Origin of the sequence: Carboxylicivirga sp. M1479 (genome assembly GCF_007097485.1) — a bacterium.
Lineage (GTDB): Bacteria > Bacteroidota > Bacteroidia > Bacteroidales > Marinilabiliaceae > Carboxylicivirga.
This window is the reverse complement of sequence record NZ_VKDE01000009.1, coordinates 1-57,671: the sequence shown is the minus strand read 5'-3', so window position 1 is coordinate 57,671 and position 57,671 is coordinate 1. Positions and strand designations below refer to the sequence as shown.

Annotated in this window: 42 protein-coding genes and 1 tRNA gene (1 of these 43 running past the window's edge); 17 read left to right on the top strand and 26 right to left on the bottom strand. The window is 37.3% G+C overall.

The window, feature by feature from the left end; translation table 11 throughout:
- The 7 genes from FNN09_RS07450 to FNN09_RS07420 all read right to left on the bottom strand — a co-directional run.
- A protein-coding gene (locus FNN09_RS07450) for a beta-N-acetylhexosaminidase (RefSeq protein ID WP_143301038.1) crosses the window boundary here: on the bottom strand, positions 1-331 show its 5' portion. 1,262 nt of this gene lie to the left of the window's left edge; only the first 331 of its 1,593 coding nucleotides appear in the window; its start codon is at positions 329-331; the stop codon falls past the left edge of the window.
- A 43-nt stretch (positions 332-374) separates the two neighbouring features.
- Positions 375-2,699 (bottom strand): beta-galactosidase, encoded by a 2,325-nt coding sequence (locus FNN09_RS07445; RefSeq protein WP_143301036.1) that lies wholly within the window; start codon positions 2,697-2,699, stop codon positions 375-377.
- Between the two features lie 47 nt (positions 2,700-2,746).
- Entirely contained in the window at positions 2,747-4,645 is a 1,899-nt protein-coding gene (locus tag FNN09_RS07440) for a right-handed parallel beta-helix repeat-containing protein (RefSeq protein WP_143301033.1), read from the bottom strand.
- A 51-nt stretch (positions 4,646-4,696) separates the two neighbouring features.
- Complete coding sequence (locus FNN09_RS07435) at positions 4,697-6,529, bottom strand: RagB/SusD family nutrient uptake outer membrane protein (RefSeq protein WP_143301030.1); 1,833 nt, start codon at positions 6,527-6,529, stop codon at positions 4,697-4,699.
- Between the two features lie 27 nt (positions 6,530-6,556).
- Positions 6,557-9,988, bottom strand: a complete 3,432-nt coding sequence (locus FNN09_RS07430; protein WP_143301027.1) for a TonB-dependent receptor — start codon at positions 9,986-9,988, stop codon at positions 6,557-6,559.
- A 95-nt stretch (positions 9,989-10,083) separates the two neighbouring features.
- The gene (locus FNN09_RS07425) at positions 10,084-11,118 is read right to left on the bottom strand and encodes a FecR family protein (RefSeq protein WP_143301024.1); all 1,035 of its coding nucleotides are present in this window, start codon (positions 11,116-11,118) and stop codon (positions 10,084-10,086) included.
- A 77-nt stretch (positions 11,119-11,195) separates the two neighbouring features.
- On the bottom strand, positions 11,196-11,780 hold the full coding sequence (locus tag FNN09_RS07420) for an RNA polymerase sigma factor (protein WP_185968921.1): 585 nt from the start codon (positions 11,778-11,780) through the stop codon (positions 11,196-11,198).
- Positions 11,781-12,114: 334 nt separating this feature from the next.
- On the opposite strand from FNN09_RS07420, the gene FNN09_RS07415 reads away from it, so the two are divergent.
- Entirely contained in the window at positions 12,115-12,516 is a 402-nt protein-coding gene (locus tag FNN09_RS07415; protein ID WP_143301020.1) for a hypothetical protein, read from the top strand.
- A gap of 107 nt (positions 12,517-12,623) precedes the next feature.
- Here the strand turns inward: FNN09_RS07415 and larC are convergent, their stop codons facing one another.
- Together larC and FNN09_RS07405 are read right to left on the bottom strand one after the other, a co-directional pair.
- Entirely contained in the window at positions 12,624-13,409 is a 786-nt protein-coding gene (larC, locus tag FNN09_RS07410; protein WP_143301018.1) for a nickel insertion protein, read from the bottom strand.
- Between the two features lie 49 nt (positions 13,410-13,458).
- Positions 13,459-14,139 carry a DUF2461 domain-containing protein gene (locus FNN09_RS07405; protein ID WP_143301016.1) on the bottom strand — a complete coding sequence of 227 codons (681 nt, stop codon included), beginning with the start codon at positions 14,137-14,139 and terminating at the stop codon, positions 13,459-13,461.
- A 212-nt stretch (positions 14,140-14,351) separates the two neighbouring features.
- Between FNN09_RS07405 and FNN09_RS07400 the strand changes: the two genes are divergently transcribed.
- Entirely contained in the window at positions 14,352-15,062 is a 711-nt protein-coding gene (locus FNN09_RS07400) for a 2-C-methyl-D-erythritol 4-phosphate cytidylyltransferase (protein WP_143301015.1), read from the top strand.
- A gap of 91 nt (positions 15,063-15,153) precedes the next feature.
- Here FNN09_RS07400 and atpG read toward each other — a convergent pair whose 3' ends face one another.
- From atpG to FNN09_RS07360, 8 genes are all read right to left on the bottom strand, one after another.
- Positions 15,154-16,038: an ATP synthase F1 subunit gamma gene (gene atpG, locus FNN09_RS07395; protein ID WP_143301013.1), complete on the bottom strand. Its 885-nt coding sequence runs from the start codon at positions 16,036-16,038 to the stop codon at positions 15,154-15,156.
- A 5-nt stretch (positions 16,039-16,043) separates the two neighbouring features.
- A complete protein-coding gene (gene atpA, locus FNN09_RS07390) occupies positions 16,044-17,627 on the bottom strand; it encodes a F0F1 ATP synthase subunit alpha (protein WP_143301011.1) in 1,584 nt (527 codons plus the stop codon).
- A 21-nt stretch (positions 17,628-17,648) separates the two neighbouring features.
- A complete protein-coding gene (gene atpH / locus FNN09_RS07385; RefSeq protein ID WP_143301009.1) occupies positions 17,649-18,185 on the bottom strand; it encodes an ATP synthase F1 subunit delta in 537 nt (178 codons plus the stop codon).
- A gap of 52 nt (positions 18,186-18,237) precedes the next feature.
- On the bottom strand, positions 18,238-18,732 hold the full coding sequence (gene atpF, locus FNN09_RS07380) for a F0F1 ATP synthase subunit B (RefSeq protein ID WP_143301007.1): 495 nt from the start codon (positions 18,730-18,732) through the stop codon (positions 18,238-18,240).
- A 12-nt stretch (positions 18,733-18,744) separates the two neighbouring features.
- Positions 18,745-18,954 carry an ATP synthase F0 subunit C gene (gene atpE, locus FNN09_RS07375; RefSeq protein ID WP_143301005.1) on the bottom strand — a complete coding sequence of 70 codons (210 nt, stop codon included), beginning with the start codon at positions 18,952-18,954 and terminating at the stop codon, positions 18,745-18,747.
- Between the two features lie 26 nt (positions 18,955-18,980).
- A complete protein-coding gene (gene atpB / locus FNN09_RS07370; RefSeq protein ID WP_143301003.1) occupies positions 18,981-20,057 on the bottom strand; it encodes a F0F1 ATP synthase subunit A in 1,077 nt (358 codons plus the stop codon).
- Between the two features lie 402 nt (positions 20,058-20,459).
- The gene (locus FNN09_RS07365) at positions 20,460-20,843 is read right to left on the bottom strand and encodes a polymer-forming cytoskeletal protein (protein ID WP_143301001.1); all 384 of its coding nucleotides are present in this window, start codon (positions 20,841-20,843) and stop codon (positions 20,460-20,462) included.
- A 149-nt stretch (positions 20,844-20,992) separates the two neighbouring features.
- Positions 20,993-22,672 carry an adenylate/guanylate cyclase domain-containing protein gene (locus FNN09_RS07360; RefSeq protein ID WP_255434066.1) on the bottom strand — a complete coding sequence of 560 codons (1,680 nt, stop codon included), beginning with the start codon at positions 22,670-22,672 and terminating at the stop codon, positions 20,993-20,995.
- Between the two features lie 223 nt (positions 22,673-22,895).
- On the opposite strand from FNN09_RS07360, the gene FNN09_RS07355 reads away from it, so the two are divergent.
- From FNN09_RS07355 to FNN09_RS07300, 12 genes are all read left to right on the top strand, one after another.
- Entirely contained in the window at positions 22,896-23,729 is an 834-nt protein-coding gene (locus FNN09_RS07355) for a universal stress protein (protein WP_143300999.1), read from the top strand.
- A gap of 147 nt (positions 23,730-23,876) precedes the next feature.
- Positions 23,877-24,458: a non-canonical purine NTP diphosphatase gene (locus FNN09_RS07350; RefSeq protein ID WP_143300998.1), complete on the top strand. Its 582-nt coding sequence runs from the start codon at positions 23,877-23,879 to the stop codon at positions 24,456-24,458.
- On the top strand, positions 24,451-26,805 hold the full coding sequence (locus FNN09_RS07345) for a two-component regulator propeller domain-containing protein (protein ID WP_143300996.1): 2,355 nt from the start codon (positions 24,451-24,453) through the stop codon (positions 26,803-26,805). Before FNN09_RS07350 ends, FNN09_RS07345 begins: the two co-directional genes overlap by 8 nt.
- Positions 26,806-26,972: 167 nt before the next feature.
- Positions 26,973-28,496, top strand: a complete 1,524-nt coding sequence (locus FNN09_RS07340; RefSeq protein ID WP_143300994.1) for a phosphoethanolamine transferase — start codon at positions 26,973-26,975, stop codon at positions 28,494-28,496.
- Between the two features lie 193 nt (positions 28,497-28,689).
- On the top strand, positions 28,690-31,431 hold the full coding sequence (locus FNN09_RS07335) for a DUF3352 domain-containing protein (RefSeq protein WP_143300992.1): 2,742 nt from the start codon (positions 28,690-28,692) through the stop codon (positions 31,429-31,431).
- Positions 31,432-31,452: 21 nt separating this feature from the next.
- Positions 31,453-32,433 carry a Gfo/Idh/MocA family protein gene (locus tag FNN09_RS07330; RefSeq protein WP_143300990.1) on the top strand — a complete coding sequence of 327 codons (981 nt, stop codon included), beginning with the start codon at positions 31,453-31,455 and terminating at the stop codon, positions 32,431-32,433.
- A 75-nt stretch (positions 32,434-32,508) separates the two neighbouring features.
- A complete protein-coding gene (locus FNN09_RS07325) occupies positions 32,509-33,066 on the top strand; it encodes a GNAT family N-acetyltransferase (protein ID WP_143300988.1) in 558 nt (185 codons plus the stop codon).
- Between the two features lie 331 nt (positions 33,067-33,397).
- Positions 33,398-33,967 (top strand): SiaB family protein kinase, encoded by a 570-nt coding sequence (locus FNN09_RS07320; RefSeq protein ID WP_143300986.1) that lies wholly within the window; start codon positions 33,398-33,400, stop codon positions 33,965-33,967.
- 12 nt (positions 33,968-33,979) lie between these two features.
- Positions 33,980-34,360 carry a DUF1987 domain-containing protein gene (locus tag FNN09_RS07315; RefSeq protein WP_143300984.1) on the top strand — a complete coding sequence of 127 codons (381 nt, stop codon included), beginning with the start codon at positions 33,980-33,982 and terminating at the stop codon, positions 34,358-34,360.
- A gap of 28 nt (positions 34,361-34,388) precedes the next feature.
- Positions 34,389-37,439, top strand: a complete 3,051-nt coding sequence (locus FNN09_RS07310; RefSeq protein WP_255434065.1) for an ATP-binding cassette domain-containing protein — start codon at positions 34,389-34,391, stop codon at positions 37,437-37,439.
- A gap of 56 nt (positions 37,440-37,495) precedes the next feature.
- The gene (locus FNN09_RS07305) at positions 37,496-38,404 is read left to right on the top strand and encodes a hypothetical protein (protein ID WP_143300982.1); all 909 of its coding nucleotides are present in this window, start codon (positions 37,496-37,498) and stop codon (positions 38,402-38,404) included.
- Positions 38,405-38,470: 66 nt separating this feature from the next.
- Positions 38,471-38,908 (top strand): hypothetical protein, encoded by a 438-nt coding sequence (locus tag FNN09_RS07300; protein ID WP_143300980.1) that lies wholly within the window; start codon positions 38,471-38,473, stop codon positions 38,906-38,908.
- Positions 38,909-39,341: 433 nt separating this feature from the next.
- On the opposite strand, the gene FNN09_RS07295 is transcribed toward FNN09_RS07300, so the two are convergent.
- From FNN09_RS07295 to FNN09_RS07285, 3 genes are all read right to left on the bottom strand, one after another.
- On the bottom strand, positions 39,342-41,612 hold the full coding sequence (locus tag FNN09_RS07295; protein ID WP_143300979.1) for a sodium-translocating pyrophosphatase: 2,271 nt from the start codon (positions 41,610-41,612) through the stop codon (positions 39,342-39,344).
- 271 nt (positions 41,613-41,883) lie between these two features.
- Complete coding sequence (locus FNN09_RS07290; protein WP_143300977.1) at positions 41,884-44,910, bottom strand: basic secretory protein-like protein; 3,027 nt, start codon at positions 44,908-44,910, stop codon at positions 41,884-41,886.
- 98 nt (positions 44,911-45,008) lie between these two features.
- A complete protein-coding gene (locus FNN09_RS07285; RefSeq protein ID WP_143300976.1) occupies positions 45,009-45,296 on the bottom strand; it encodes a hypothetical protein in 288 nt (95 codons plus the stop codon).
- A 175-nt stretch (positions 45,297-45,471) separates the two neighbouring features.
- Between FNN09_RS07285 and FNN09_RS07280 the strand changes: the two genes are divergently transcribed.
- Positions 45,472-45,545, top strand: a tRNA-Ile gene (locus FNN09_RS07280).
- Positions 45,546-45,794: 249 nt separating this feature from the next.
- Positions 45,795-46,412 carry an energy transducer TonB gene (locus FNN09_RS21460; RefSeq protein ID WP_143300974.1) on the top strand — a complete coding sequence of 206 codons (618 nt, stop codon included), beginning with the start codon at positions 45,795-45,797 and terminating at the stop codon, positions 46,410-46,412.
- A 108-nt stretch (positions 46,413-46,520) separates the two neighbouring features.
- Here the strand turns inward: FNN09_RS21460 and FNN09_RS07270 are convergent, their stop codons facing one another.
- The 6 genes from FNN09_RS07270 to FNN09_RS07245 form a co-directional block, all read right to left on the bottom strand.
- Positions 46,521-46,934 carry a TerB family tellurite resistance protein gene (locus FNN09_RS07270; RefSeq protein WP_143300972.1) on the bottom strand — a complete coding sequence of 138 codons (414 nt, stop codon included), beginning with the start codon at positions 46,932-46,934 and terminating at the stop codon, positions 46,521-46,523.
- A gap of 18 nt (positions 46,935-46,952) precedes the next feature.
- The gene (locus tag FNN09_RS07265; protein ID WP_143300970.1) at positions 46,953-51,851 is read right to left on the bottom strand and encodes a DNA repair ATPase; all 4,899 of its coding nucleotides are present in this window, start codon (positions 51,849-51,851) and stop codon (positions 46,953-46,955) included.
- 125 nt (positions 51,852-51,976) lie between these two features.
- A complete protein-coding gene (locus FNN09_RS07260; RefSeq protein WP_143300968.1) occupies positions 51,977-54,118 on the bottom strand; it encodes a flotillin family protein in 2,142 nt (713 codons plus the stop codon).
- Between the two features lie 5 nt (positions 54,119-54,123).
- Positions 54,124-54,810, bottom strand: a complete 687-nt coding sequence (locus tag FNN09_RS07255) for an OB-fold-containig protein (RefSeq protein ID WP_143300966.1) — start codon at positions 54,808-54,810, stop codon at positions 54,124-54,126.
- A gap of 107 nt (positions 54,811-54,917) precedes the next feature.
- Positions 54,918-55,631, bottom strand: coding sequence for a PspA/IM30 family protein (locus FNN09_RS07250; RefSeq protein WP_143300964.1), 714 nt, complete (start codon positions 55,629-55,631; stop codon positions 54,918-54,920).
- 4 nt (positions 55,632-55,635) lie between these two features.
- On the bottom strand, positions 55,636-56,034 hold the full coding sequence (locus tag FNN09_RS07245; RefSeq protein WP_143301139.1) for a molecular chaperone Tir: 399 nt from the start codon (positions 56,032-56,034) through the stop codon (positions 55,636-55,638).
- 196 nt (positions 56,035-56,230) lie between these two features.
- Between FNN09_RS07245 and FNN09_RS07240 the strand changes: the two genes are divergently transcribed.
- Positions 56,231-56,962 (top strand): helix-turn-helix transcriptional regulator, encoded by a 732-nt coding sequence (locus FNN09_RS07240; protein WP_143300962.1) that lies wholly within the window; start codon positions 56,231-56,233, stop codon positions 56,960-56,962.
- The last annotated feature ends 709 nt before the right edge of the window (positions 56,963-57,671 follow it).

The window sequence follows — 57,671 nt, the reverse complement described above, 5'->3', positions numbered from 1 at the left end:
AGCCAACTATTTTCACACCATCCTTAGTTGTTTCCAACACATAGCCTTCACCGCCTAAAGTCTTTTGTACCGCTTCATCGATCTGAAGCATAATGCCCTTATTGCCTCTTGAATGAGTACTTAAGCTCTTTTTAAAATATGGTTCAAGTAGCGACTGCAAGTAACGTGCATTATCTTCATTCGCTTTATTACTTACAATGTGCGTTTGTGCGGTCAAACGATAATTTCCTTGCCCTATTTCAATGTTTAATGGTTGTGGGATAATTGACACTTGAGCTTGAATAGATGTGACTAGCGCAAAGAATACGGTAATAATAATTGTAGATTTCATAAACATGGGTTTTAATATTAAAGAGGTCTTCAAGAGTTGTTTCTTAATCATTAAACAAAAAGAACTGAGGGCGGGCATACACTTTAAAATCTTTTACCACACCAGCCTGTGTAATATTTCGATGCCTTAACCTTAAGCCAGTGGCATTGGTAATCTCTCCCAAATCAATAATAATTGTGTGCGGATGTTGCTCCCCTTTTTGGTGCCATTTAGAGTGCCAATAGCTACCCAAATCACCATCAATCAAATAATCGGCAAAGCCTTCGTTCGCCATTTCCTCTTCACTACTGGCGTATACAACCTTCCAGGTATCTTTGGTTATAGGTTTACCGTTTTCATCCAATACCTCCAGCTCACTCAGGCAACTAAAATCATCATCAAAAGACGATAATGTTTGTAAGGCCAAATGGCGCAGTGTAATCGCATTCTCGAAACTGAAACTTTGCCAGCCCGCTTGCTTTAGCATTTCAGACTTAAGCACAACATCGCCATCATCAAGCTGAGGTTTCTTATTATTGTTTCGTTTAGGTCTTTCTTGGGCATTTTTATCCTTACCCAATTGATCAAGTATTGGCTGCTTTAGACCACCTAATTTTCGTGCTCCAGTATCTTCAAGTGTGAAAATCAATAACTCATTATTACCCTCTTTTAACCATGGAGCAGGCACATAAAGAGTTTGCTGCGGCCCTATGTTCCAAAATTTACCCAAAGAACGACCGTTGATCCAAACAGCTCCTTTACCAAAATCACTCAAGTCGAGAAAGGTATCCCCCAAACTTTTCAAATTAAAGTTGGCTTTATGAAAGGCCGGCTGCCCTTTTATGTTTTTTGCTGAATAAGCATATTGCCCAACAGGTGCTTTGTACAAGGGTAATGGCGTGTTGGTCCAGTTTAAAATCTCCTCGCCATTAATACTTACTTTCTCTGTAATGCCTTTGCGATTATTTAATATATCAGAGCCATAGTTAACACGTCCAACATTTTCGACGATGATCTCTAATTTGGCTGGCACCTGCTTCACATCAATTTCAATACTACTTTGTCGATGGCGACGGTCTAAACTGCCAATTTGCTTTCCATTAAGCATGATAACAGCATAGTCGCGCACATCCTTAATAGTCAACTGCCCCTTAACTGCCTTTGTAAGTTCGGTTTCGTAATGGATATAGCCAAAATCCTGGTTCACATCCTCCATAGAAAGTGGATGAACAGATTTTTTACGGCTATTAAAGGCTTCTGCTAAAGCTGCACTTTCATTAAGTTTTATTTCCGGTATTTCTATAATTGGGTTTTCAGCAGGTACATCAGGCAATGCTTCGCCTTTATGTAGATGTTTTTGCAAAACCTCTCGGAATGCATAATATTTCGGATAGGCATTTCCATGCTCACCCAATGGGGCATCGTAGTCATAGCTAGTTGGCTGCGGTGCATAACCATAAGCTGTATTCGCTCCATTGGTATAATCAAAATTGGTACCTCCATGAAACATATAGATACTAACTGACACACCATTCTTAATCATCCACTCCAACTGTTTGGTTGGTTTCTTATAATCGCGATACGAATGCTTTGTTCCCCACACATCGAACCAGGCAGGGTAAAACTCAGCCACAAAATAGGGCCCTCCAGGCGAAAAGCGATCGACTGATTTAAAAATATCCTCACCCACAGCTCCATTAACCGTTGCCAGAGCCCCATCGACGTATCCGGCTTGCATCTGTCCAGCACCATCGCAGGTCATCAGTGGCACATTAAAACCAGCATCAATAATCATATCGCGCAGTTTACCCAGGTATACCTTATCATCATCGTATGAACCATACTCATTCTCCACCTGAACCATTAGAATAGGGCCACCATTCTCTACAGTTAAGTGAGCTAGCTCCTTACCCAAACGCGCTATGTATCGCTCGCAGGCTACCAGAAATTTCTCATCGTTACTGCGATATACCATGCCCTCTTCTTTCAGTAACCACGATGGGTAACCTCCAAAATCCCATTCGGCACACACATAAGGTCCAGGACGCAAAATCACGTACAAGCCCTCTTCTTGTGCCATGGTAATAAATTTGGCCAAGTCGGCCTGACCGTCAAAATCAAACACGCCAGGTTGACGCTCGTGGTAATTCCAAAACACATAGGCCGACATGGTGTTTAATCCCATGGCCTTGGCACGTTGCAAACGATCGCGCCAATATTCATGCGGGATACGTGGGTAATGCATCTCGCCGCAAACCAGTTGGATGGGTTCTTCGTTCAGATAGAATTGCCCCTTTTTAATTTCGAAATGCTCTGCCGTTTTAGTATGGCACGATGCTAAGTTCATAAGCAATGAACAAAGCAGTAAAAGCTGTAGTATTGATTTCATAGATGTTTTAATATGCAATTGTCGAGTAGATTAGTCTAAAACTTATATTATTCAGCTCCGTTGCTAATTGTCAATTCGCCATTGTTTAACTTCAACTCATCTTCTGACATTCTTTGGAGTAAAATATTCTTACCTAGCACATTGTCACCAATGATGTTTCCACTGATCTCAACATTCTGACATGCATCAATTAAAAAACTATGCTTTTGAAAGTGCCATGGTTCATAATCGTAACTACGCGTTATGGTATTGTTTTTAAAGCTTAATCCATCGACCGACAGGGCATACAGAATTGGGTAATCTGCTGGGTTAAACGTATTATTTTCTATTCGAATATTTTTATGAAATGGGCGTTTTGAATCAGGCTCCGGTATCTCAGGAAAAATACTAATTATAGCATTACAAAATTGATAATACGAAGAGTTGCAGGACCATCTGAATTCATTGTTTCGAATGGTAACATCGGTAACAGCACCACTCTCGTACCAATAGTTAGCATCGCCAGCAATAAGAATGGCCGAACCGCTGGTTTCAAACACATTGTTCTCAATCAAAACTTTACCAGGGGTAGAAATGAGGTAGCCACGGGCACGACAGCTTCCCACAAAACAATTGGTAATGGTAGCATTGGGAGTCCAGCTTAAGTTTTCGATGGAATAACTGGCATTTAAATCCTTTGGAACAGCCTGTTCAAATTCTATTACCAAACTATCTTTATTTAAATAATCAATTTTAGATACTACTCCTTTAGCAATGGTACTCATTGATTTTTTATCTAGAAAACCCACGGTATCACCTGCCTCTGCCCATTGTAATCCACAACTCATGCTATGGGCAAACTGACACTTTACGGTTTTATTATTCAACTTCTCTAATACGGGTATACAGGTTCCATGTATATTTATTGGGTCATCCATTAGACCTTGCGCATCGCAATCATCAATAATAATATCGCCTTTGCAACCCATAAAATGCAATCCATCATCGTGACCAGCTAAAAAGCGGTTTTTACTTTTGTTAGGGATCATGTTTACGTTTCTCATCTCAATATTTTCGCAGTATTGCGAAAGAATACCTAAGCCCGAAGTATGGTAAACATTTATGTTCTCCAGGTGTATGTTTTTGCTATGAAAAAGAAACATGCCAGCATGATCGCGCGTACTGTGGCGCAATATTAAATAGTTACCAACCCCAGGTGTTTTTGTAAAGTCACCCTCCATTAAAAGCAGGCCCTCATCTGTAAGTGAATAGTTAACATTGTCTAAATCGCCATTGACACAACCATGGCCACCTGTGTGTGCTGGTATAATATGCTCGGTATTGTATTCAATTAACCACGAGCCTCCAGATAATCTCCAATCTTCTTCCCAATCTTCACCCTTAAATGTTACGCTTTTGCTATTTACAGAATATGGAAACTGGCTTTCATCAATCTTCAATAAGATGTGCTTCGCATCAGCCTCAACAACTTTCGCCTCTGCTGTTAAAGGGATATCCCAATCGATATTGACATTTTTGATGGTAATATTTTCGCTATTATCCAATGTGAATGGTTGAATATGCCCGTGGTAAATAAAATCAGACCCTTGTGCATCGATGGTAATGTTCTTCTTTTTATCCAGTAGAATGGCTAATCTTTTGGGGTTAACATCATAGGTATTGGTTTCGTAGTAAGGCCTTAAGTAATTGCTATCAGGATAAAAATCATATCTCCCTTTGGGAAAAACTATTTCAACAGCCTCATCACCCAAGCTTTCAATTAGCTTATTAATGTCGGATGTAATGCATTGTTTGGTATTGGCTTCAATTCCGTAATCCTGAACATTAATTGTTTTAATTTGATTGGGATGTGTACAGGAGGTAAAAGTAAATACCGTAGATAGGAAAAATAGTGTTGCTATTGTTGTGAGGATGTATATTTGGGAAGTCAATATTCTATTTTTCATAACATTAAGATTGGGTGAAAAAAAATGCCCCGAAGGGCATTTTTATACTATTTAGTTATAGCCTGTGTTCTGATCTAAAAGTGGATTTTTATCCCTTGAGTTTGTAGGTATTGGCATTAATAATAGGCGAGGATCCCACACCTTTAATGCACTTGGGTTACCTTGTGGATCGTACGACTGCCCTTGCATTACTACACTTGCAGCTTGTTGTCCTTTATATCCACCATTACGGGCATCGTCTTCGTACAAGCGAATATCGAAATAACGGTTACCCTCACCAGCCAATTCAATTCTACGCTCTTTACGAATAAATTCTAAGGCCTGGTCTTTACCTAAACCAGTTGGTACGTCTGGCATACCGCAACGTTGTCTCAACTTGTTTAGTTCCGTTACTACCGTTCCATCGTATCCATCGGTTTGTGTGTGTGCTTCGGCATAAATCAATAACATCTCTGCCAAACGGATCACATGAAAATCGGCTCCACTTAGGTGATATGAATCGCCCCAAACAGACACTAAATCATCACCACCACTCATTTTACGCCATACAAAACCTGTTTGTCCATAGTTGTTAATGTTGTAATTATACTCCTGGTAGTTTCCATCGAAATAGGTGTTTACCGATGCAAATGGAAATACAATAGATGCATACAAGCGACTATCGCGGTTCAGGAACTCGGCTAAATATGGACGCGATGCCAGTTCATTGGCAATTGTTTCAACAGCCTCGCTAAATGATAAATTATCGTTTGGATCAGATGGGTCAGCCCCTTCCTGAATAGTTGATACTTCATCTCTTAAGCTATTGTAATTTGTTGCACGGGTATCTTTATCTGGTACAGTTGCCTCTGTTTGACCATCGGCATACCAATAATCATCCACTAAATCCTGTAAGGGTGCAATCGTTGCCCATGCCTGTTTCTCCGAAAGGTTAGGAGATAAGAAAGCTGTAATTCGGTTGAAATCACCATGATCCTCGGTTGCCAAATACTCCTTAGAAATGATGGCTTCTGAGTTATAATCTGTATTCCAAATATCTCTATAATTAAAGATACCATTGATAAAAGCATCTTCATCAAGTCCTAATGCATCAAAATCAACCAAAGTTCTGAAATAATCAGCATCTTTTTGTTCTGTTGCCGATAACTCATTTGTATAATGAAGCGAATAACCACCTTCATCAATCACATAACGGGCAGCATCAGCAGCTTCTTGATAGTTACCAAAATAATACGAAGCACGTGCTTTAAGTGCATAAGCCATCGCTTTATTAAACTTACCCTGATCATTTGATTTAGGTAAGATAAGAGCTGCTGCCTCCAATTCTTCCAAAATCCATGCACGAACTTCACTGGCAGGGTCGCGTGGTAAACCATCTGGGTATTCAGCTTCAATATCAGTAACAATAGCTACATCGCCGTAGTACAATGTCAACTCCATGTACAACCAGGCTCTTAACATACGTGCTTCAGCCTCTAGCTTCTTAGCCATGTCTTCATCAATTTCGAAATCGGCCAATTTAGCGATTAACATATTACATGTACGGATAGAGGCAAAGGAATTACCCTTATCGCCATAATGGTTCCAATCACCATAACCAAAGTTCTCAGAACCTGATACTGCATTGGTTTGTACTAAGGCACCGTTACTATCCCACCAGTTACGTGAGTAACCATTATCAGCATATCCCTCTTGGTATACTAAATCACTTCCAGGTATCTCAGCATAAATCGCATTACGCAATTCCTCTGCTTTTGAAGCGTTAATTTTTGATGGATCCAAGGCATCGTTTGGTGCTTTTTCCAAGAAATCATCGGAACAAGCCATAAGTGCCACCAATGGCAATAGCCATACTAGCTTATGTATATATGAATTTATTTTCATTGCTTTTCTGATTTAATAACTTAATGATTAAAATGTAACTGAAACACCGCCTGTATAGGTCTTCATATTTAACTGAGCACCACGACCTGAAGAACGTTCAGGATCAAAATCCTCCATGCGCTTATCACCGCGTATTGTAAACATGTTATCGCCCGATACAAAGAATCTAACTTTCTCAAGACCGATAGATTTTACAACATGTGTTGGCAAAGTATAGCCAAAAGTGATGTTCTTGATTCTGAAATAATCGGCGTTGAACAACCAGTACGATGATTGGATAGAGTTATACTGATACCTCAAATCATTTTCTTTGAACAACTTAGGATAACGTGCACCCTGATTTTCAGGTGTCCAGTTATCTAATTGCCATTCGCGTGGTACCGAACTGTTAAAGAATGCTTGTGATGCTTCGTTATCCATGTATACCTTAACACCCGAAATACCTTGTCCCATAGCCGACAAAGAAAATCCTTTATATTCTAGGTTAAGGTTGATACCATAGGTTAAATCAGGCACATCGCTACCAACAATCGTACGGTCATCGCCAGTTATTTCGCCATCACCATCCTGATCAACTAGTTTAACCATACCTGCTTCAATGTCGTAACCACCAAATTCAACAACATCACCATTGGCAATATCCTCAGTAGAATATAATCCATCGGCTTCGTACATGTAGAAGCTTCCGATTGGTTGCCCTACCTGGTTAATCCAATAGCCGCTTGGTGGCAACTTATCAATGCCGTCGCCTAAACTTGTAATTTCATTACTTATATAAGCCATGTTAAAGCCTACATTATAAGAGAAGTCACCAAAGCTTTGCTGATGCGTTAAAGCCAATTCAATACCGCTGTTATTAACTTTTCCTACATTCTTATATGGTAGGTTAGAAATACCTGTTTCAGGGAGTATATCGGTTTGCTCAACCAAAATATCGTCAGTAATACGAGCATAATAATCCAAGGTAATGCCAAATAAACCTTTCATCACCGACATGTCTATACCAACATCAGTCGTGGTTGTTTTTTCCCAAGTTAATGTTGGGTTGGAAATGCGTCCTTCAACCAAAATAGGCAATACAGAACCGCCATTGTAAACTGTACCGGCACCACTAAAGGTATCGTAAGTATCATATAAACCTACGTTGCGAATGTTACCATTTTTACCCCATGAAGCTCTTAGTTTTAAATTATCAAGCCATGATAGGTTACTCATAAACTCTTCTTCACTTAAACGCCATCCGGCTGATACCGATGGGAAATAGCCCCATTTACCAACATTCGCAAAACGCGACGAAGCATCTGCTCTGAAGTTAGCTTCAAACAAGTAGCGTCCGTTATAATCATAAGTAGCACGACCAAAGTAAGACAGGCTGGTTTCTTCTAAAAATAAGTTTTTTGGGGGATCGTCATCTGCCCCTGTAATTAATTGATTATCCGGATCAGTTGAGCCACCACCTGGGGCATTCATATCATTACTTGGAAACATTTTACGACCAACATCTAAATCCTTTTGATGCCACGAGTCGGCATGCATACCTGCCATAATACCCAAACTATGCACCGAATTAAATACTTTATCATAGTTAATCCATCCATCGTAAACCAATTTTTCACTATACTCCCAATAGTTTTTCATTTCGTTCACATCGGAGTCGGTTCCAGGTATTATACCTCCGTTAGGATTCAAATAACTAGATACGCCTTCCATTGTGTTTTGGAATGAAAATGAGCGATAATCGTAAAAATTATAAGCTAGCTGATTAGTGAATTTAAAGCCCTCGAAAGGTGTAATAATCGCATTAATATTCCCTAAAAAATGTTTGGTATCGGAGCTATTTCTTCCTCGCTCCATCAAACGACGTAAAGGGTTATAATTGATCTCTTCAGCAGTAGCCTGGCGAAAATCTCTGATTGATCCCCAACTACCGTCGGTGTGACGAGCTACGTGTGTTGGCGGTTGTCTTAAAAATTCTGTAAGAGAAGAGCCACCCAAAGTATTATCGTACTTTTTATAGATGAAGTTAACATTGGTTGAAACTGTTAACCAATCTTTTAGATCTGCAGTTGTTTTACTTAAGAAGTTATAACGATCGGTTCCCTGACCAGGTGTTAAGGTTTCATCACGCTGATAACCAAGGCCAAAAATATATTGTACTTTTTCAGAACCTCCGGAAAGATTTAAACTATGCTTTGTAAACATTGCAGATGGTTCTAACACTAAATCAAACCAATTTGAATTAGGATACAAGTCTGGATCTGAACCATCTTTATACTTTTGAACATCCGCTAAGCTATAACGTAGGTTCGCTTCATCAATTCCGCTATTTAGTTCCGATGTACGATACATCTCTGCATACTGATAAGAATCGAGAACCTCTGGCAGATACGTTGCTTTTTGAGCACCATATGAACCGTTATAAGTCACATTTAAGGCAGAGCTACTTCCTTGTTTAGTAGTAACCAAAACAACACCATAAGCTGCCTTTGCTCCATAAATAGAAGCCGATGCAGCATCCTTTAAGAAAGATATATTCTCAACAATGGTTGGGTCCAGGTTATTAAAGAAGTCACTGCTTACCTCAATACCATCAACAATGTAAAGCGGACTTGAAGCACCAGCAAATGTTCCACGGCCACGAATGCTAATTGAAGTACCACCCGGGCGATCGATAATTGTTACACCAGGAACAGTTCCTTGTAAGGACTTTAATATATTATCTGTTGGGCGGTTTTCCAGTGCTTCTCCATCTATAGTAGCGACGGCGCCTGTTAAATTAACTTTTTTCTTAGTGCCATAACCAACTACCACTACCTCATCAAGGTCAGTAAATTCCTCAACTAAGGTTATATTAATGCTACTTCGGCTTGATACATTCACATCCTGCTCTTCAAAACCAATAAATGAGAATGATAAAATAGCATCGGCAGAACTCACTTCAATGCTGTAATTACCATCAATACCTGTAATAACACCATTGGTAGGATTTGTTTTTTCAAACACATTAACGCCTGGTAAGGGCTCTCCCTTAACATCATTAACAATACCACTAACAGTTATGCCTTGTTGCATTTTATTTGTGACAGAAGTCTTGGCTGAACGGGTTAATATCACCTGGTTATCAATAATTCGATAAACCACATCACTATTGCCAAACACTTCTTCAAGTACAGTAACAAGGTTTTCATCTTGCACATCAACACTCACAGTTTTTTCAACATCGATACTTTGTGGACTAAAGAAAAACTTGTAGTCTGATTGCTTTTCAATTTCAGAAATGACCTCAATCAGTCGGGCCTTTTTTAACTTCAAATTCACCTGCTTCTCTTGCGAAAGAGTCGTAGCAGAATAAGCCTGAATGAATGTTACGAGTAATAAGACGACTATTGCTTTCATAATACGCAATTCTCTCTTTAGGGTATAGTTATCCCATACCCATGGTTTTTGTTTTTTTTTCATAAATTTGTAATGTTAGTAGAGTTCTAAAAATTAAGACTTTGAACGCTCTGCAATATTTACAGGATGGTGTTCCAGCACTATCCTGTTTTTGATTATTAATTAACTTTTCTTATCACCACCTTTCTCTTTGTAAAAGTTCCATCCTTTAACACAATTGGTTTCTCAATGGAGTATGTAATTGGCAGTATTAATTTTGCATACTCAAGCACTTCATCTATTTGTTCATTTTGAATTTTGGCATAAACTGGCATATTCTCCAGCTCTTTATCAGCAATTTCTATTTCAATGTTATAGAATTTCTCAAGTGCTAAAGCCGACTCCTTTAAAGTCTTATTTTTAAGCAACAAAATACCTTTAGTCCATGCAATGTGCTCTTCCTGTAACCCAGTATTGACACTAAATTCTTTCAACTTTTTATCAAATAAAAACTCTTCCCCTGGCTTTAGTAAGGTGTGATGCTCATTATTTATACCCAGCATCTCAACACTTCCTTCTTCCAAATAAACTTTTGACACGGCCATATTAGCATCAGCCATTACGTTAAAACGCGTTCCTAAAACTCTAACCTTAAAGTCATTGGTTGACACAATAAAGGGTTGCTTTTCATTACGCGCAACATCAAAAAACGCTTCTCCGTCGAGTTGTACTGAGCGCTCTTTATTATCAATTTGTGCAAATTGTATTGAGGAATTAGCCTGCAACCAACCTTGTGTTCCATCGGGTAAGAAAAAACGTGTTTTGCTGTCTATTGGCGATTGAATGGATAAAACCTCATCGGCCAACTCTTGGATGTTCTCGCTCGAATAATAATTCCATGCCGACAGAATTAACAAAGGAAGAAACAGAAGAGCAGCAATTCGTTGAACCCATCCCATCAAACTTATAACTTTCGGTGTTGAGTCCTTCTCACTTTCAAGTGCCTGATGGTATATTTTGTAGAACAAATCATCAGGCTCATGTAATACTAAATCCTGATCATCACAAACCTGGCTCCAATGACTACTCAATGTTTTCTTAAATTCAGCCTCATTACCATCGTGCTGCAAGTAATTTAACAGTACTTTATAATCGCTCTCGACTAATGGTTGATGTTGCTTTAACTTACTAATTATTTTATCTATCTCTTGCATAAACAACTGTCTTCACCTATACTATCCGGCTAAAATCAGAGGGTCCTATTGCAAATAAAAAAAAGTTGAATTTTATTTTAGAGATAAAACAGATTAAGCACTAACAAAACATGTAAGTTGGCTTTTAATTGCTCACGAATCGTTTGGTAAGCAGAAGTCATTTGATTCTTCACGGTTTTTTCAGAAATGTTCAAGTAATTAGCGGCTTCAGAAATAGATAAACCTTCTTTTTTACAAAGCTGAAAAACTTGCTTCCGCTTTTCAGGCATCTGTTCAACAATACTATCTATTTGGCGAATTACCTCGCTATATGTTTCTTCCGATACAGTTTCCCCAGAGTCGTGCATATACTCAAGAGCATAATTTTGCTTTAAGTCTTGTTCGCGCTTAATTTTAAGAAATCGCTTTTTTATAGCATTATAAGCGATGGTAAACAGGTAGCCTTTTAATGAATCATGCGTCTCAAGCTCTGCTCGCTTCTTCCATAATTTTACAAATACTTCCTGTACAATTTCTTCGGCGTCATCTTTCGAATTGAGGTAACCATTTACAAAAACCAATAATTTCCTACCATATAAAAGGTACAGCGATTCAAAGGCTTTAGTTTCATTATTCGCTAAAGCACTAATCAATTCGCGTTCTGTTCCCTTTTTTTCTAGCACAATTACCCCGATTAATCTCGTTAAAATAAGTTAAAATAAAAGAGTTCGCCAAATCATTACCTCAGCCCAAATCAAGTATAGACCCACAAAAATAAGGAATCAAAAGCCTAATATCCTAATAAATAATTACGAATACTTATTGAATTAAAAATTACTATTAAACAGTATAAATACAGAAAGGCTATTCTCTCCAAGGAGATATTCGTTTAAAACTGATCTGCATCAGATGTTTTGTAGGCTGTTATTGACAAACGGAACAATATCATTGACGACTACCTTTTTTACATATAAATCATCAATTACTTTTGCGTTACAACTAAAAAACCTAACAAAAATGAATACAGCAGAATACTTTAAAATTCAATCGAAGAACAACATCCTTTATCTGAAACTAAAAAATAGATGGAATGATCAGGTTGCCATCTCCATTGGCGATGATTTTAAACGTGATTACACAAGAGCAGTTGATAGTTTTGGTGGTCAAGCATTTTATTCTCTGATAGAGTTAGCTCCAGAGTTCAAACCAGTAGCGCCTAAAGTAAAAGAATTAATGAGCTTTGGCATGATGTATTCCAATACACACAATTTACTTCGCTCAGTACAAATAATGCCGGACCCTTTGCAAAGATTAGGCCTACAAGATGCTGCCAAAGAAGCCAAACACGATGATTTTAGGATTATTGTGGCATCGTTAGAAGAGGGTTTAAAAAAGATTGAGGAGTTGAAAGCTCAATAAAGGCTTAATCCACTATAACAATAGAGGCCTTGCTTTAATCACAAAGCCTCTATTTACAATCTTTTCAGAACGCTCCTATTGTTCCTTCACTTGTTATGGGACACACTTTAGGCCAATAGCACTTTTAATGGAGGAATATCAAAATCTTTACCTCCTCGTGAAGTTCCTTCTTGTAAAGCGCCCGATGCCTTTTCTTGCATTAACTCAGCATTAAGAGCTGCTAAAATGGCAGATCCCGTAGGCGTACAAAGTTCCTTTTCAATGGGTCCCATTGTACCAGGCAGACCATGATTATCAAATATTATTTTGGTAGCAGGAGCCGGTACTGGCAAATGACCATGTGAAAAAGTGATGTGCCCACCACCAAAACTAACAGGCGACAATAAGTAAGCTTTTATGGGAGCATTCAATAACTGCAAGCCCATGGCTGCTCCTGTTATATCAATCAAAATATCTTGTGCTTCGTGTAAATAAGCATCTTCATGATGCTCGTGTTCATGGTCACTATCGTGGTGGTGATGATGATGTGCATGAATATGATCAGTCAGAAATGTATTCTCCTTGTGCGCCTTAATCTCAGCTTTCACAAGTACATCCAATGCTTTGAAACCGAACTGTTGGTAGGGCTCTTTAATATTCAGTTCAGCAAAAATATCTTCTAAAAGATGATAGGCTTTATGGCCCGATAAATGGCCATCATTGTGCTGAATATCGATGTGCAAGCGATGTGCATTATCGTGAGTTAAGGATGTGCTGATCGTTGAATGCCCAATTTTCTCAGCCGCCAAAGACATGGCCTTGAGCATTTCTTCTTCATTGGCACCAGCCGAAATAAGTGCTGCGGCAAACATATCGCCTGCTATGCCACCTTTGGGATCTATGTATAATTGCATGGTTTTTTTTAACTTTATATCTAGTAAATCATTTTCTGTAAAGGCACCCTTATAAAACAATCTCGTCTTCCTCGGCCTCAATCCCTCTGTTGATAAAGGTATTATGTGGCTCAAGAATGGTTAATACATGTTTCACATTCTGAGTGGCCTTTGCTCCCGTTAATTCTTCATCAGCTATTGGATGCAAGGGCGCAAAAGACTTGTATTTTAACAAATCAATATCTTCAAAATCCTTAGGAAAGCCCTTTGGCGCCATCTTCAACTTATCTTCGAACCTTTGCGGAAACACCGTATTAAATTCATCGGCATTGATAATGGCCTTATACTCATCAGCAAAATTATATATCTCGCGTCTAATGGCCTTTAACACATCAGAGGGTGGACAATAACTACCTCCTGCAATCATACAGGCACCGGGCTCAACATGAAGATAGTAACCAGCCATGGTACTTTTCCTGCCTCCTTTAGCTACAAAACCTCCCATGTTGGTTTTATAGGGCGTTTTATCTTTGGCAAAGCGGGTATCGCGGTAAATACGAAACACGCATTCCTTGGTACTTAGGTTACCAACACTTGGATCCACCTCATGCACCAAATCAATAAACTGTTGCATTGATGATTCAAAGGATGTTTTCGCTTCGTTAAAAAAAGCTTTATGCTCGTTAAACCATTCGCGATTATTATTGGCCTTAAGCTGCGTAAGAAAATCAAAAACAATGGGCTCTATCATACTATTGCATTTTGAAGAATGAAGTTGCAAAATACAAAAAACAATACAGATTCGGTCGTAAATGCGCTGCATTAAGTCGGCACATTTGCTCCATTCATTGCTCCTCATCATTGATTAATTACAAAGCGGAAGACGTAAAACTTGTGTTATTTATAAACACGCAGTAAATTTGATGCAGGGAGAAAATTTATAAACATCGACCCCATTATCGAATGACAAACTACATAGTAATTGTAGCCGGTGGTAGCGGCACACGCATGGGAAGTGATATTCCAAAGCAATTCCTGAAAGTGAATGACTTACCGGTATTAATGCATACCATTAATCGATTTTACGATTTTGATTCTAATATTAAAGTAATATTGGTACTGCCCAAGTCCCAAATCAACTATTGGCAAACTCTATGTACCCAACATCATTTTAATGTTCCACATGAAACCATTTCTGGTGGAGAAACACGTTTTCATAGTGTTAAGAATGGGTTATCGCTGGTAGAAACACCTGCCTTAATAGGTGTACACGACGGTGTTCGCCCCTTTGTTTCACCTGAAACATTGAAGCGCTGCTATCATCACGCCAAGGCTTTGGGCAATGCCATTCCTGTACTAGATGCCTTTGAATCAATCCGTCAGATTAATGACGACTGCAGCAAAGCACTGGACCGCTCAACAATCAAACTGGTGCAAACGCCTCAGGTTTTTCATTCCGACATACTATTACCTGCCTACGATCAAAACTATCAGTCATTATTTACTGATGACGCATCGGTGGTGGAAGCGTATGGAAAAACCATACACCTGGTAGCAGGTAACCGCGAAAACATTAAGATAACTACTCCTTTTGACCTGGTGTTAGCCAATGCTTTTATGAAAGCAGGTTTTGAAGAAAATAGCGATGAGGAGGAAGAACTCATAAACCCTTAAAAGGACTAATTTACTATTGGAGAAGTTCCTTTAAATAACAAAAGCCACCTCATGGGTGGCTTTCTCATATCTAATTATAATATTAGCTAATCTACTTCTGTAAAGCCTCTGCTCCACCTACAATCTCCAATATTTCGGTTGTAATGGCCCCCTGACGAGCTTTATTGTATTGCAATTGCAATTCGCTCAGCATATCAGTAGCATTATCCGTTGCTTTGTGCATCGACGTCATTCTGGCACCATGTTCCGATGCCAAGGACTCCAATATAACACGATAAAACATTGTTTTTAAAGCATCCGGAATCACCCTTTTTATAAAGGTTGGAACATCGGGTTCAATAATATAATCTGTTGCGTTTGTAGCTGTATTTTCCTCTTCAGTAGGTAAAGCCATTGGTAAAAATTGCTCGGCACGAATAAACTGTACGGCAGCATTTTTATACTCATTGTAAACAAGTACGACTTTATCATATTTCTTAGAAACAAAGCCTTCCATCATTTCTTGAGCAACATTAATAACCTCCTCAAAAGAAGTATCAGAATACAAATCGTTATAATCCTTTACTACATTATAGCCTCGTGATTTTAAGATTTTTTGTACCTGCTTACCAATGGCAATGATATCAACATTGCCTTTCATATTCTGCATCTTAAAATCTTTCTTACAAAGTTTTTCAACCTCTTTAATCACATTGGCATTAAAACCACCGCACAATCCTCGATTTGATGACACGGGCACAATCAGTACTTTGTTTGGCTCGCGTACTTCTGACCACTCAAGCTCAAACCCTTCCTCTAATGAACCAGAAAGTTTATAGATCATACCTGCTAATCGATCAACATAAGGGCGTATATAGGATATATCATCTTGCGCCTTTTTGAACTTGGCAGCTGACACCATTTTCATGGCACTTGTCACCTGTCGAGTTGTTTTAACCGAGTTTATTCGAATTCGTATGTCCTTTAAATTTGGCATAAACTCTATTCTTCGATTATGTACTTGTCAGCAATCTCTTTTGCTACTGATTCAATCTTAGCCGTAATATCATCGTTATATTTACCCTGCTTTAAATCGGCTAACATATCCGCATGACTCATTTGAAGATTTTCGATGAACTCCTTCTTCCATTCCTTTACTTTGTCGGCAGGCACATTATTCAATAATCCCTTGGTTCCACAGTAAATCAAGGCTACCTGCTCTTCTACTTTTACAGGTTGGTATTGTGGTTGCTTCAATAGCTCCACATTTTTTCGTCCCTTATCCAATACCATAGTGGTAGCCGGATCAAGGTCAGAGCCAAACTTAGCAAATGCTTCCAACTCTCTGTACTGTGCCTGATCTAACTTTAGTGTACCAGCCACTTTTTTCATTGGCTTTATTTGTGCGCTACCTCCTACACGCGATACCGAGATACCTACATTAATAGCTGGACGAACTCCAGAGTTGAATAAATCACTCTCCAAAAATATCTGTCCATCGGTAATTGAAATCACGTTGGTTGGAATATAAGCTGATACGTCACCAGCCTGCGTTTCAACAATTGGTAGGGCAGTTAATGATCCGCCTCCTTTAACCAATGGCCTGATTGACTCAGGCAAATCATTCATTTGAGCCGCTATTTCATCCGACTCAATGATTTTTGCTGCACGCTCTAATAAACGGCTATGCAAATAAAATACATCACCCGGATAAGCTTCACGACCTGGCGGACGACGCAGTAATAAACTTACCTCACGATAAGAGACTGCCTGTTTCGATAAATCATCGTAAATAATTAAAGCCGAACGCCCTGTATCGCGGAAAAACTCGCCAATAGCTGTTCCTGAGAAAGGAGCATAAAACTGCATGGCCGAAGGATCGGCTGCAGGGGCAGAAACCACTGTTGTGTATTCCATGGCTCCATGTTTCTCAAGCGTATTAACTATTTGAGCAACTGTGCTTCCCTTTTGCCCAACAGCTACGTAAATACAGTATACCGGTTCTCCATCGTCGTAGAACGATCGTTGGTTAATAATCGTATCAATAGCAATGGCTGTTTTACCAGTTTGACGATCACCAATAATCAATTCTCGCTGACCACGACCAATAGGTGTCATGGCATCAACTGATAATAATCCTGTTTGTAATGGTTGTTGCACTGGCTGGCGATAAATTACCTGAGGTGCTTTACGCTCCAATGGCATTTCGAAGGTATCGCCTTGTATTGGTCCTTTCCCATCAATAGGCTTACCAAGAGCGTTTATCACACGCCCAACCATACCTTCACCAACATTAAGTGAAGCAATACGCCCAGTACGTTTCACTAAATCACCTTCTTTTACGGCTTGTGATGAACCAAATAGTACCACCCCAACATTATCCTGTTCAAGGTTAAGCACTACTCCCATGCATGAATCCAGCTCAACCAACTCGTTGGCTTTAACATTAGCAAGACCATAAACACGGGCAATACCATCACCCACCTGCAAAACAGTTCCTACTTCTTCCAGTTCGGTTGAGGTCTGAAAGCCTGCAATCTGTTTTTTTAATAAATCCGATACTTCAGCCGGTTTTATCGTATCCATCCGCTTATTAATTTAGTACGTTTAACTAAGCAACTGCTTTTTAATTTGTTTCAACTTTGAACTCATACTGGCATCAGCCATTTTACCATCAATAGTAAGTACAAAACCTCCCAGTAATTCAGGCTTAACTTTTAGCGTTAATTCAATTGGTGCTTTAAATTGTTCTTGCAAAAAAAGATTAAGCTTCTCACTTTGCTCTGTATCAAATTCAACAGCTGTATAAAGTGTTACTTCCTTAATTCCCTTTTCGGTTTTGTATAAATAAATAAAGCGCCTGTTGATATCTTCCAATAGAAGCTCGCGGTTATTCGATATCAATAAATCAATCAGATTTAAAGTATTCTTTTCCACTTTACCGTTTAATACTGTATGAAAAGCCTGCTTTTTTTGTGCAGGTTTAATAACTGGACTGCTCAATAAGTCTGTAAAACCTTCTGCATCTTTGCAATAAGCCTGCAACATACATACGTCGTTATAAATGCGTTCTAGCTCATTTTGCTCTGTAGCAAGCTTAAAAAGGGCCTTGGCATATCTGTCTGCTATTAAACTTCTGTTCATACTTCAGTTTTCAGAACGGTGTTCTACTAGTTGTGTTTAGTGATGCTTGTCACTAATTAAAATTCACTTCTTGCAAATATTTATCGATGATAGCTTTTTGTTTGTCAGTCGACTCTAATTCTTCTTCTAACAACTTACCGGCAATATCAACCGAAAACTCTGCTACTTTTTCTTTCAATTGTAAGATGGCCTCATTCTTCTCTCGCTCAATCTGAACTCTGGCAGATGCAATGATTTTATCTGCTTCATCCTGCGCCTTGCTTTTGGCATCATCTAACATTGATTGTTTTAATTCCCGTGCAGCTTTAATCAGTGTATCACGTTCTGCTTTGGCATCGTTCATTATCTGAACTTTAGTGGCATTTAAATCTTCCACTTCTGCTTTGGCTTTTTTGGCTGCTGCTAAGGCATACTCTATGGTCTCTTCGCGAGATTTAACAGCATGCAGTATCGGTTTCCAGGCATAACGCTTTAATATGAAAACCAGCAGTCCAAATGTGAGGGCTGACCAAAAGACTAAACCGGGATCTGGTGTTAACAATCCCATAATCGTTGAGTTTTATCCTTTCATCAACGCAACAACAATTGCAAATAAAGCAGCACCTTCAATAAGGGCAGCAGCAATAATCATCGCAGTCTGAATTTTTGAACTAATTTCTGGCTGACGTCCCATAGCTTCCATAGCGCTTTGAGCAATTCGACCAATTCCATATCCGGCTCCAATAATAATTAAGCCTAAACCGATTGTGGTTAATGATAAACCTTCCATTGTATTACGTTTAAAAAATATAACTATTAATGTTCTTCATCATGCACAGCCATGCCAATAAACAAGGCTGATAATAAGGTAAATATATATGCTTGCAAAACTGCAACTAATAATTCCAACATAAACATCATCAGTGCCATTAATATTGAAACAGGTGCAATGGCAACCGATTTCATAACAAAGATAAGTGAGAATAAACTAAGGATGATGATATGCCCAGCCGTAATATTAGCCAATAAACGAATCATCAAAGCAAATGGTTTTGTAAACAAGCCAATAAATTCGATTACCGATAATAATAAGCGAATGGGTACTGGTACGCCAGGCATCCAAAAGATATGACCCCAATAGCTTTTTGTACCGCTAAAGTTTGTGACTAAGAAAGTGATAAGTGCCAACACCATTGTCAGCGAAATATTACCCGTTAGGTTACTTGCTCCTGGGAAAAATGGTATTAATCCGATTAAATTATTGATCCATATAAAAAAGAACAAAGTGAGTAAAAAAGGCACAAATTTATCGGCCTTGTGTTTATCAATTTGTTCATAAGCAATATCATCGCGCACAAAAAGAATGAGCGGTTCTAAAAACGATTGCATGCCTTTTGGCACAGCAGGTGCTCCTTTGTAACGCTTGGCCGCGGCTGTAAATAACCAAATAATTATAATAATGCTCAACCACATGGAAGCCACGTTTCGAGTGATAGAAAAATCAATTGGTTTATCATTCAGCACCTCATGCTCTGGACCGTAATTAATGGTACCAAGGGCATCTGTTTTATAAATTTTCTCGTGGTAAAGTTTGTAGTAATTATCACCTTTTTGAACCACCTTTTCTCCATGATGAAAGGCCGATGACATAAATACGTGTAGCCCATCGTCGATTAAAATAATTGGAAGTGGCAATGTGATGTGTTTTTCCTCTCCGCTTTTGCTTGTATAAGAAATAACGTGCCACTCATGTGCATCTGCAATGTGATGCATAATCATTTCCATTGGGTCAAATTCATTATCAGAACTTTCTCCATGTTTATCGGCTGCGATGCTATTTTGGGTTATAGCCCAACAAGCAAGTAGTGCAAAAAATAGTTTTATATGTTGCATCAAATGATAATAGTGCTGTTTTACTTTGCTTATTTCATTAAGCGTATTTTCATAGTCAAGTCTACGACCAATAGCGCGAAATAGTTCATTAAAAACAATAGTATTTCTCTTTTGTTTTGACTGTCGGTTGGATTTAGAAAAAGAAACAAGTATCCGAAAACAAAACAAAGCTTTAAGGCCATTAGTATCAGAAAGATAAAGCCAACTTTATCACTATGCTTTTTTTGAATAAAAAAGAATAAATAATAAAAAAGAAGGTAAATACTGGTTAGGAATAATAACCCAGCACTTACCTTCTCATATGAAAATTGTAACCATTCGGCACTTATGTTATAAAAACCTACTAACAGCCCTGCAATTAGTAGATAAATAAACGATGCCTGAATCGCTTTTACCTTATTTTTACTTTTTGGCATTAGGAATACTCGCAGTGGCTTGAGTACCTTTTTCGTCCATTTTACAAGTACCTGTAAAGATAGCTCCTGGCTCAATAGACAGTTTACTCGTTTTTACATCGCCATGCAGTTTGCTCGATGACTTAAGCGATAATAGCTCACTAACAGTTAATTGCCCATCAAAAGTACCATAGATATCGCAATTAGTACATTTAAGTTCTCCTGTTACAGTACCATTTTGGCCAACAAGCACTTTGCCTTTTGAAATTATGTTCCCCTCAATAGCTCCATCGATTTTAATATCGCCATTGGTTTCAATATCACCTTTGATTTTAGTTCCCGGGCCTATCATGTTAGGCAGCTTGTTTTCAGGTTCAAAATTTTTAGCCATTTTCTATATGTTAGTTTTAAAGAATCGAACAAATATACAATAGTTCATTAGTTATACAGCAAATCTTTATTTGTAATCTTTATGACACATATAATTAAGCGTATTAAAAATCGCTTCTCATATCACAACACAAAAGGCTTGTAGCAACTTTATGAAACAAGTAGCTTAAGCTTATGAAGCTGCCTTTCTTTATTAACTTGCCTTAACTGTCGGGCGGTTTTAGTGTAATAAGTATGTTTAGATATGAACTCGTATTGCAACTTATTCCACTCATCAATGGATACCTTTCCATTATGATGATTTAACTCTTTAAATAAATTATCAGAAATTGCAATAAAATCAGCACGCCCTAAATAATCAAGATCGGCATCTTTCAAAATCTTCTCCAGGTAATTTCGTGGTTTTTTACCAACACGAGTTACATCAATTAACTCTACAATTTGCTTTATTTGATAATCACTGTACTTGTAATTGGGTAATAATTCATGCGCGAAACTAATGCTATTGTCTTCGTGATTATCATACTCAACAATAAATCCGCTATCATGGAGCAATGCCGCTGTTTTCAATATCAGTAGATCTTCTGAACTTACATTTTCACCACGCGCAATAATCTCGGTTCTGGTAACCACATCTTTGGTATGCTCCATATTATGATAGTGCAAACCCTCCATTAGTTCTGAATCCAACTTTCTTAGAATAAATTCTTCCAGATCACTAAATCGAATATGCTGTAGCTTAATAATAAATTTTCTATTGGGGAAAATTCCATTCTCATCTTCTGATAAATCGCTCTTTATCCGTTTGACAAAGTACATGTCTGTTTCGCCTTTGTATTTAATTGGCATCTTACCCCTGTAATCGCAATCAAAAAAATCCTTAATCAGTTCGTACGTCACTCCTGTAATATTCACCTTACCCGTTGAACCAGAGCTTTCCATACGCGAGGCAATATTTACAGTATCTCCCCAAATATCGACAGATACATTTTTCTTACCTATCTCTCCTGAAATAACTGGCCCAGTATGTATCCCAACTCTTAATTCCCAAAAATCAAGTTTCTTGTCAGATAGCTTTTGGGCATCTAGCATAAACTTTTGCATCTCGATACCAGCCAATACCACTTCAACCGGGTTCGTCCGATTTACATTTGGTATTCCACCAGCACACATGTATGCATCCCCAATTGTTTTTATCTTCTCAATGTTGTGTTTCTCAACCAAACCGTCAAAGAAAAAGAAGAAGCGATCCAGTTCATCAATTAATGTTTCTGGGTTAATATGCTCCACAATTTTTGTAAAGCCCTGTATGTCGGCAAATAAAACAGTTACCCTCTTGTATTTCCTTGATCGAATGCGGGCTTGTTCTTTTACTGAAAATGCATCATCACCGATAACTTTTTCTTGGGCATTTTGCTTTATCTTAAAAGCTTTTTTAAACTCTTGCTCAATATTATGGCTAATGATTCTGATGCGTTGTTTAAAAGCCAACATAACCAATAGGAAAGCTAGAAAGCTCAAAACAACAATTGACGCAATGTAGAAGATGGATTTCTTCCAAAAGGGTAGTTGAACATCAAATTTAGCATCAATAGTTTGGCCACCATTAAATTCCACCCTAAAAGTATATGGTCCATTTCCCAAATTAAAGAAAGTCGCTGCATTACGATCTGACCAATCACTCCATCCTTGAGAATACGGAATTAATTGATATCTACATTGTTTTATACTACAATCCTTGGTTTGCCAATGAATAGAGATAGATTTATATTCAACCAAGCAAGAAATACTGTCAACAACATGCTTTTTGCCAGGGGTTTCTATAAACAACTGTACATTTTTATCTTGCGCATACACACTTTTTACGAACAAAAATGAACATGATACGTATATAAGCGAGTATAAGAGATTTTTTTTGAAAAGTTGTAGCGCTGACTTTGCTATGTTGATTGCTCCCTTCGGCATATTTATTTCGGTAAGGTCCCTATCTTGCAATTAGAATCAAAAATACTATATTTATTCCGTTAATAAAGAACATTCAGGAGAGCTTTTTATGGACACACCAAAGAACACAATTCTAGTTCCATTCGATTTTACCGAAGTAGCGGACAATGCCGTTCAGCATGCTATTAAGGTTGCAAAAGAATTAGATGCTAAAATACATTTACTACATATTGCTAAAAAGGAAGAACAAATTTCCGAATTGGAAACAAAGCTTCGTGAGCATGTTGAATCACTAAAAGACCAATGGGGAGTTCAACCAGGCTATTCCGTTAAGGAAGGAACAATATTTAAAACAATTAATGCCGTTGTTGAAGAATTAAACTGCATTCTTGTTGTAATGGGAACACACGGAATGAAAGGCTTACAAAAGCTAACAGGCAGCTGGGCCTTAAAGGTTATTGTAGGTTCTAAAATCCCTTATTTGGTTGTTCAATCGGCTCCTAAACGTGCCGATTACCAAAAAGTTGTTTTCCCAATTGATTACAAAGCCGAAAACAAGGAGAAGTTGAAATGGATACAATTCCTGTATCAATTTTCTAAACCTAAGGTTTACATTTATGCAGCTGCAACCAAAGAAGGTATTATAGATAGCCGGACAAAAGCGAATGTTGTTTTTTCTAAAAAATATTTGGAAGAAAAAGGGGTTGATTATGAACTTGTTCTTTCTGAAGGAACTACATCTTTTTCTCAGGAAACCATTCAGTTTTCTGAAAAAATTGATGCTGACTTAGTTTTAGTGATGACCACACGCGATATAGCTTTTCATGACTATGTGCTTGGAGCCTATGAGCAATACATTATTGCCAACAGTGCTAAAATGCCAGTATTAGTCATTAACCCTCGTACCGATCTAATGAAGTATGGCTACGGAGGTTTTGGTTGAGAATGATGATTTATTAAGGATATACAAAAGACGGTCACTTATGATCGTCTTTTTTTTGTTTAAATACTCATCCATCTCAATATGTTTTTTTAATCGAATTAAAATACTTTTGTAAGCAATACGTTTAATAGTTAATTCAATTATATTATGGAACTGGTATTCGCAACAAATAATCCTAACAAGTTAGAGGAAATACAAGCATTAATTGGTAATCAATTTAAAGTACTTGGATTGGCCGATATTGGCTTTATTGAAGAAATACCAGAAACTGGGGATACACTTGAAGAAAATGCTCTGCAAAAATCGGAGTATATATTCAAGAAATATAAAGTCAATTGTTTTGCAGATGACACAGGACTAGAGGTGGATGCCCTAAATGGTGAGCCTGGTGTTTATTCCGCAAGGTATGCGGGAGAAGACAAAAATGCTGATGCGAACATGAATATGGTTCTGAATAAACTTGGTGATTCATCCAATCGTAAGGCACGTTTCAGAACAGTAATCTCCCTAATTATTAAGGGTAAAGAATTTCAGTTTGAAGGGAGTGTTGACGGAGAGATCTTAAGAGTTAAAACAGGCGGGGATGGTTTTGGTTACGATCCTATTTTTAAACCGACAGGATTCGCTAATTCGTTTGCAGAAATGAATTTACAAGAGAAAAACGAGATTAGTCACCGCGGAAGAGCAATGGTTAAATTGATAGAGTTTTTAAAAGACAACTATGCATAGAAATATCTTATTCATTACAACTATCTTATTTATTGCTTTAGGCCCATTAAAAGCTCAGGATACCAAATGGCGAGACCATTTCTCGTATAGGAACACTGAGCACATCGCCGAATCTGAGAATTATACGATTACTGCCAGCGAAATGGGATTAATGATCCTAAATAAGCTTACTAAAGAAATCAATACCTACAGCAGAGTTAATGGATTAAGTGATGTTTCTATAACTGCGGTTAATGCATTTAGTAATGATAGGTTTATAATAGGTTATGCCAATGGTAATGTAGATATTCTTAGCGAGAATAACATCATCAACATTCCTGATTTTAAGCTAAAACAGATACAAGGAACAAAGCAAATTAACCATTTTCATATTGTTGATAATACAGTGTATTGCAGCACGGATTATGCACTCCTAGTCATTAACATCGAAAAATATGAGGTTAGCGACACTTACTTTTTAGGCTATAATGCTGAGAGTTTGAAGATTTACCAAACTACAGTGATTGATAATCATATTTATGCGGCAACTGAACGAGGCCTTTTAAAAGCTGACTTAACAGATCCACTAATCGTCTATGATAAGGCATGGATAAGAATATCAACTTCATCAAACCCTCATGTTGCCGTTAATAAACATGAAAATGAAATAGTGTCAACAGTTAAAAATTACAATAGCTACGTGGTTTTTTACGGGGATGAAAGCAATTGGCAAAACTTAAAAACGACAAGCAATTTTAAAAGCCTAAAGGTCTTTGGTGGTCAAATGGTCATCTCTTATCAGTCAGCTATTGAAATTTACAACGAAGTCTTCACAATAATTAAACGAATTGAGAACTATTCATTTGATGACAATATAAATGCACAAGATGCCACCTATTCAAGTTATGAAGATGTATACTTTATTGCGGATTACAACCATGGATTAGTATTGCTTGGCAAGGATGCTGATGTGAATTACATAGCCAATGGTCCTTATTCTAATAATTGCTTTGACATCCATGCAACCAGAACTGGTGTATATTCTACTGGAGGAGGCATTAATTCTATTTACAATAATCTAAACAGAACCATTGAATATTCATATTTTGATTTTGAACAATGGAATAACTATAGGAGCGAAACGCCAGCCAGTTCAACAACAAGTCGAGATTTATTACGCATCTGCTCCAATGCAATAAATGATTCTGTTGCATATATGTGCACATGGGGCGGTGGCATATACGAAACCAAAGGTATTGATCACATTGTACATTTCGACGAAACCAATAGTGGCCTCCAAGACATCTATCCTGACGCTAGGAAATACGTACGAGTAGGAGGAATTGCCAGTGATAGCAAAGGAAATATATGGATGTCAAACAGTTCTGTTAATCAAGGAATTGTTGTGAAAAATAATGACCAATGGTTACAATTTGACTATGAGGCTGGGAACTTTCTACATAGCACTGGGCAGTTTCTAATGACCCACAATGACGTTTTATGGATCCCTGTTCCAATGTCATTTACAGCAGAACGACAAGGTATTATGGTTGTTGATACCAAAGGCTCATTAGACCAAAGTGAACACGAATACAAGAGTGGAATGAAGCCCACTGGCAATGATCAAAGAAATAAAGGACAATTGCAACTTTGGGATGAAAATAGAAATGTCATAACGAAACTGGTACTTAGTATGGCTGAAGATAAAAATGGCTATATATGGTTAGGAACTGATAAGGGAGTACTGGTTTACTATCGTCCATGGGCTATATTTTCTGAAGATTACCCAATTGCCAGCCGCATTAAAGTACCACGAAACGACGGCAGTAATCTAGCCGATTATTTATTAGAAAAGGAAAATGTATCGTGCATAGCTGTTGATGGTGCCAACCGCAAATGGTTAGGAACAGAAAATTCAGGTATCTATTTAGTTTCTGAGGATGGATTAAAAACTTATGCTTCGTTTAATATGGATAACAGCCCTTTACCGTCTAATACCATAACAAGCGTTGCAGTCTCTCCAACTACTGGTGAAGTATTTATTGGAACTGCTAAGGGCATAGTTTCGTACAAAGGGTATGCGACTGAGGGCGGAGATGACTATAACGACCTATACGCTTACCCAAATCCTGTACGTGAAGATTACAATGGCGACATTACTATTACCGGCTTAGTGCAAAATAGCATCCTTAAAATAACCAATGTAAGTGGTAAACTCGTACACGAAACAACATCACTTGGTGGTAAAGCATATTGGGATGGAAAAAATTTAAGTGGGGAAAATGTTAAAACAGGTGTTTACCTAATTTATGTAAGCTCTCCTGATGGAGAAAAATCGAGTGTCACTAAATTGTTAATTGTTAGATAGTTTGCAACAAAATAAACTAAATAATCGAATTAAATGGCTAGACACAGCTAAAGGCATTACAATTATTTTGGTTGCATTTGGTCATTTAGAATTAGGTATTGCCCTTCCGATTATAATGTTCGTTGCTTATATAGCTAGTAAATATTCACCCTGGTTATTAAGGTTAGATGAGAAAACAGATATTTAAAAAACAAATACAGTACTTAACTATCTTGTTAATTCTTAGTTTCCTCATAGGATTTAGCAATTACATTAGAATTCCGCTAGCATCAGCGTCAGATAGTATTTCATTTTTCATTCATTTTGGCATAATTACAAGTGCTATTTTTGGAATACTTTACTTTTTAAGTATTAATAAATTTATATTCTATCTTTTCTTTCCACCAATTGCCGCTATATCCATACTAAGCTCCTGTTACTTATACTTGTTTAACATTACAATAACAGGTGCTATTCTAGAGGTCACTCTGAATACTGATTGGCAGGTAACAAAGGAATTTTTATCAATTGACATCGGAGTTATCATCTTAATATGCATAGTTATCATTGCATTTACTATACATCACAGAAGTAGATTTAATCCATTATTTCGTGCAAAATGGGCACTTCATCTTATTATTTCCCTTATTCTTATTTTCCCTGCTGTTTATGCAAATAGTTATAGGCAGAATACTATTATTAATAGGGTGCCTTTTACGATAATTAATGCAACCAAAGAATACATAAAAGTTAAAGAATTATATAGCATCGATAGAAGGGATATTGCTTTGGATGCTAAAGTGTCAAAAAGCGATTCGCTATTGGTTATTGTAGTAATTGGCGAAGCGGTAAGAAATGATCATCTAGGGTTAAATAAGTATCATAGGAACACAACCCCCCAGCTACTTAAGCGTGATATTATTTCTTTTTCAAACAACAAATCGTTATACACATATACTGCAGCATCAATTCCACAACTCCTTACTAGATCAGATTCACAATCTCCAGAAAGAGCCTACTCTGAGAAATCAATCATATCTGTATTAAACCAATGTGGATTTAATACTTTCTGGCTAGCCAATCAGACACCAGATTATACGTACGATAAAATTGCTAAATCTGCTAAGTATTATAGTAACGCCAGTATGACAATTAGTACTTATTCTGACATAAAATGGACAGACAATAAGCTATTAAGCTTATTTAAAAATATAGATTTATCTTCTGATGTAAATCAATGTGTGTTTTTACACTCCATCGGTTCACATTGGTACTATAATTATAGATATCCTGAGAAGTTTAAAGTATTTACCCCAATCACTAAATCAAGATCTATCCAACACAATAGTGCTATAGAGAAAATCAATTCGTATGATAATTCCATATTGTATATGGATTACTTTATTGATGAAATAATCCATAAAATAGAAAATAAAAATTCACTATTAATTTACATATCCGATCACGGAGAATTATTAGGAGAAAATGAAATGTGGTTGCATGCAAGCGAGCATGAGAAACTCCATGATGCTGCATGTTTTGTATGGATGTCCGAAACTTACAAGGAAAAAAATATGGACAAATATAAAAGTGCTATTAAAAATAAAAATAATGAAACATCAACTTCATTACTTTTTCATTCTATTTTAGGTGCTTGTGATATAGAAACTAAAATTCTTGATCAAAGCCAAAATATTTTTTCACAGCATTAACTTGTTTTTTTTGCCCATCTCCTTGTTCAGAACTACTTTTGTATTTGTTAATTATGCTTACATTACATTGATTTTAACCATACAATCTGAACACATGAAACGAGCTGGTAAATCTTGATCTTCAGAAAAAACCTTTGGAAGATCTAATTTTATTTGGGCGTACCATGTGACCTTTGAAAATAAATTTAATCATATGAAAAAGGGCTGGGTAATTGCCACCATTTCCATTTGCTGTACTGTTTTAGTTTATATCTTCATTCATGTTAGCCGTTCAAAAAGCTACGACAACAACCACTCTTTATCTGTCATTCCTAGTGGTGCTGCCTTAATAATCAAAACAGATAACCTTGCTTACATTCAAAAGCTAATTCGAACCATTGATTATACTAATGAGTTGGAAAGCTTTGAACCTATAAAAAATAGATTCGATCAACTAAGTTCTCTTGATTCAGTTGTAAATAACGAAGGAATTAGTTTAGCGAAAGAGATTAATAAACTACCCCTTTATTGTTCGATACATGCCCAGGGCAAAGATGACACAAAGGCTCTATTCGTAATTGAACTACCAAACAGGCGGCAGGAGAACAAACTGTTACGATTCCTAAAAACAGCTCCCAAATTAGGTTTTGCATTATCAAATAGAAAATATAACTCCAAAAGCATTTATCAGCTAAAAGCCAACGATAAACAATGGTTCATCCACATAAAAAATGGGCTTTTACTATTTAGCGAATCCAGCTTATTAATTGAGTCATCAATTAGACAGCAACTATCGAACGATAACTGGACCAATTCAGCAGATTTTAAAAAGATTCAAAAAACAATAGGTGCTGGCTCAAAAATAAATGTGTTTGTCAATTTTGAGCAACTGCCTGAAGTATTAAAAGTAGCCTCAGCCAGTAATTTCAAGAAAAAAGTTAAAGTTGTTGCGAATCAAAGCAAATGGGCAGAGGTTGATTTAGATATTGAGAATAACGGAATTCTGATGAATGGTTTTATCAGCACAAGCCATGGTATCATCAGTCAGTTATTAAGCAATGCACAGCCACAACGCGCAAAAATACAAAATGTATTACCTGGCAACACTAGAGCCTACATGTCATTATCTCTATCTGATGGTAATGAAATTAAAAAGCGAATAAATAATTTTCACAAGAAAAATACGACCAACGATAGTTACCGTAATACAATAAACAGTTGGACAAAAAGTATTGGTTTTGATCCTGAAAATGAACTTTTCAAACACTTATCAGGCTCTGTAGCTTTAGCCTACACCGATTATAACCACCTCGAATCTAAGGCCAATGGTTTCATGGTATTGAAGCTTAACAGCGAATCAAGCGCTCACGATGGACTTCTGAACATTGCACGTTCTCTGCAAGCCAAATTAACATCGCTAAAAATTAAGGAATACAAGCCCGATAATGATCTTAGTTATACGATTTACCGAGCTTTTGATCAAAATTTTATTAAACACTTTTTTGACCCAATATTTCCTAAGGTTCCACAAAAATACATGGCTCTTTTTGAAAACAATTTAATTATTGCCGATGCAACAGTTCTAATTGAACAATTCATTTACAACAACATACTAAATAAAACACTGAATAACAGTAAAACACATCAGGCATTTCTAGGTCAGTTTTCATCCAGAGAAAATATGTTTGCCTACTGCGAAACAGCCCACTTGTCAGCAATCCTTGGTGGTGCTTTTGAACCCTTAATTGGCAATTTATCCGAAAACCAAAAAGAAACCTTAAATAACTTTTATGGCTTGGGCACTCAGTTAAGTGGAACTGGTGAAATGATTTATTCTACTTCATATTTACAGTATCTTCCTACACGAGAATCGGAACCACGCACTATTTGGCAGAGCCTCTTGGATTCGACAGTTTACACCAAACCAGTACTTGTAAAAAACCACTACACCAAAGAGCGAGAAGTTATTGTGCAAGACAATGCCAACAACCTATATTTATTAAGCAACAGTGGGCGTGTACTTTGGAAAAAACCGCTTGATAGTCCTATAGATGGTAATATTACCCAAATTGACTACTACCGCAATAATAAACTACAATACCTATTCAACACTAAAAATTCAATCTATTTGCTCGATAGAAATGGTAATCATGTGGCCAACTTCCCTGTTCGCCTGCCATCTAAAGCAAGTAATTCGATGGCTGTATTTGATTACGATAACAACCGCAAATATCGATTATTTATCGCCTGTGAAAATAAAAAAGTGTATCTGTACGATACCAAAGGTAATATCGTTTCAGGTTGGAAATTTAATAAATCAGAAGGAACGGTTAGCCAAGCAATTCAGCACTTTCGTTCAAATGGTAAAGATTATATTGCCTTTGCCGATGACAAACGTAACTACATTTGCGATCGTAAGGGAAACATTAGGGTAAAGCTTAAAAACAATTTCGTTCGCAACCACAATTCAGTTTACCACCTTATTAATAAGGATAAAACCAATGATGCTTTAATTAGCACTAACAAGGATGGCTTATTGCTTGAGATAAAGCTATCAAACGGTGAGGTAGTTCAGAACGAAATTACAGAAATTGAAGGAAATCATGGTTTTGATGCTTTCTATATGAATAATCAACTACATTATTTATTCTCTGAAGATAAACGAGTGGTTTGCATTCGTCAGGATGGAGATGAGTTATTTGATGAATCCTTTGATCAATCAATAAACCTTACTGTTGATCGCTACCAATTCTCAAGTAAGGATATTAAGTTTGGAATCAGTGAAAAAACAGGAGGACGCATTCATTTGTTAAATAAAAATGGCGACTTGTATAAAGGTTTTCCACTCAAGGGGCACTCTCGCTTCAGCATCGGATTTCTTAAATCATCGGCCTCACGTTTTAACCTTATCGTAGGTGGGTCTGAAAATTACATTTACAATTACCAAGTTGATTAATACTGATTCAAAACCAAGGGTATGAAAACAATAAAGCTAGGTGGATTAGGTGCTTCTAACCATTTTATTAAACGAATCGTATTGCCAGCCACGGCTCTTGAGTCCGTTGATATTGTAGCCATAGCTTCCAGATCTGCAGCCAAAGCCGAACAGGTTTCGAAACAATTCAATATCCCCAAATATTATCAATCATACGAAGCGCTGCTCAACGATGAGGAACTAGATGCCGTTTACATACCTCTTCCCAACCACCTTCATGCCGAGTGGATAAAAAAAGCGGCTTTGAAGGGCAAGCATATACTTTGCGAAAAGCCCATGTGCATGACTTCACAAGAATTGATAGAAGTTAAAGAGGTATGCGATAAAAATAATGTTATTTTGATGGAGGCCTATATGTATAAGTACCATCCGCAATGGATTAAAGTACGCGACATTATCAGAACTAACAACATTGGAAACATCAAATACATCAACACTCTATTTTCTTACAACAATCCATCGCCAAGTAACATTCGCAATATTAAGGAGTATGGTGGTGGTGGCTTAAGAGACATTGGTTGTTATGCTATATCTGTTCCTCGCTTTCTTTTGGATAGAGAACCCGTGCGTGTAATAAGTACAATGAACTACCACAAGGAATTTGGGACTGATGACTTAACATCGGCCATTCTTGATTTTGAGTCGGCTCAAGCAACATTTACCGTTTCAACAAGCACTGCGGCATTCCAGCGCGTTGAAATCATTGCAACAGCGGGACGTATTACTATTCATTTACCATTTAACACCTATACCGATGTTCCGGCAAAAATTACCGTTGATACAGCCATTAGTTCACGCGATATTCTTATAGATCCGGTTGATCAATATGGCTTAATGATTGATGCCTTTGCTGCCATGGTCAATAAGGGTGAAGAGTCGGATGATGATGATCTTCATAACCAAAAAGTACTCGATGCCATTGAGCGTTCATCACTTAGTCAAAGCTGGGAGGCAATCAGCTAAATTCATTTTTAGCATTTTTTAGTAAACTTTGGCATAAAAAATGCGTAACACCCTTTGGATGTTTATGAGGGAGTTATGAAAAAACGTGTGAACTACAATATTCTTGAGTTAAAAAACCGAAGTCAATTTATTCCAGCAAAAGGCTTTGATACCAGCATTGAGTTAATCAGAATTAAAAAAAATACTGACTACTCATATGAATTACCAGTATCCAATAAGCTCAATGATGGTTGGTGGGAAAATTTATCTTGGAATAAAGATATACTTCGCAATTTTTTGGCATATCCCGAAGTCCACTTTTTCATGGCACTATACGAGGGTGAAGTCATTGGATCCTTCGACTTAATTGTTCTTCCCGATCGTCAGGTAGAGATTAAAAACTTTGGTATGGTGAGTGATTTTGTTGATTTTGAAGTAAGAGCCATGCTCTTATCAAAAGCAGTTGATCATTGTTTTCAGTTCGAGCCCAAAAGAATCTTCTTTCACGCAAATGAATTTGATAAGATGTCAGCCATATCCAACTATCTTTCGCAGGGATTTATTATTAGCACCCATGATCATGAGCTTAAGGCTGAAAATAATTTAAGCGAAAAAATCAATCTTCAATCCAACTTCTTAATCAACTTAAATTAAGTTAATCAAGCACTTAGTGTTTCTTCTTGAAATAAAACAGCTTATTTTAGCGCTATTCATCAATAAAAAGCGCTGATTAAGGCGTCAAATGCTCTATTTGGCGTAAAATAACAGAACCATTATCATTTTTTTGCGTAGTAGCACTGATACGTTAAGATGCTATTTAGTGGACTAATATTAAAAAGGACACAAAAAATCTAACGTTATCATAAACGAATTGCAAAAAACAAGTATCGAAAGCACTTATTCTTTATAATGTTCTTTCTACTTTTGCAATTCTTATTATTTTGCAAACTGATAAGGAAGTAGTATGTTAAACACACTTCAGAGTATGGATAAGAAGAACGAAAATGATGTTTTTTTAGACTTTGCATATCAAATGTATAAGACGATGAAAACACATGAAATTAAGTTGGTTTACGAAGGAGAAGTAACCCAGGAAATTACCAAAACATTTACATCACTTACCGAAAAAAGCCTTGAGAAAAGCCAGGAGTCTAACTCGGTACAGCGTAAAGTGTTTAATGTAATGGTGGAGTGCTTACAGAACATTAGTAAACACGCAGATTCATTAGATAATAATGAAGATGAACGCAGAGGTATTGTTATGGTTAGCCATGGTGAGGCAAGCTATAATATTATAACAGGTAACGTTATTAAAAACGTAAAAGTTCCTGAATTAGAAGCCAGCTTAAAACACGTTAATAGCTTAGATAAAAAAGGATTATCGGACCTATATAAGAAGCAAATGCGCGAAGGTAAGATATCAGAAAAAGGCGGTGCCGGTCTTGGCTTTATCGATATTGCTAAAAAAACAGGTAGCAAGCTTGGCTACGAGTTTAAGAAATTAAACGATGAAGTAAGCTTCTTCATACTAACATCAACAATCAAAAGAAACTAATCTGACAATACAATGGAAGTAATCAATATTGCGGGGACGGATGATACCCCAAACGTAATTTTGGACAAAGACAATAATAAATTTGAAATCTCAGGACGTTCTCTACCCGAAGATGTAAACATGTTTTACGAACCAATTTTGGAGTGGATTGATGCATACTCTGAAGCACCAGCTGACAAAACAGAGTTTCATTTCAAATTAGAATATTTCAACACGGCATCTTCAAAGGTAATTTTGGATATTCTTTTAAAATTTGAAGAAATTGTTGAAAACGACAACGAAGTTGTTATCAAATGGCATTATCACGAAGAGGAAGAAGACATGTTGGAAGCTGGAGAAGAGTATGCCGATATTGTTGAAATTCCTTTCGATTACATATCATATACCGACTAAGAGTACTGACCTCCCTGAAAATTAAAGTATGAGTGAAGAAATTCTGAAGGCACTGATGCAGCTGTTTGGCTTAATTGCTAAACAGGATGGTGGTGTTGAGGCGAATGAAACAGAGTATGTAAAAACATTTCTTGAACAGCAACTAAATGCTGAGGATGTTGAAGAATATTATGCACTCTTCTTAAAATTTTCTAAGGATTCAAAACTTGGTAAAGCAGAACCAGAAGGCAAGGTTAAGTTAACTTCGATGAAGGATTCCGTGAAGATTCTCGGAATTTGTAAGAAGATTAACAAAAAACTGAATAAAGAGCAAAAAGTAGTTGTGCTTTTGCGCTTGTACGAGTTAGTTAATGCTGACCGTAAATTTACCGAGCAACGCATGGCAATTATCAATACGGTTGCCGATGTTTTTAAATTGCCTAAGGAAGAGATTGAAGCTATTGAAACCTACACGGTTAACGATGATGTATCGAAACTTGATTTAGACGATGTACTCATTGTTAATCATCAACAGCCAAATCACCAAAATTCCAAGCACATTCAATCGGGTGAGCTTGATGGGCATTTGGTTATACTTCGCGTTAATAGTGCAGGCCTGTATTTTGTCAGATATACAGGTAGTCAGGATTTATTCTTGAATGGGTTGCTTATTAATAATCGTCGTATTTATCTTTTTCCTAAAGGTAGTTTTACCAAATTACCAAAAGGTCAACCAGTATATTACACCGATGTTGTTTCACGCTTTATGTCTGACTCATCGGTGTCAAAAATTTCCTACGAAGTAAAAAATGTAGGCTTCCAATTTAAAACAGGTGGCATTGGTCTGCGCGATGTAAACATTAGCGAAGAACAAGGACGACTGATTGGTATAATGGGAGCCAGCGGAGCGGGTAAAACAACACTGCTTAACGTACTTTGCGGTAATGAAACGCCTACTTCAGGAGAAGTACTTATCAATAGCTATAACTTACACCACGAGCGCGATAAAGTTGAGGGAGTTATTGGCTATATTCCTCAGGATGACTTATTGATTGAAGAGTTATCTGTATACGAAAACTTATATTACAACGCTAAACTTTGTTTCAAAGACAAAGAAGAAAGTGTGATTGAGGAAATGGTGAACAACACACTCATGAGCCTTGGTTTATATGAGCGTCGTAATTTAAAGGTTGGATCTCCGCTTAACAAGATGATTAGTGGTGGTCAGCGCAAACGATTAAACATTGCTTTAGAGCTTATTCGTGAGCCAGGAATCCTTTTTGTTGATGAGCCTACATCTGGCTTATCATCTCGTGACTCTGAGAATGTTATGAATCTGCTACGGGAGCTAGCTTTGAAAGGAAAGCTTATCTTCGTAGTAATTCACCAACCATCGTCAGACATCTATAAGATGTTTGATAAAATGTATATTCTTGATACTGGTGGTTATCCAGTTTATTATGGTAATCCTAGTGAATCATTAATTTACTTCAAGCGTTTAGATGCCCAAATAAACAGTGACCAGGGTGAATGTGGTACCTGCGGTAACCTTAATCCCGAATTAATTTTCAACATCATCGATGCCAATGTAATTGATGAATACGGAAATTACACCAACAAGCGTAAAACCTCGCCAGAGGAGTGGCACGAACACTATAAGGAAAATATAGAATTACCACAGGTAGAGCAAGTTGACTCTACTCCTCCCAAATCACTGAATATACCATCGTGGTTTAAGCAGTTCTTTATTTATACTTTACGCGATTTTAAATCAAAGATCAGCAACAAACAATACATACTTCTTAACCTGCTTGAGGCACCATTCCTTGGATTTATATTAGCTTATTTAATTCGCTATATTGTTGATCCTGAATCAAGTGTTTATGTATTCCGCGAGAATGAAAACATTGCTCCTTACATCTTTATGGGCATTATTGTCGCTTTATTCTTTGGCCTCATTATAAGTGCTGAAGAGATTTTTAAAGATGCAAAAATATTAAAACGAGAGAAATTCCTGAATTTGAGTCGTTCCAGTTATCTGGCTTCTAAAATCCTTATTCTCTTTGTTATGTCGGCCATACAAATGACATTATTTGTATTAGTAGCCAACACAATTTTAGGCATCCAAGGCATGAATTTCGAATTTTGGCTTGCCCTATTCTCGGTTTCGGCATTTGCCAACATCCTTGGATTGATACTATCAGCTTCGTTTAACTCTATTGTAACCATCTACATCCTAATCCCATTGGTAATGATACCTCAAATGGTTTTGGGTGGCGCTATGTTTACATTTGATAAACTAAACAAAGACTTTACGAGTGTTGATAAAGTTCCATTTGTAGCTGAGGTTATGCCATCGCGATATATCTACGAGGGTTTAATTGTTCACCAATACAAGCACAACAACTATAAGAAGAACATTTTTGATGTTGAACTACAGCAAAGCAGCTCCGACTTTAAAAATGTATACTATTTACCTGAGCTTGAGGAAGTGGTGGATGCATGCCGTTTAGCGGATACTAACAGCGAGACCTACATTAATGATTTAGCATTATTACGTAACGAGCTTTCAAAAGAAACTAAACGCGTTTCATCAATCGAATTTAACGATCTTGATAAATTAACGCCAGAAGCTTTTAACGAACAAGTTGTAGAATCAACACTAGCTTATATTGCGCAACTGAACGAACATTATCGCGACATATTTAATAAAGCGGATAATACCATTAATCGCTTTATGTCGGATAATATCCGTAATAACAAAGAGCGCTTCAATAGCATTAAAGACAAGCATTACAACGAAAGTATTTCGGACATTGTACGCAAAACATTTGATAAAAATAAACTATTGCGCGATGGTGATAAGTTGATTCAGGTGGTTGATCCTATATATCAGGTACCTGAACCAGAATCAGCCGTATCATTCCGAACGCACTTTTTAGCTCCACAAAAACATTTTGCAGGCGTATTTTACGATACATTATGGTTTAATATTTCCATTGTTTGGTTATTAACGATCATGCTGTATGCCGTACTATATTTTGATTTGTTAAAGCGAGGCATTGACTTCTTTGGCGAATTAAAACTGTTTAAAAAGTAACCTTTTACCAATTAATTAAGTATAATTGCTTCAGTCGAAATTAAAAACGTACTAGAATGTTGAGAAAATTTAGTTACCTAGCCCTGATGATTGCCGGAATTAGCTTAATAACAGCCTGTTCAGGGTCATCAAAAAAAAGCAATGATTCGGATGAATTGACTCTTGCACCTGCAGAAAGTGGAGCACTTGAACTATCTGAGGAAGTGATGAGTGATGTTATTCAGAATATTTCTTCACCAGTTGAAATGGCTTCATTAATTAAAGCTACTGGCGTAGACTTCTCACAAAAAATATTAAACAACCCACATAAAGTCGATACTTATAACACTAGTTATAAACGTGCTTTAAATTTGGGTGCTTACAGTGCCGATCTTGGTTATATCAACACCTTTAATAAAAACAGCATTGTTGTTTCTTATTTGGTAGGGATAAAAGAATTAGCTGAAGGCATTAAAGTTGGTCAATTCTTCGACTTTACATCGTTAAAGCGCATGGCGACGAATAATAACAACCTAGATTCATTAATGCAAATCTCAATTTCGAGCTTTAACAAAATGGATTCATACTTACGTAGCCAAAAACGAAGCAATGTATCATCATTAATTGTTACTGGTGCGTGGATTGAAGGTTTATACATTACTGCTAATGTTATTGAAGAGACAAAGAATGAAGGTTTAATCAACCGCATTGCTGAACAAAAGGACATTATCAATATTATCGAAATCATCCTTAAAAACTATAGCAACGATCCTGATTTTGCTGAGTTAGCTCAACGCATTGGTAAACTTAGAAGTGCATACGACGGAGTTAAAATAACAACTGAATTTGCCGAACCTAAAACCATTGAGCAAGACGGTATGCTAATTATCGTTCAGGATGAGATTAGTAATGTTGAGGTGACACCAGAACAAGTGGCAACTATTATTGCTGAAATCAAGTCTTTAAGACAATTCATTGTGTCGTAAGTCTGAGTGTTTGAAAAATAATTACTTTTGCAAATATTCTTACCCAGACCAATTAAAATTGATACCATGAAAAAGTTTATTTATAGTTTCTTAGTTCTTTTTACATTCACTGCTGTTAGCGCATCGGCTCAATGTGGCGATGACTTGCTTAAAACAGCATTAAAAGCAATGGGAACAAGCCAGTACATCAAAGACTTTACAGTTGAAATGGTGAAAGAAAAGAAAGATACGAAAACAGGCTATGTTAAGTTTTCTGTCGTTCTTAATAGCAACACACAATACAAGTTTAACATTGTTAATGGCGCTTCTAATTCAGAGAAGATGATTATGCAACTGAAGCAAAGTGACAAGTTAATCAGTAGCAATTTCCACAATGGCAAAATGTATGAAGAATTTCAGTTTGTATGCCGAAAAACAGGTGTTTACAATCTTTATTTCTCATTCAAAGGTGGTCAAGAGGGATGTGCTAAATCTGTATTATCGCTTGTGAAGCAATTGAAATAATTACACCGTAATATATTCTTAAGCCGTTCAGTATCTGGACGGCTTTTTTTATGCCCATTGACCCCTTCGGCTTACTCCTCTGTTCACTTGTATATTTTAGTCGGCGTAAAGTTCCATGGCTTCTTTTATGGCGTTTCTACCATTGGAACAATGCCAAGCACCCAAACAATGCTACTTTTTTATGTGGCACGTTGCCAAGCCCTTACCTACAGTTAAAGTAAACAATGGCAAGATACCATTCGTTAAACTAGCGACAATTGTTCCAAAACCAACTCGCCAACAAGTCATTTTTAATAATTAAAGCCATGGCATTTTTCCAAAGATCACCACTCTATACAGCATAAAAAAACCGCCCCGTATATAAGGGCGGTATATAATTAATTGATGGTGCGAATGCATAATCATCCGCTTTAACATGTAGAAGTGGACAATTCTAAAATAGTGAATATATTACGGTTAGTCCAGACATAACAACCGAAACCATGGTCATTAGCTTAATAAGTATATTTAATGATGGACCAGAAGTATCTTTAAATGGATCACCAACAGTATCTCCAACTACACCTGCATGGTGTGCATCACTACCTTTACCACCATGGTGACCTTTTTCGATGTATTTTTTAGCGTTATCCCAGGCTCCACCAGAGTTATTCAACATTACCGCTAAGGTAAAACCTGTTACTAAACCTCCCATTAACAAGCCAATTACACCAGCTACACCCAATAATAAACCAACAGCAATAGGCACCGTAATGGCTAAAATAGAAGGAACTAACATTTCACGCTGTGCCCCTTTGGTTGAGATAGCAACACATTTGGCATATTCAGGTGTTCCAGTTCCCTCAAGGATACCAGGTATTTCACGGAATTGACGACGCACCTCATCAACCATAGCACCTGCTGCTCGTCCAACAGCTTTCATGGTCATGGCACAAAAAACAAAAGCCATCATAGCACCAAGAAACAATCCGGCCAATAACATTGGATTAAATACATTTAGATTATAATATTCGATAAAGTGATCCATTGTAGCTGCGGACAAACTCTCAGCTCCGGTAACTTCTATAAATTTAGTTCCTAACTCAGGTACTTTCTTTAACCAGATACGTACTTCCTCCATATACGCCACCATTAAAGCCATGGCCGTTAAAGCCGCTGAACCAATAGCGAAACCTTTACCAGTAGCAGCAGTTGTATTTCCTAACATATCTAAGGCGTCAGTACGTTCGCGAACCTCTTCTGGTAAATTAGCCATTTCGGCATTACCACCTGCATTATCTGCAATTGGCCCAAAAGCATCAGTAGCCAAAGTAATCCCTAAGGTTGATAGCATACCTACAGCGGCAAAGCCAATACCATATACACCGTGTGCAAAATCGCCAAAACCACCTGCAAAACCGAAGGCCGCAATAATACCTGCCACAATAGTTACAACAGGTATCCAGGTTGAATACATACCAACAGCAATTCCATCGATAATAGTTGTTGCTGGCCCTTGCATTGCCTGTTGAGCAATCCCTTGTGTTGGTTTATAGCCATCTGATGTATAATACTCAGTACCCTGACCTATAATTATACCAGCTAGCAAACCAGCTACTACAGATCCAAAAATACCCCACTCAATCCATCCTCCATAGGCCATTACGCCCATTGCAGCCAGAATTAGTACCGAACTACCGCCTGTACCTACTAACAATGAATTTAGCAAGCTTTTAGCGGTTGCTGAATCTTTTGTACGCACCATATAAACACCAATGATGGAGAATATAATACCAATGGCAGCCACCATCATTGGAGCTAGCATTTTCATCTCATCAAATTTACCATCGGGACCAACAGCAATAGCGGCACCAAGAGCAGCAGTGGCTAAAATAGAGCCAGCATATGATTCATATAAATCAGCACCCATACCAGCTACATCACCCACATTATCACCCACATTATCGGCAATAGTCGCAGGGTTACGCGGATCATCTTCAGGTATACCAGCTTCAACTTTACCCACAAGGTCGGCGCCCACATCGGCAGCTTTCGTATAAATTCCTCCACCTACACGTGCAAATAAGGCCTGAGTAGAAGCACCCATACCAAAGGTTAACATGGTAGTAGTAATATGTGTCATTTTAATGGATTGGAAAGCATCGCTAACGATAACACCGGCATCCCACATTGCACCATCGGCCAAAATACCGGCTTCAGTAGCAACAGAAAGACCCATACCGAAAATATTTGAATCGTAAATATAATTAAGTCCCCAATACCAGAGGGCAATATCCAAAAGACCAAAACCTACCACAACCATACCCATTACTGCACCACTACGAAATGCAACTTTCAGGCCTTGGTTAAGCGATTTTGAGGCGCCATGCGCAGTTCTTGCTGAGGCAAAAGTGGCTGTTTTCATACCCAAAAAACCACATAAACCAGAAAAGAAACCTCCAGTTAAAAAGGCGATAGGCACAAATGGATTCTGAACACCAATAACAGCCAATAAGGTTAATATCACGAATAAAACAGCAAACACTATCCCAACCACTTTGTACTGCCGACTAAGGTAGGCCATTGCACCATCGCGTACATGTTGTGCAATCTCTTTCATCTTATCGGTCCCCTCGGACTCTTTCATCATGGATTTAAAAAATATCCACGCAAAAACCAAAGCCAATACAGAGGCAAATGGTATAAACCAAAAAATTGAATTCATAGAAATTTTATTTTAGTTAGTAATTGACCAATCAAGTGTGAGTGAAATACATCAATTCTTTGCCACAAAAAAAGAACAACAGGCTTGTTCAGTTTTAAATTGTGCTGATAAAAAGTCGGTAGATTCCGGCTTAGACACCTCATGCGTTTGTGTTTTAAGAATTGTATAATTCATCTTTTCCTCACGCCAAAATTATCTGTCCCTACAATGACAAGATAATGATTTTAAGGTGTGTATTGCGCTATTCGGAGAAAAATATTCGTGATTAAAATCACCATCCGGCAAAGATATTAATGCCAAACTCACCCGTTTTAATCCTATTCTGATGGAAAGGAAATGCATAATAAGGCTCTAATATAAGCGCGCCAAATAAGTTAACACGATAGGCTAAACCACCACTAAAAACAGGAATTCGCTGTTGATTACTGTTGGTTGTGAGGCGGGCAACCGGGTACGAATTTTTATTCCAGCTAACCCCTGCATCAATAAACATGGCTAGTTCACTAAACAGAAAACCAGAACTAAGCATGGCAATTTCTTTGGGTCCGGTAAAGGGCATGCGCCATTCAAGGTTAGAAACCAAAAGGCGCGTACCAATCATCTGATTCATACTGATGGTATTACCATTTGTTGATTCGTCACCATAAAAATTACCCATATCGTAACCACGTACAAACCATGGCGAACCAAGGAATAATTCGGTCATGCGTTCTGTATCTGAATCTTTTCCATAACGTCCGTAGTGGTACAAACGAAATGCTAAACTATATGGTTTAATAAAAACATAGCGCCTAAAATCAATCAATAAGGTCTGCATTTGTAATTTATGAAGATAATGCTCCATTTGAATGCGCAGTCTCTTTCCCTCTACCGGCGATGCCAAGCCCATTTTTGCGTTATCAATAACAAAGGCGGCATCAAAGATACCCGTTCCAAATCCATCAGGCGCAGGCATCCGTTCTTTCTCTGCAGAATATACCTGAGAGAATGAGTTAATATTCTTTAGTTTCTCAATCCTATAATTATAAAAAGCATAGGAAGCTCCCAATTCAAAACGGCGCGTTTTATTGATAGGAATAAAAGTAAATACCGATAATTTATCTTCAAAAGTCCGCCGAAACAAGTAATTAAGCGAACGCGATGTGCTACCATCACCCAAAGAGTCTGTTTGATATTGATAGGTACCAGTACGGTAAGGAATATGAGATAGTCCAACACCCACTTTCACTCTTTTTCGCTGGTTGATGTAGGCTATCTGACCACCAAAATCATAAATCTCTCCATTAATACTCAAGGCTGTATAGAGCATGTTCTTGCCCAATATATCACTAAACATGGCTTCAATACTACCGGCCATTCCTGTTCCAAAACGCCCAGTCATAACACCGGCCGACGCATTACCAATAAAATCAAGCTTAAAGCGATTTTGTATTTTATCGGTAAAAAAACTATCGGCCTGTAAAGCATATGGTTGACGATTAAAGTATAAGTTAGTTTCTACTTGTGAAGGAATAGATGAATAGGGCATCAGGCGCGAATCACTAAAGTTTACTTCACGATTATTAACGGCTTGTAATTTATCGCCCAAGTGCTGTAGCGATGTTTGATAAATGGAATACTCTCCATTCCATAGCATGGTATACAGCAAGGTGTCTCCAGATATGGTTAAGGCCGGCGCATAATCAGTCATTCCAGTTATTCCAGTAGGATAATTGGTTACCTGGTTTAAGGATTTAGTTTCAGTATTATACAAATATAAATTACGCCTACCATCCCAATTGGATAGAAATAAAACCTCATCATTATTTTGCGTGCTGGTTGGATTAAGGTTTTTAGCACCGTCGAAGGTGTTATACAACTCATGCTGTTCACCATCAGCTGAAATACGTGCGATATTCAGGCTATTTCTGGAATAAAGTTGTTCACTTAACGATTTGTCGCTCACATAATACAAATATTCACCATCGTGCGTCCAGCTTGGTTGTATGCACGAGTAATTATTGTGGGTTAAATTAGTAACAGAATCAGTATCTAAGTCATATACGATAATATCGGATACCCCATTGTTTAAAGCAGCAAATGCAATGTGGTTAGATGCGGGGTTCCAATCCGGCCACGATATTTCGTCATAATTCTCTATGATAATCTCTCGATCAAGCTGTTTCTTCTCCACATCAAAAATCTGACAGGTCGATTGCCCTTGCTTAAAGGCGATAAAGGCAAAAAATCGGCTATCGGGAGACCAGGTGCCGGCGGTTTCCAAATAATTTAAAGCATCAATCTCGTCGTGGCTGGTAGCTGTGTACAAACGTGAAATAACCTCACCGGTAGAACCCTTTGCCAGGAACAGGTCGATATCATACAGATCGCGCTCAGATAGGTAGACTAAGTAATTTCCATCAGGACTTAATGAAGGATTAAGGTTATAGCGCCCACTATTTTTCTTTGAGATAAGGCGGTTTCCAATGATAGAAAATGTGGAATCAATTGCTTCATCCAAGAGGTGCTCTCTTAAAGTCGTTTCCCATTCGATAGAAAGAGAGTCATTTGAAATCATTAAGACATCGCTGATGGCTTGTTCATAACCATTATGTACTGTAGCTCTAAAAAGTCGAGAGATATATTGCTCGCCATATTGATGTGCTATATAAGCCCAAAAAGCGTGTCCGTAGCGATAGGGAGAATAGCGATAGCTTCGGGTCATATCTTCCAAACTAGGGAAGTTATTATTGATTAAGGCATCTCGCATCCACAATGCGGTGTGACTATTAATACTGCCCAGCGACAAATACTCAGCCATTCCCTCAATCATCCATAAGGGTACATTGTTAATGGCCATGAGGTTTATCTCTTCATCATTAGCTAGCATATGGTATTGAAAAGCATGGACCAACTCATGACCCAATACGTGGTCGGTTTGTTGTTTGGTAAAAGTCACTGGCATCACTACACGCCTTTTCATGCCCTCAGTAACTCCACCTGTACCCACATCAATACGGCTACTTACAGCGGTTGTTTGCTGAAAATCAGCATGATTTGAATAAAATATGATAGGACTTTTTAATTTAAAGGTATCGAGCAAAATTTGTTGATGGTAGTAGTACCACTTCTCAGACTGCCTACCTAATGACTCAACTAGTTCCTGATTACTAAAGTAATGATAAAGCTCAAAGTTTGGGGTTTTATAAAGCTCAAAATCGAACTCTTCGTAAGACGGCTTATTCTGACCAAAATATTGCGCATGCAGTGATAAAACACTCCATCCAACCAATAACGATATGGTGAATATGATGCGCATAAAGAGTATGATATTAAAGGTGCACTTACAAATACGTAAAACAAGTTGTTTTAGTTATAAGATAAGGCATAAATAGTGTATTGAGAAGGAATATTTGATCAGTCACTCTTTTTTCTCAACAACCTTATGCCTCCGAAACCTGCAATAATGGAAATATAAAACCCAAAATCGTACCACCAACCTGTGTTAAATGATTCGTATACGCCTATATCTTTATTAAACAAACCTAAAATAAGTGATAAAGGGGCAATCCAACCGTGCCAAATACCTGTAAAAAATCCAGCTGGATCAGCAGGTGAGTAATTACCTCCTCCTGGTAAACAGGCACTCAATACAAGACTCATGGCAACAAGAACGGATAGAAAAAAATATTTCGAGGTTTTCATAAGAACTGGTTTCAATTTGTATCACTCTAAAATACAGAAGTGTAATGAATATTTCAACGATAAGATTGCATATAATAAGATGAAATACCTTGAAAATATTGAATTATCTATTTGATAATACCAAATTGTTAACTATTTTTGCATCCGCTGAAAAGGTCATGTACCTTATAAAGCCGGGCCTATAGCTCAGTTGGTTAGAGCACCTGACTCATAATCAGGGGGTCCCTGGTTCAAGCCCAGGTGGGCCCACTTCATTATCAAGCACTTACAGAGATGTAGGTGCTTTTGTTTTTTATGGGTCCAACATAGGTCGAACAATTTCTGAAAATTAATCTCTCCCTTTATCGTTAGATGAAATCGAGTCTTCCTTGATTTCAATTTTTGGTTACATTAACTTGTTCTATATTTTCAACAATAACCCAACCTTAAACCTCTTAAACACTAATATACCTACTAGTAAGATTTTTCGGGCAACTTCTTCTTAAACTAAACCATGTTTTGAATCGTGTTTTATTTTTTAAGATATTACTTGATGCAGAGCTCAAAGAGGAAATAACAGCTCTTGGATTGAAATATAATTTGCTGACTGAATTTACACCTTTTGTAGCGATTGATCCAATCATTAACTCTATTAGAGCGCAAAATCGGAATCCTCAATCACCACCACCTCCTCCAACATCAAGTGATATTCTATCAATTGTAGATTGTGATGTTGAATTGTGTGAAGAATTACATATCGAAGATAGTGAGGGAGACTTTGAGATTGTATATATGGAAGTTGAGGAGGAAGAAGAGGGAGATGGCCTGCTTTTAATTGTTGAGGAAATGCCCGAATATCCGGGAGGTGCTGAAGCCTTAACTGAATTTATTGCCAATATCCTTGTTTATCCACCTATAGCTGTTGAGAACGGTGTTAGTGGAATTGTTTACATCAGTTTTGCCATCGATGTTGATGGAAGTATAACTGATATTAAAATAGTACGTGGAGTCTCATCCGAATTAGAAGCTGAAGCTACTCGTATTATAAAAGCAATGCCGAAATGGAAGCCAGGCAAGCAGCGAGGCAAACCGGTGAAAGTGAGCTATACAATACCAGTTAGATTTAGTCTTACGTGATCAAAATAACTTCTATAGCATACTATTTCAATTCAGAGGTATGCTATAGAAGTTCCTGATTCGAGTTAATATTCTAAGTTTCAGTCTAATGCAATTAAATTGATAAAGTTAAAGAATAGGTTTTAATTCCTTTTTAATCTCCTCATAGCCAACCACTTTTTTCTCCTGTTGTTTTGATAGCTCAATGATGTTTTTCATCTTATCTTCATCGATATGAAGTCGCTTGCCGATTTCAAGGCAAAACTCTATTTCTTCCGCCTTCATCGACAAATCCACTTTCATCATCTGGATAAGAATATAAAGTGTCATAAATCGCTCTTTTTCATTGGCAGGAGGCAAATACCTATATTTTTCATAGTTATCCAGTATAGTATCAAAATCACTGCTATTAATATTAAGTTTGTGTGCCAGCAGTTTTAAAAACATCATTTCTGCTTGGATAATTTCACCGTCGGCTTTGGCCATTTTAATAAATAATGCCAGTTGTGCTTCAGCTGAGTCAAAGTAATTTCTAAAGTCCATTGCTATCTTTTAATATCGTTAGTTCTTGTTTTTTCCTATTTCATCTTTAATGCCGAATACGCCTTTGGCAATTTCTTCCATCTGAACCAATACATTAGCGGCCTGCTTATCACTACCCATTCCTTTTAATTTGTTATTTCTAACAAAGGTTTCTTTCAGTTCAGTCCAGCGCTCTATCTCTTCGGTTGTTATTACGCCGTATATCTCTTTAAACTTAAGAATGTTCGCTTCGGCACCGCTCGTCAGTGTCTGTGCTTCATTGCGATAGTGAGATAAGAGCAATGTTTCCAGTTCCTGGTCATTCATTATTGGCAGGATCTTTTCCGATATCTTATTCATATCTCTGTAAGAACCCTGTAGTTTAAATGGTGGCTCAGATCTGTATTCTTCGGCTTGCGCAGCAGAAGAAATGTATTCCAGGTTTACATTTAGAATAACATCACGTGCGGTCAATAGCTTTTTGAGTACTGTTACATATTCGTTGACTTCCTCTGGTGTATGTGACGCTTCGAACTCCAGTCCGTCTTTACTGCCTGTTTGGGCAATGGAAATAAGAGTGTATAAGTCTTTCTGGCTTTTGGAAGCCAGTTTGTTCAATACAGGATTGGAAGTGAGGGAGTTTTCAATATAGCTCAACTTGAATTCTTCAGCAGATCCTCCGATAATGTCACCAATGTTATAGATGTCGGCACGGTTGGCTAACATATCCGGAATTTTGAATTTATCACCACTCTCGGTATATGGGTTACCTGCCATCACCACACATACTTTTTTGCCTCTGAAGTCGTAGGTTTTACTTTTACCTTTGTAAACACCTTCCACCTTCCTCTGGGCGTCACAAAGAGAAATGAATTTCTGCAAAAATTCAGGGTTGCAGTGTTGAATATCATCCAGGTAAATCATCACATTGTCGCCCATTTCAAAAGACAGGTTTAGCTTTTCAAGTTCCTCTCTGGCTGCAGCATTTTCAGCTTCAGAAGGATCCAGTGATGTAATAGTATGTCCGATTGAAGGCCCGTTAATCTTCATAAAGATGATACCAAGGCGACTTGCCAGGTATTCCATTAAGGTTGTTTTACCATAACCCGGAGGAGAAATTAATAGTAGCATACCCATGAGGTCGGTTCGTTTGCCGGCACCCTCTGCACCAATTTGCTTGGCCAGGTTATTACCAATTAATGGGAAATAGACCTTATCAATTAATCTGTTTCTGACAAATGAAGACAGTACACGCGGTTTAAACTCATTCAAACGCAATTCGTCAGTAAATGAATCTGTCAGTTGCTTTTTTAGTAAATTATACTTCTCAAACTTTGGGACAGTGGAACGTGTAAAACCATTCATCTTAGCCATAAAGGCGTTAAAATGGAAGTTGTATTTATTTTCAATAATCAACTGGTGTGAGCCTTTAAGTCCTGTTAACTCAGAAGATACAGGTTGATCAATCAACTTCTTACGTAATTTTGAATCAAGCAAAAGCGTCATACTTACCTCATTCAGGTGTTCGGCTGATTTGCCTTCCATGTCTAAATAGGCCTTCACCCATTTTGTAATTAAGCGATAGGCATTAGCATAATCTTTTAATAAAGGTTTTAATGACTCTTCGTAAGTTTTTGTTGCCCTGTTTTTTCTCAGGTAGGCCACAAATCCATCCAGGTGGTTGATAGCTGCCTTGGAGATGATAAACTCATCGGCCTCCAGCATCTGATGGAAAAGGAAATGGGTTGCATCCTCAATACTCTCTTCATTGAATAGTTTTTCGGCAACTTGAAATTCCTGAAGCATCTTAAGCAAGGTATCCAGCAGGTAATCAAACTGATGTGTGTCTGGGAATACCTTAATTATCAGTCCAGCACCTTTCAGATTGTTGTTTAGATCAGAGCGCAGCTCGTCACTGCAATATACTTTCCAAAAATACTCAGCCATTGCCCTAGCATCGGCAGGATAACGTAGCAGACCTGCATTGCTGTACACATTCAAAAGTTGTTTCAGGATAATGGCTGTATCAAAATCATGCACTCCTTTGGAGTAACCTTCGCTAAAGCGCAATGACATTATTCTTTGAACATGTTCTACTAATTTTTTGTCGCTTAAGCCTGCTAGTTCTGGTAGAGACAGATGTCCATCTGTTTTATTCTTAGATGCATTGAATATAATATAGGCCATATATTCAGCCCTATAAACCGATTTGTTTTCGGATGGTAACAATTGACTCCAGATATCTTTTGTTGCCATAAACTCGGTATCTTTTACTTCCTCAAAAAAGTTGGTGCCCGATAAATGGTAAAACATGCTACCATCTTTGTTTACCATTGAAAGTTCTAATGGTTGGGTATTTACCGAAAACTTATGATTTCCAAACTTAATGATGTTAGCGTCACCCTCGAAAAGTTCTGTCCGATCTTTAATCTGACGAATTGTTTCCTCTTTTAATGACTTTAACTTACTTTCTAAATCATCAGCTTTCACATTGTCATCTAACTCTTTCAGCTGAGTTATGACATCGCGCACTTTTTCAATCATTAAATCAGATGCAAAGTAACCATTAACCTCCGAGGTTTCTTTGAATTTTGAAATACGACTACGAATTGCTTTTAGAATACGTTCTGCAGATGATTGTAAAGCTGTTGTTTTTCGATTGCGTTCTTCAGTTAAGCTCAGCTTTTTAGTCTCGAAAGCATTGTAAACCTGCTCTCTTCGTTCAGCAATGCTTGGCATAAATTCGTCAAAATCAGAGAATTTACCTTCTAACTCTTCGAGCTGTACCATTAGTTTAGAGAGGTATTCGTCGGCTTTTCCCGGTGAATCACAAAGGTCGATGTAATTGAGCATGCCTTGTTCAACTAGCATTAATTGTGAGTTAAATTCAGCTTTGGCTTCAACGGCTCTGAGGCTTTTTCGTTGCTTTTTAAGATCTGTTTTAATGAGATTAAACTGTGAATATACACCTGAAATATTATTGATTATTTGCGTTGTTTGTGTGGCATCCTCAATTTTTAGGCTACTAACGATGTCAATAAGCATTTCGAGTTGACCGGCAAGTTTGATTATCTCGTCAGAAAGGTCATCGGCCTCGCTAACCTTAGTGATCTTTGAAACTCCCTCTCGAATATTATTAACTTTTTCTTCGTATGAATAGAGAGCTTCCTCTCGTAATAGAAAAGTAACACAGTCCTGCGATAATCGAACTGTTTTTTCTTCCACATCATTCTCTAATTCGTCAATAAAAAGCATGTCAACATAGCGTAGTTCTTTCAGGCTTATAACTTCGCCTCTAGCGGTTCGGAGTGCGGCCAATAATTCCACATAGCGATCTATGTGCCCAATTTGTTGCTTGGTAATGTGGTTAAATATTTCCTTGACTTTATCACTTACCTCCTTAATTTGCTCTTTTGTATTTTTGCGAATATTTCTGACTTTCTCGTATTCGGTAATCGCCGAGAATGCAGATTCTTTAATCTCATTAAGAGGTGTTTTAATGTCAAATGCATCTTTTTCGGATAACCAGTAATAACTGTCAATTACATCGGTGCAACGTTTTACCAAGTCGCCATATACATCAGTATAAGCTTCATCTTTATTAACTAATAAGATGACTTCGTTACATTCAGCCATGGCTTTAACCACATCCTTATTCCCGATTTTATATAAACGAGAATTGTTTGTTGGAGTAGCTTGGTTTTCAGTTGTCATAAAAGGTGTTTGCCAGACTTGTATTATATGATGACGTGATGGCTCATCGGGTTTTTTGAAGTAGCATAACTCACCATTGTCAAACAATGAATAGCCGTTACAAATAATTGGTGTTTCAACGCGCTGATTAATCAAATTATATATTAGAAGCACATAGGCGCCAATTTCCTGATTGTAAAAAGTATAAAGAAAGTCTTCTCCATTGATAGAAGCTAACTTGCGTTCATACATTAAGCCTTCAATATCTCTGTCGAATAGTTTGAATTGTCCGTTTTGTAAATAATAACCATTGGCAAAAATAAGGCCTTGGTCATCAGGTAATAATACACATGAATCTTCGAGGGCGTCGATACGTTGAACTTTCTGAATTTTTGAATTATAGACAAAATAACGGAACTCATTTTCTTTGTATGGCAAGATACGAATGATGATAAGGTTGCCAATAATAGCGTAATGAATCTCTGCGTCATCTAGTGTTTGATCTTTAACTTCAACCTCTTCGGCATATATTCCAAGACCAGAATCTGTATTGTCTTCAATTTTGAAGGTGATGTCTCCGCCTACAGCTTCAACAAAAACCCTATCTCTGATTGAAACATGCGGATGCTCACCATAAACATATTGTTCTCGTGTAACTTTTTCCCACTTAAATTCATGCTGATCGGGGAATACAAATTCGTGTGAGCTACGATTGCCTTTGTATTCGAGTTCATCGCTTTTGATAAGCCATTTAAATGCTTTTATGTCGTCATTGCTTTTACCCGTTTGAAACACCATAAACAGATGAGGGCCGATGGTTGCAAATTTTTTAAACTGAGTCTCTTTGTAATACTCATACAAGTTGTCGAAATCATTAATAAACTGTGAGTCATTAATGATGTTGATGTTGTTTTGATTGAAAGTGTGTTCGTTAAAGTCATAAACACTGAATACATCATCCAATGAAGTTTTTGTTTTCAAGCCCATGGTTACATTGTATCCAAAGAGTAGGATGTTGCCCAGGGCCACCATGTCGGCAGGGGTACAGTTGTTTTCAGTTCCGATTCGATCAGTTGCAACGAGAGTGCTTTCAATGGATCCGAACACATCTTTTCGAGATGTATTGAGTTGTTCTAACCTTTGACTTAGCTCTCCGCCACTTTGTCGTAATCTGTTTTTGATGATTTCGTAAGTGCCTTCCTCAAGCTGTATGTTCTTATCTGTAGTGTTTTGATTATCAGACATAAATCAATTGTTAGGGGAATGTGATGAAAAAAAAGCATGACAATTTGAGCAATATGAAAATGTACTATTGCAGAATAGTAGGATTAACACTTCCTGAATAGTTCAGGAAGCGTTAATGAAATTTGTTATACGATGCCCAGGGCTTTAGCAGTGCTATTTGATACGCCTAAACTTTTAGCAATGTCGTTTAAGCTACTAAGCATGCTACCAGTCTTTTCATCGGTGTTTTCTTGCATCATTCGGCCTATCAAGGCACTGATACTTAAATTGCGAACATCTTCAGATGAGATGCCAAATTGGTCGATAAAGCTGGCGAATTGGCCTTTAAAGCTTTTGCCATCAGAACTATCAAAGAAGTGGTTTTTGATATCGCTAATAATGTCACTGTTCTTAACTAATTTATCAACTTGTTTGCCTTGCGTAATGGAACCAATTATCTTATCGAAGAACATTGTTTCTCCACCAACGATATCTATATTAGCAGCTTTTAATGCTTCAGCAATCACTTGTGATTGTGCATCTGCAATTCCTTTTTGGATATTGATACGCGCAAGTTCAAGCTCTTTTTGCATGTCTAACTTCAGCTTAAACTCTTCATGGTCTCTGCCAACAGCATCCAGCTTCTTCATTGCCATACCTTTTTCTTCAATACCTTTCGCCTCAACTGCATTACGTTCATCCAGAACTTTGTTTTCAGCTTGTCCTTTTTCAGCATGAGCTTCAGCTTTTGCTTTGATAACCTCTGCTTCAGATTCTCCAACCTTTTGTATAGATTCGGCCTCGGCAGCTGCTTTGGCCTTTTTTCCTTTAGCTTCGGCTTCTGATTTCATCTCCATTACTTTGGCCTCATTTAGGCCTTGTTTCTCCATGGCGTCGGCTTTGGCCTCAATAACCTGCGCTTCGGCAACACCGATAGCAGCTTCCTCAGCAGCTTTAGCTTCAGCCATTATTTTGCTTGCTTCAGCCCTTTTACCTGCTGCTTCAAATTCAGCCTCAGCGTCAATCAACCTTGTCTTTGCATTGTGTTCTGCCGCATTCTTGGCAGCTTCAGCCGATTTAATTTCACGTACAAAAGCTTCTTCTGCATCCATTTCTGCTTTAGTGATAGCCACTTTCTTGGCACGATCAGCAGTTGCAAAATCTTGCGTATCCTTAATTTTCTCTTGTTCAGCAACTGTTGCTTTTTCAACCTCTACGCGTTCACGAATTACTTCCTGTATTTGTTTCTTTTGAATTTCAACTTCTTTTTGTTTTTCGATCTGTGCTAGAGTAACAATGCGTTCACGCTCGGTATGCTTCAATTCACGTTCTTGTTCTACAGCTTCAGTTTCAACTGCCTCAACGCGTTCACGATTTTTATCGGCAATAACAACCTGGCGTTCTTTATTCTTTTCAGCAACGGCAATTTCTTCCTCCGCAATTATGCGAGCTTTTTCTGCTACTAAGCGTTGTTCCTCTGCAACTTTTTTGATTTCAGCTTCCTGACGGTCTTTTATGTTAGCGACTTCCCTTTTCTGGTTTTCTTCGGTTTCCGCTAACTGACGTTCTAGCTCCAAAACTGTTTCACGCGCTTCAACATCCTGTTTAGTTATGGTTTTTTGTTTATTACGTTCGATTTGGTTTGATAACACCTTTTGTTTAGCGGTTAATTCTACAATTTTCTTAATGCCTTCAGAATCTAGGATGTTGTTTTCAGATAACGATTCAAGCGGTGTTTGTTCTAGAAAGTCAATGGCACAGTCATCCAGTATATATCCGTTTAAATCAGTACCGATAATGTTGAGAATCTCGTGTTTAAATTTCTCACGTGAATTATATAGTTCAACAAATTCAAATTGTTTACCAACAGTTTTAAGTGCTTCTGAGAATTTGGCATCAAAGAGTTCTACCAAAGCTTTCTGGTCAGAAGCCCGATTACAACCAATTGATTGGGCAACTTGAATAACATCCTCGCTTGTTTTGTTAACTCGAACGAAGAAGGCCACTTTGATGTCAGCACGCATATTGTCTTTACAGATCAAGCCATCTTTGGCCATGCGCTCAATAACCACTGTTTTTAAGGTAATGTCCATTGATTCCATCTTGTGGAGTATTGGGATTACAAACATTCCAGTAAAAGTTACTTTTGCACCACCGGCTCCTGTCCGTACCATTGCCTGACCTTGTGTGGCTTTACGATAGGTTTTTATTATTAAAGATATAATACCGATAATAACAATTACAAGAAAAATAACGGCACTTATGCCAAGAGATTGAATCATTTCCATATATTTTAAATTTTATAAGGTTCGACTAAATAACACTTCTTATTAGCTAGGTATTCGATTATTAAGGCTGTTTGACCTTTCTCCAATATGGCCTCACCATGGGTCAGGATATTTACACGATAAATGTTTCCGTTTCTGCTTATCTCTGCCTGACCGAACCTATTATTGGTGGTACGCATTAAAACGGTACAAATTTTACCGGTGTATTTAAACTGGTCGTCATTATTCTTTTTGAGTCTGGCAAAAACTGCTGCAATTGGGGTTGTAAGAACTTTTGAAACTATAAGACTGACAATCAAATTTGGTATCAGTGCGACTAAAGCTATTAAAAACAAACTATTGCCCATAAAGTGATTAAATAAAATGGAAATAATCCACATGGGAATAATCAGGAAGCTTAGCCATACCATAAATGGTATTTTACCAAGATTAAAAAAGACTAAAACAGAATTAAGAAAAGCTATTGAGCCAATGCCTTCTTCTACAGAATTAGCCCCATCTAAATCAGTATCTACATCTGTATCAATGTCTATGTCAACATCCACATCTATATCGGCATCGATATCAAAGTCAACAGTGTCAATATCCATTGCACCAATGATAACCAATAGCCAATAGAATAATACTAAAACTAATAGTACCGTTGGGATAACATTTACTCCCGAAAAGGCAGCTTCAAATAATTCCTTCATGACAGAGGGATTTGGATTAGTGATTAAGGGTTCCCGTTTGCGAAACCAATATTGTAGCTGTTCAAAAAAATAGAGGTTAATTCCATCAGGTACTAACCTCTTTGCATTTACTCTTCTTCTTTATCTAATCCTAACTTTGCTTTTAACTCAGCTAAGGATTCGGATGCTTCGGCTTTATTTCCTCCAAGTGCAGAGTCTATTTCATCATCCAATGTTTTTGACTCATTGGCTATTTCTCCATAAGCTTCAGATAGTGCCTCTTCTTGGTCTACCTTTTCTTTCATCTTTTCAAGCATGTTAATGGTGCTACTTGAATCGATCTGTGCCATTTGTTTGTTAATACTCTTGGTTGCTTTGCTAACTTTAACACGAGCGGTTAAGGTTTTTAGCTCATTTTCATATGCACTAATTTGTGAGCGAAGTTTTTTAATATTACTATCCAATTGTCCTAGATTCTGTTCAAAACGGGCTACTTCACTTTGTTTCTGAGTAGCATGAACTAAGCACTCTTCTTTTTTAGCTAAAGCTTCTGTTGCTAGGCGGTCGGCATCTTCTGCGGATAATTCGCCTTTTTCTGCTTTTTTGAGAAGTAATATGGCTTTTTTCTCATATTCGCCTGCATGTGTACGGCTTGATTCGTAATCGTTTTTTGCACGAATCGTTAGTGCTTTTACTTCTGCTAAAGCTTTTAAGCTATCGTCTAAATTGCTTTTGAGATCACGAATGCCTTGTTCAGTCATTTTAATTGGATCTTCTAATTTGTCTACTGCCGAATGTGCCTCGGCTGTTCCTATTCTGAATAATCTGCTAAATATGTTCATGGCGTTACTTTATTGACGAAAATTTAATGATATCATTCGCATATTCACTAAGTAATAGGCTTAATGAATTAATCGAACCTTCCAATTCATTTAAGTCAAGGTTTTCAATTTGAAGTGTGTCTCTGAAGATGACCTTGCGACCTGTTTCGTCTAGTACAAATGCACCGTGAACAATATCTCGATTCTTCATAAGTAATTGTTTGAACACATTCAAGTTGTCTCCATTAATTTCAAATATAAATTGCTCCATTATTAGGAGTGGATCAACACAGCCTAAAACTAAATTGACTATTCCTTCGTCAGGCTTGGTTACAACAAGAATGCTTTCGGTCTCATTCTCATTAACTATCTCGCAATTTAGTTCTAAAAGGTAATTCTTTACTTTTTTAAAATTGTTTTCCATCATTAGAGTGGTTTAATCATTTTTCGGGTTTTGAATTTAAAAAAAATATTGTCTCATTAAGCATAAATAGTTTATTTATATTCATAAGAAAGAGGTAAGGAAATTAGCATTTTAATCTATATTTCTATTTCTTTGATAGTTGCATTAGCAAATATAACGATATAATTTAGCAATGCAAATATAAATAGCATTTACCATGAGTTATTTTGGAAGTAATATTAGAAAGATTCGTTCAATACAGAAGATAAGTCAGACTGAGTTTGCTGAAGTATTTGACTTATCACGGGCTAGCATTGGTTCGTACGAAGAGGGAAGGGCAGAACCGAAGATCGATTTAATTAATAGGATTGCTAAATATTTTAGCATTACAATCGATGAGTTAATCAATAAGGAGCTAACAGTAAACGAACTTTATCATTTTGATGTAGGAAATGAACCGACTTTTAAGAGTACTAAAAAGTTTGTATGCCACATTAAAAATATACCTTTTTATTCATCTATTCATGAAGTTGAGAGAGGTGTGATAGATGACAACAAAGAGCTTGATATAATTAAAATACCTTTGCATGAGACTTCAATGACACTAGTTGCTGTTAATGTGATGCTTCGTGACTATAGGGCATTACCTAATAGTATAAAACAAAATGACATTGTAATAATTGAAACTCAACAAAATAATATTTCGCGAGATCAATACTACGTTTTGAAAATAGGTGATGCTATTTTTATTAGTAAGCTAAAAGTATTAGCAGATCACACTATTTTAGTATTGCAAGTTGATTATGATTTATTAAGAGTAAGTATTGACGATATTGATTATTATTATCCTATAGTAAGGTCTATTGGTAATCTTGTTGATGAAACAGAATCAAAGAGAATAGGGCGCCTTGAGGAACAGTTTTATCAGTTAGTAGAGAAGACAGTTTAAATAAAAAATGAAGAATTAGTAACTTATTTAAAGCAAACACTTGAAAATAGAATTTTTCCCAAAAGTTAAATGAATGCACCAAAAGTTGTTATTAACGATAAGTAACTTGCTAAACATTATTTAATTATGTTAGAAGTGAGATCTTTAAAGAAGCCAATAAGTTGATGCTGCCCAAAGAGCCACAAAGCTTTTATAGTCGCTCTTATTATAGTCCGAGCAAGGAATGCGTGTGTACGATTCTTACACAAATTAGTTATGCCGTCAGAAAAATCGATATTTGTGTTTTTACCATCAGCGATAATGAGATTCTCGAAAGGATATAGTAAGTCATAAACAAGGGTGTTAATGTCAGAATTATTACCGATGACGATCAGGCGAATGACCTGGGTTCTGATACGGAATACCTTCAGCTCAAAGAAGCCATGGTGTAGAGAGATAACTGCATCATCATATACATCACAAGTTTGCCATTTTTTGATAATGTGTACTTTTAACCGGATGTTACAACTGGACACGAAGTGAGGCACAGTATAATCAGGAAGATATCCTTGAACCCAATAATGTCCAAATAATTAGTCAAACCTTAAAAGTGACTTAGGGAGTTGATATTCAGTAGATAATACATCTCATTAAGTTTCTTGTTCTGCAAGCAATTGTGTATTTTAGTAACAAAGCTTGCAGATATGGTTGGAAAACAAGACAATACCCC

What these genes read in the sequence shown, in the direction of transcription:
- FNN09_RS07445 (WP_143301036.1), bottom strand. Translation starts at nt 2,699, where the DNA reads ATGAAATCAATACTACAGCTTTTACTGCTTTGTTCATTGCTTATGAAC.
- FNN09_RS07440 (WP_143301033.1), bottom strand. Translation starts at nt 4,645, where the DNA reads ATGAAAAATAGAATATTGACTTCCCAAATATACATCCTCACAACAATA.
- FNN09_RS07435 (WP_143301030.1), bottom strand. Translation starts at nt 6,529, where the DNA reads ATGAAAATAAATTCATATATACATAAGCTAGTATGGCTATTGCCATTG.
- FNN09_RS07430 (WP_143301027.1), bottom strand. Translation starts at nt 9,988, where the DNA reads ATGAAAAAAAAACAAAAACCATGGGTATGGGATAACTATACCCTAAAG.
- FNN09_RS07425 (WP_143301024.1), bottom strand. Translation starts at nt 11,118, where the DNA reads ATGCAAGAGATAGATAAAATAATTAGTAAGTTAAAGCAACATCAACCA.
- FNN09_RS07415 (WP_143301020.1), top strand. Translation starts at nt 12,115, where the DNA reads ATGAATACAGCAGAATACTTTAAAATTCAATCGAAGAACAACATCCTT.
- larC (WP_143301018.1), bottom strand. Translation starts at nt 13,409, where the DNA reads ATGCAATTATACATAGATCCCAAAGGTGGCATAGCAGGCGATATGTTT.
- FNN09_RS07405 (WP_143301016.1), bottom strand. Translation starts at nt 14,139, where the DNA reads ATGATAGAGCCCATTGTTTTTGATTTTCTTACGCAGCTTAAGGCCAAT.
- FNN09_RS07400 (WP_143301015.1), top strand. Translation starts at nt 14,352, where the DNA reads ATGACAAACTACATAGTAATTGTAGCCGGTGGTAGCGGCACACGCATG.
- atpG (WP_143301013.1), bottom strand. Translation starts at nt 16,038, where the DNA reads ATGCCAAATTTAAAGGACATACGAATTCGAATAAACTCGGTTAAAACA.
- atpA (WP_143301011.1), bottom strand. Translation starts at nt 17,627, where the DNA reads ATGGATACGATAAAACCGGCTGAAGTATCGGATTTATTAAAAAAACAG.
- atpH (WP_143301009.1), bottom strand. Translation starts at nt 18,185, where the DNA reads ATGAACAGAAGTTTAATAGCAGACAGATATGCCAAGGCCCTTTTTAAG.
- atpF (WP_143301007.1), bottom strand. Translation starts at nt 18,732, where the DNA reads ATGGGATTGTTAACACCAGATCCCGGTTTAGTCTTTTGGTCAGCCCTC.
- atpE (WP_143301005.1), bottom strand. Translation starts at nt 18,954, where the DNA reads ATGGAAGGTTTATCATTAACCACAATCGGTTTAGGCTTAATTATTATT.
- atpB (WP_143301003.1), bottom strand. Translation starts at nt 20,057, where the DNA reads ATGCAACATATAAAACTATTTTTTGCACTACTTGCTTGTTGGGCTATA.
- FNN09_RS07365 (WP_143301001.1), bottom strand. Translation starts at nt 20,843, where the DNA reads ATGGCTAAAAATTTTGAACCTGAAAACAAGCTGCCTAACATGATAGGC.
- FNN09_RS07355 (WP_143300999.1), top strand. Translation starts at nt 22,896, where the DNA reads ATGGACACACCAAAGAACACAATTCTAGTTCCATTCGATTTTACCGAA.
- FNN09_RS07350 (WP_143300998.1), top strand. Translation starts at nt 23,877, where the DNA reads ATGGAACTGGTATTCGCAACAAATAATCCTAACAAGTTAGAGGAAATA.
- FNN09_RS07345 (WP_143300996.1), top strand. Translation starts at nt 24,451, where the DNA reads ATGCATAGAAATATCTTATTCATTACAACTATCTTATTTATTGCTTTA.
- FNN09_RS07340 (WP_143300994.1), top strand. Translation starts at nt 26,973, where the DNA reads ATGAGAAAACAGATATTTAAAAAACAAATACAGTACTTAACTATCTTG.
- FNN09_RS07335 (WP_143300992.1), top strand. Translation starts at nt 28,690, where the DNA reads ATGAAAAAGGGCTGGGTAATTGCCACCATTTCCATTTGCTGTACTGTT.
- FNN09_RS07330 (WP_143300990.1), top strand. Translation starts at nt 31,453, where the DNA reads ATGAAAACAATAAAGCTAGGTGGATTAGGTGCTTCTAACCATTTTATT.
- FNN09_RS07325 (WP_143300988.1), top strand. Translation starts at nt 32,509, where the DNA reads ATGAAAAAACGTGTGAACTACAATATTCTTGAGTTAAAAAACCGAAGT.
- FNN09_RS07320 (WP_143300986.1), top strand. Translation starts at nt 33,398, where the DNA reads ATGGATAAGAAGAACGAAAATGATGTTTTTTTAGACTTTGCATATCAA.
- FNN09_RS07315 (WP_143300984.1), top strand. Translation starts at nt 33,980, where the DNA reads ATGGAAGTAATCAATATTGCGGGGACGGATGATACCCCAAACGTAATT.
- FNN09_RS07310 (WP_255434065.1), top strand. Translation starts at nt 34,389, where the DNA reads ATGAGTGAAGAAATTCTGAAGGCACTGATGCAGCTGTTTGGCTTAATT.
- FNN09_RS07305 (WP_143300982.1), top strand. Translation starts at nt 37,496, where the DNA reads ATGTTGAGAAAATTTAGTTACCTAGCCCTGATGATTGCCGGAATTAGC.
- FNN09_RS07300 (WP_143300980.1), top strand. Translation starts at nt 38,471, where the DNA reads ATGAAAAAGTTTATTTATAGTTTCTTAGTTCTTTTTACATTCACTGCT.
- FNN09_RS07295 (WP_143300979.1), bottom strand. Translation starts at nt 41,612, where the DNA reads ATGAATTCAATTTTTTGGTTTATACCATTTGCCTCTGTATTGGCTTTG.
- FNN09_RS07290 (WP_143300977.1), bottom strand. Translation starts at nt 44,910, where the DNA reads ATGCGCATCATATTCACCATATCGTTATTGGTTGGATGGAGTGTTTTA.
- FNN09_RS07285 (WP_143300976.1), bottom strand. Translation starts at nt 45,296, where the DNA reads ATGAAAACCTCGAAATATTTTTTTCTATCCGTTCTTGTTGCCATGAGT.
- FNN09_RS07270 (WP_143300972.1), bottom strand. Translation starts at nt 46,934, where the DNA reads ATGGACTTTAGAAATTACTTTGACTCAGCTGAAGCACAACTGGCATTA.
- FNN09_RS07265 (WP_143300970.1), bottom strand. Translation starts at nt 51,851, where the DNA reads ATGTCTGATAATCAAAACACTACAGATAAGAACATACAGCTTGAGGAA.
- FNN09_RS07260 (WP_143300968.1), bottom strand. Translation starts at nt 54,118, where the DNA reads ATGGAAATGATTCAATCTCTTGGCATAAGTGCCGTTATTTTTCTTGTA.
- FNN09_RS07255 (WP_143300966.1), bottom strand. Translation starts at nt 54,810, where the DNA reads ATGAAGGAATTATTTGAAGCTGCCTTTTCGGGAGTAAATGTTATCCCA.
- FNN09_RS07250 (WP_143300964.1), bottom strand. Translation starts at nt 55,631, where the DNA reads ATGAACATATTTAGCAGATTATTCAGAATAGGAACAGCCGAGGCACAT.
- FNN09_RS07245 (WP_143301139.1), bottom strand. Translation starts at nt 56,034, where the DNA reads ATGGAAAACAATTTTAAAAAAGTAAAGAATTACCTTTTAGAACTAAAT.
- FNN09_RS07240 (WP_143300962.1), top strand. Translation starts at nt 56,231, where the DNA reads ATGAGTTATTTTGGAAGTAATATTAGAAAGATTCGTTCAATACAGAAG.